A 57,671-nucleotide genomic window follows, 5' to 3' on the forward strand; every position below is an offset into this window, starting at 1 on the left:
TTTGGGTTAAAAACGCAACAGCCGGTGTTGGTAAAACTCCTACAAGATAAGGATTTCCCCCCATGGATGTTATACCTGCCTCCAGTGAGCTTTCTAGCATATATCCCGAGATCCTTGTGTCCTTGCCTATGATTATTCTCGGTTTATGCCCTTCTTTTTTGAAAAGGTGGGTGACTGCCTGACCCACAAGGAATGCTGTCTCCGCATCCATGGGGTATCTGTTCGCTTCTCCCCGGATTCCGTCAGTGCCAAAAAGTTGACCCATCCTTACAACCCTCCATGGAGATTGGGTTTAAGTTCTAAACCTAGTCAGTATTCCGAAAGAGGGAAGGACCTTGTCTACTTGAAGTAGGTAATTTTCTATCACACCGGTGAGCCATCTCACTCCCCAAGAGACCGACTCCTCATTGAGACTCTTTATCGATTGAACGTATTCAAGGCCAGATTCGCAAAAACTTAGTATCCTCTCCTTGAACTTTTCTTTAAGTTCAGAAGAATTCTTTTGTGTATCTTCATCCAAAAAGATCTCATCGATTCTTCTCATTCCTTCTTTTAGCTCCACCTCTTCCGTTTTTCTAAAAGATAGGTTAAAGACAAGTTCATTCAACCTTTTTAGCCTTTCTTTCACTGAAATGTCGACGGTTTCGATAAGCCCTTCGTATATCCATTCACCGAATTCCTCTTTTTTTAGAAATTCGAATCTCACATGCCTATACCATTCTTTCAGGGCTTTAAGATTTGAAAGATAAATTACATTATTCGCCACAATTCTCTTTAAGTCAGGATAAAGGCTGCGTCGGAAATCTAAAATCTGATCCTTCCCTTTTTTGGCCATGATCAACTTATTCTCGTCAAGGTAATCTTTCCTCAATATGGACCCCGCGGCAACGACGTTTCCGTAGCCTAGCCTGATCGGTCCTACAGCACCACCCTGCCCACCAAGAAATATGGGTGGCTCCCGGAGCATAACTCCCCTCGGTACATCTCCAAAAAGGGATGGTGTGGCTTTATCGTAATGGGGCGTAAAATTAAAATGGACATATGAACTTCCAACCTCCGAATGCTCCTTTCTACTCCTTCCGCCTGCAATCAAACAGTCACAGAAATTGATAAGACTCCCAAGGGTAACAAAAGGAAAAAGAATGGTCTGTTTTAGACCGCACGAGTGGGCACATGAAGCTTCCTCCTCAAATATGCATCCCTCCCTTACGTGAGATCCATAACCGGCCACAGATTTTTGCAGAAAAACAGAGTTTTCAAAAAAGCCACTCTTTAATTCAACATGTGGTCCGACTCTTACGTCAAGGATGGTCACCGGTCCTTCTGTTCCTATTCGTGATCCTTTGGATATAACAGTTTTCTTTCCATGTATCCTGCAGTTGGGATAGATAGTAACATCATCTCCAGATATCCTGCCTAGGTCTACCTCCTCTCCCACATACACACTTTGTGGATTTAAAACTTTAACACCCTTCTCCATTAGTATCTTTACCCTTTTTAATGAGCTATCGAGTTCTAAGTTCCAACTCATTGTCCCTTAATCCCTTTCACCACGTTTGTAAAACGTTTCGAATCATCCTTTCTTACGGCTTTTGTAACCAAAATGTCGATGGGGGTAACTTCCCGTCCATAATATGCCCTGTTTAGATCTCCCCTTACCTTTATGACACCGCCATCTAAAGAGAGGCCTCCGAAAAGCCCTTTCGAGGTGTAGTACGCCAAAACATCGGCACTTAAATTTGCAGACCCGGCCTTTGCCCCTCCTCCTTTTGGCCCTATCGCAATTCCAAGATCGAGCCCAATTTTAACATTCGTTGCAAGCATTGCGCTCAAACCTCTCTGCGTCATAAAGAGCAAAAGGACCTCAGAGATAGATCCACCCGCCTGAAGTCCAAAGCTAAGCCCCCCTAGAGTGTAAAATGCGGGACCAATGTAGTTTTTCTCTTTGTCGTCCCACACAAGGAATACCCCATTTCCTCCTGAGACTCCAAAGACGAAAGCGCCCCTCATAAGCTCAGGACAGATAAAAACACCTTTTGAATTTGAAACTAGCTTTCTAAAGGTCTCTTCCTGCCTTTCTTTTAAGAATCTTTCGAAAGAGAGTAAAGAAAGCTCAACAAGCCTTTGAGCATCGTAGGAAGGCTCTGCCTTTGTTCTTCCTGCGATAAAAAGAGATGTAACAAGAATCAAATAAAGGGTGATCCTTTTCATGACGAAATCATATAAAAATCGCCTATTAGTGTCAACCTTAGGCTAAGTAGGCCGTTTGAAAATGAAAAGTGACAAAGTTAAAATAAATTCAGGATTGTAAAAGATGAAGATTGCTGTCGGACTAAGTGGGGGTTTTGATTCTTCCATAGCAGCTTATCTTTTGGCAAAGAAAGGATACGAGCTTATCGGTGTAACCATGAGGATATGGGATGGGAAGATAAGTTGCACTACAAAGAAAAACGCGTGTTACGGGCCGGATGAAGAAAAAGACATAGAATTTGCACAGAAAATAAGCGAAAAACTCTCCATCCCACACTATGTAATCGATTTAAGAGACGAGTACAGAGAGTTCGTCCTTAATTACTTTTTCCTAGAGTACAGAAAAGGAAGAACACCAAATCCCTGTGTTGTGTGTAACTCAAAGATAAAATTCGGGTTTTTGATAGAAAAGGTCCGTTCTTTGGGCCTCGATTTCGATTGCTTTGCTACGGGACACTACGCACGGATTGAGTTCGATCCGGAAAGGAAAAGATACCATTTAAAGAGGGGTGTCGACGAGCAAAAAGACCAATCCTACTTTCTCTACAGACTTACTCAAGACCAGTTAAAAACGATTCTATTTCCCCTTGGGGATTTTAGGAAAAATGAGCTAAAAATGAAGGCTTTAGATTTTGGACTGGAAGAACTTGCAAAAAGAAGGGAAAGCCAGGATTTTTTTGCCGACGATTATAGACTTCTCTTTGAGGACTGTGGCGAACCGGGAAACATAGTCGATGTTTACGGTAACGTAATAGGCAGACACAAAGGAATATGCCACTACACTGTAGGTCAAAGGAGGTACCTTAATCTCGCTGGTCTAAAAGAGCCCTATTATGTGCTAAAAATCGATCCCGAAAGGAACGAGATCGTAGCGGGGCCTAAAAGGTATCTTTTTAGCTCTTCTCTTTTAGCAAAAGATCTTAACTGGCTATTACCTCCAGAAGAAGTAAAAGGGAAAAAAGTTTTCGCCAAAGTTCGGTCAACAGCAAGGCTTGCCGAATGTACTTTCGATTTTGTAGAAGACATGATTGTTGTTAGATTTACCCAACCCCAAGAGGGTATAACACCGGGTCAATCTGTTGTCCTTTACGATGGGGAGGTTGTAATCGGTGGGGGTATTATAGAATCGTATCTAAGCTATGAATGATGGACATCACAAAAACTGATATAATATCAAAAGCTTTGGTCCGCCTAAAGGGCCTTACAAGTTCTGTTGGAACAAAACTCTTCCTTATCCTCGTTGCTCTTCTTGCGTTTTCTTTCATAGTAGTCCTCTACCATAATGTTCGAACCTACACGAACCATCTACACGAAAACGTTCTCAAAAATGCCATTCAGATAAGCAATATAATAAAGAGCGCCTGTTATCACAGCATGCTGAAAAACGACAGAGAAGGATTGCAGAATATAATCATGAGCGTTGGAAAAGAAGAGGGTATCGATGCAATAAGGATTTACAACCGGGAAGGAATAATATCTTTTTCGAAGGATAAGGGAGAGATCCACCATGTGGCTGACAAAAGGGCAGAACAGTGCTACGTCTGCCACAGGGAGGAACCGGCAAAGGGTTTGATTCCAACAAAGGATCTCACAAGGATCCTTGTATCTCCCGAGGGATACAGGCAGCTTGGACTTGTGAATCCCATCGAAAATAGTCCGGAATGTTACAATGCGGCTTGCCATGCCCACTCAAAGGATCAGCAGAAACTCGGTTTACTTGATGTCAAACTGTCACTAAAAAAGATAGATGAAGAAATAGTTCAGACCAAAAGGAGAATGGTCATATACTCTATCCTCCTTATACTTTTTACTGCCCTTCTTAAAGGGGCTTTCATCATTCTTCTTGTCCACAAGCCCATAAAAAAACTCATAAAAGGCGTAAGAGAGGTGGCAAAACTGAATCTGGATTACAAGGTTGATGTGAAATCGAACGATGAGCTTGGTGAGCTTGCCGCCTCTTTCAACGAGATGACAAAGGAGTTGAAGAATGCCCAAAACCATCTCATCTTTTCTGAGAGGATGGCCTCTTTAGGTAAAATATCGGCCTCTGTTGCGCACGAGATAAATAATCCACTTTCAGGAATACTATCCTACGCAAAACTCACTGCAAGGTTTCTCGAAGAGAACGGCAATGATCCTGAAAAGATAAAAATGGCGATAGAGAATCTCAAATTTATAAGCGAGGAGAGTAAAAGATGCGGGGAGATAGTGAAGAATCTGCTCCTTTTCTGTAAGAAAACCTTTGGTACCATAAGAGGAGAACATCTAAGTACTATAATAGAGAACAGCATAAAGCTCGTGGAGCACAGCGCAAAACTCCAAAAGGTTAAATTTGTAAAGGAGATAGATACGGAAAACGATATAGTGGTTGTCGATACTGGAGCTATAGAACAGGTTTTTGTCGATCTATTCATAAACGCCATAGAGGCTATGCCAAATGGTGGAGTGATTAAGGTAAGTACAAAAAACGGAAAGGACGAAATATTGATCACTGTGACAGATACCGGATGTGGTATCCCGGAAAATGTTTTACCCCGTATATTTGAACCTTTTTTCACCACTAAAGACCCAAAAAAGAGCACGGGACTTGGCCTTTGTGTAGTGTATAGTATCATTGAAGATCACGGCGGCAAAATAGAGGTATCGTCAAAAGTAAACGAAGGAACGACATTCACTATAGTCTTGCCCAGACTTTCGAAGAGATTGCCCAATGAGAAAGGGGGGTTAAGATAGATGAAGCCAAAAGATGTAAGCATCCTTATTGTTGATGACGAACCTTCCATCAGGAACTCTCTTGCGGGCTGGTTCAAAATGGATGGATACAAGACAGAAGTCGCTGAGGACGCGTATGAAGCTTTAAAAAAACTTCAAGAGAACAATTTCGATATTGCCCTCCTCGACATAAAGATGCCGGAGATGGACGGGATTGAGCTTCAAAGAAGGATAAAGGAGATAGACAAAAACATAATCACGATAATAATTACTGCATACGCGACAGTAGAGACAGCAATTCAGGCCATGAAAGATGGTGCATTCGACTATATCACAAAGCCCATCGATCCTGATGAACTCTCGAGACTCATAAAAAAGGCCATAGAACAGAGGAGACTCATTGCCGAAAATATCATGCTCAGAGGAAAGATCGAGGAATTACAAAGCCTAGACGAAATAATAGGAGAAAGCCCAGCGATTAAAAAAGTGATGGAGCTTATAAATACAGTTGCGGAGACGGATTCAACGGTAATGATAAGAGGAGAAAGTGGCACTGGCAAAGAACTCGTAGCAAGAGCAATACATGCTAAAAGCAAAAGGAGATACTTCCCGATTGTCACGATAAACTGCGGGGCTTACCCGGAGGGACTCTTGGAGAGTGAACTTTTTGGCCATGAAAAAGGTGCTTTTACCGGTGCTCTTTATCAGAGGAAAGGAAAACTCGAGATGGCAAATAAAGGTACACTTTTTCTGGATGAAGTCGGAAACATAAGCTTAAAGATGCAGATGGACCTTTTGCGCGTCCTCGAGACGAAGAAGTTCACAAGGCTTGGCGGCGACAAGGTTATAGAAGCAGATTTTAGGGTTATTTCGGCGACAAACCGTGATCTCGAACAGGCAGTTAGAGAGGGTAGCTTCAGGGAGGACCTCTATTACAGACTTAACGTTTTTACAATATTCCTTCCTCCTCTGAGGGAGAGAAAGAGCGATATTCCTCTCCTTACATACCATTTCATAAAGAAGTTTTCGCTCTCAATGAACAAAGACGTAAAAGAGATATCTAAGGAGGCCATGAATCTCCTTATGGACTACGATTGGCCCGGAAATGTAAGGGAGCTAAGAAATGTGATCGAGAGGGCAATGGTCAACGTAAAAGGCAGTAGAATTGAAGTCGATGATCTTTACTTTAGCATATCTTCTCCCTATCCCAAGCCTGAAGGAGAGACTCTCGAAGACGTGGAAAAAGCCCACATAAAGAAGATTCTCAACAAAACGGGATGGAACATCACAAAGGCCGCCGAGATCTTAAACATAGATCGGGTGACCCTTTATAACAAGATCGAGAAGTACAAACTCAGAAAATAACTACTTTAAATGCCATCCATATACATAGTGCCGGCGTGGCTTGAGGAGAACCATGATCTCGAATTTTTGCGACTCCGCATCTCAGAAGTCTTCAGAAAAAAAACGGTCATATACGAGTCAAAAAAGATAGACTTCCACTCCATCTACAACCCCTCAAGGAAACAGTACAACTCGTCCCAGTTTCTAATCCAGCTTCTCAATAACCACCCTAAGGACGCATTAAGAATACTGGGAGTCACAGATGTGGATCTATTCATACCAATCCTCACGTTTGTCTTCGGAGAAGCCCAGCTTAACGGGATAGCGGGGGTAGTCTCTGTCCACAGACTGAATAACAAGTTCTACGGGTTACCTGAAAATGAGGAGCTTTTAAGAAAGAGACTTATAAAAGAGGCCATTCATGAGCTTGGACACACTTATGGCCTCGTCCACTGTCTCACTCCTGGGTGTGTGATGAATTCTTCCACCTATGTGGAAGACATAGATGAAAAATCTGAGTTTTTCTGTTCTTACTGCTCTTCCGTGATCAGGGGTTAAAGGAAGGTTTCTATCAGTTTCAAGTAATCTTTCTTTGAGAGTTCCCTAAGTAGCTCCACAAACCTCTTTGAGCCACCGTCCTGCATCGTTGGTCCGACTCTTTCCTTCTGGCTTAATTGAAGTAGAAAGTTATAAAGCCTCCTTTCATCCCTCTTAAGCCAAAGTAGAGCTTCTTTTCCGGAGAGGAGCTTCTTTATGTCCTTTTCGAAGTTGTCGGGTCTCATCTTCACTAGAAAACCTTCGTTTAGAGGATCGGAAAGTAGAAGTTCCGGCTTTTTCTTCAAAGAACCATTGACAGATATTACGACACCTGAAACAGGCGAGGGAAGTGGCAGTATACCCCTTCCCTCAACTATGTGGCAAAACCTTTCACCTTGGACAAACCTATCGCCAGGATTGGGAAAAACAATCGATCTTACGCTCGATAAAAAGGACGAAAGGAAGCTATCTATCCCTACTGTGACCTTAGATGGGTTTTCCACTCGGACCCAGAGGTGGTTTGGATGGTAAAAGTTGAAGAATTCTATCTTAAAAAAGGGAGCCTCTTCTTTTTCCAGATCTTCGGCCCCTCCACGCATAGCAATATCGAATGGACAGGACGTACAATCGTATTCCCTGTCGCATAGCTTATAAAGTACGAGGCCCGCTGTCATCCAGACACATCTTTCGTCCACGGCTCTAATCCCCATCTACACGTCCTTTGTCATGAAATATTCCTTTACCATCTCATCCCAGGATTCCGGATTCAAGCTCTTTGCCATTCCAGAGATTGGCAAACCACCATCCTGCAAGAGGTAACCGAGGTTGTAGTTCATTCTGGAAAATAAACTCTCTTTTAAAGCATCTACCCATCTTATTGCGAGCCGTCCGTTAAGGAGATTTTTTAAATTGGACTTCAAGTTCGGAGAGTAAACCTTAAGTAGCCAACCATCGCCGTATGGGTCTTCCGAAAGCTTTTTCGGATTCTTTATCACCTTTTCGTTTATCTCTATTATCTCTCCGTCCAAAGGAGAAAGCATCTTTATCTCCTTTCCGTCAACAAATAGACTCCAGCCAACTTCCCCTTGGATTATCTCTTCTCCCCTTTTAGGTACCTTTATCGCCTCCACGTTTCCTACAAGTTTTTGGGCAAAGTCGTCTATTCCAACCCTTGCGATTCTTTCGCCCTCAGGAAAGACCCAAGTGTGTCCCTGGTGGTAGTAAAGGTAATCTGGGATCCTAAAGAGCCTGCTCATAATCGTCCTTGGCGATTGACTTGGACCTGTGGAGGCTCGGCGGGGTCTTAAGGTCATATAAGAGAAGACCACAAAGGCCGCAAGAAAGAGTATCACTAAGATGTACTCGATCCCTTTTGTGGCGAATATGTCGATATAGGTGAATCCTTCCATTTTTAACCCTCCTTAATAGTCTCTGTATCTTTGGCCACCATTTGCCATTGTAAAACCTAGTTCAGCTTGATACTCCTCCTCTTCGAGCTCTTTTTCCTTCGCCCATTCAGGAACTTCCCCATAGACCGGCATCCTATTGACGACCCATCTGAAGATCCAAAGCTGAGTAAAAACAATCGTTAAAGTTATAACTATCTCTTGCCACGTAGGTATGTACTTCTCGCTAAGCGGGAGGTACCACTTGTAAGCGATCATGGAGTAGTTGATCCTGTTTATTATGACGCCGAGCATCGTTACTAAAGCCGCAACTCTAATGAGATTTATCCTTCTGTCCCTTTGCCCGTAGTAAAACATAAGGCAAGGAATGAGCACGAACCCTAAAACTTCCACAAGATACCAGATCCCCATGGGGCTTGAGATGTATACCCAGCTCTTTCCGTGTATGAAGATCAAAACCTTAAGGAAGAAGTACACAAAAAGTGTTATGGCACATCCTCTCGCAAGCCCAATAACTATATCATCGTAGTTTTTGAGATACTCCTCAGACATCCTATGTCTGAAAACTTTCTTACTTATGGTCCCCTCAACAATCACACAGGAGAGTCCGGCAAATATACTGGAGACGAAAAAGAGAACCGGAATGAATTCCGTGTACCAGAGGGGGTGTAACTTATTCTTCGCCATCATAAATAGAGCTCCGAGCCCGGACTGGTGAAGGGTTGAGAGGGCTATTCCAAAGACGCACGCACCGAGCGTCATAGAGCTTAGAATCTTTCTTAGTCTTTTTAGCTCTAGCCACTCGGCAATGGCAGGAGAAAACTCTATAAACTGTGCGATCATGTAAAGGAGAAAGTGCCATGCAACAAGAAAAAGTACTGAATTTACACCGAACTCATTTCCGATAATAGGGTTTAGAATGTTCCATTTCCTTCCTAAGTCCAAAAATATGGCGGATGCATAAAACACATAGGCCAAAAAACCGTTTAATATGGTCGCTCTCAAAATCGGATGGTATTTTTCGGCGTTAAGGATATAAACGACGAATGCTAGGACATAGGCACCACCGGCGAATGGCACTCCAACCATGACGTTAAAACCTATAAATATGCCCCACGGAAAGTCTTGAGAAACGTTACTTCCGTGGGAGAGTCCGTAAAACATGTGGGTTATGATGAGATAGGTCCCCAAAAGGATAATAGGAAGAGTAATGACGTTAAATGCGGTAAGGACCTTTCCTTTTGGCTTTAATTCTTTAATGAGAAGTACAAGAAAACCGATGAAGTAAAAGGTTAAGAGAACTAGTTTCGATAACGCTAAAGTGAGACCATTTCTCGCAATAGTTATGGATTCAAACTCTTTTCTCATCTTTCAATCTCCTTTTTACGTTCCTTAGTTAGGTAATGGATACCTGTGAGAAAAGCAGGCCAAAGGATTAGAATCACAGGCACAGAGTAGAGAAAGCCTGTCGTGTATTCCGGATAAGGCGTGTAACCCAGATCCATCTGGAAGTTGAGCTTTTCAAATGGATAAGATGAGATGTAGAGAAAGGCTGTGCCTCCGACCTCGTTTTCCCCGTAAATGTAAGGCACGTACAAACCGGGGGTTTGATAGATCCTCTTTTTTGCCTCATTTAAAATATCCCTTCTTGTACCGAACGTTAAAGCCTCCTTTGGGCAGACTTCGACACAGGCTGGGACTTTCCCAGAACTTATCCTTCCGTAGCACATATCACACTTCATGATCCTACCGAAGGCCTCGTCGTATTCGAATTTCGGTATGTCGAAAGGGCATGAAACCATGCAGTACCTGCAACCCATGCAGTTCTCATCCCAGGTTACAGGTCCCTCCTTTCGCTTTTTCATTGCCTTTACAAGACAGGCTGCAACACATCCTGGTTGGTTGCAGTGCATACATTGAATTTTTACGTAGATCTCGCCTTTTTCTGTTAGGAACCTATTGACAACTGTGAGGGTTTTTTCATCCGGCTTTCTTATCTTTGTGAAGACACTTTTGTCCTCTATGTTTGGAATTGGAAGGGAGTGGGATTCCGCACAGCTCGCCTCACACGTCCTACAACCTATGCACCTTGTCGTATCGACAAGGACACCGAAAAACTCCTTAGTTTTCGCTTTTATCTCAGAAGAAAAGACGGTTTTGCTACAAATAGCCGAAGATGCGAAAAGACCAAGTCCCGAGAGGGCCACCTTAAGAAACTCTCGTCTTTTCATCCTCTGCCTCCTCTTTTTCTTGAACTTTCTCTCCCCCGTCTGCTAGTGTGAAACCGAGCTCAGGAGTGTAAAACAGCGACTTTTCTCTAAGTTTTACTTCCATGGCCTTTTTTGTCGGATATAGACCCATAAAGAATAGATGCCATGCGAGATACCCGAAAATGAGCCCAAGGATCAATCCACCCCCCAAAAGAAGGACTGGGTAAATTTCTATGAATCTTCCGGCTTCCATAAACTCACCTCCTTTCTAACTTATAAATTGGCAATATGCGTGCCAAACTTTTTGCTTTTCTCCCCTTCTGCTAACTATTTGGTATTATTTGGGTTTTTTGAAAGAGTGTGGAAAAAATCAAAAGAAGGATTTATTAGATCGTTGAATTTTTCAACGATGGGCTATTGAATTTTTCAACGACTCGTGGATAGGTCCAATTCGTATCCTTCCGACTCAATAGCTCGTTTTAATGCCTCTAAATCTATTTCACCCTCGTACGTTACTTTTAGTGTTTCGGTCTCTACATTTGCCTCACACGCGATCACATTTTTTATCCGTTTTACGGCAGATTCGATCCTTCTTTCGCAATGACTACATCCCATGCCTTTTACTTGCAGGGTAATCGTTTTCATCTTCTTACTCCCAGATTGAGTGCTTTTATTCTCAAAGAATTGAGTACCACAAAAAGCGAGCTCAATGTCATCGCAAAGGAAGCATAAAGAGGTTTAAGTAGGATCTGAAACGTTGGATAGAATAGACCTGATGCGCACGGTATAAGAAGGACATTATAGAAAAAAGCCCAAAAAAGGTTTTCTTTTACTATTTTATTCGTCTTTCTGGAGAGCTTTAAAAATCTCACTATGCCCCTTAAGTCCTCGTTTATGAGGATTACGTCAGACGTTTGAGCAGCGATATCCGTTCCCTTACCCATCGCGAATCCCAAATCAGAAAGGCTAAGGGCAGGAGCATCATTTATACCATCTCCCACCATCGCAACCTTATATCCTCTCTTTTTGAGATCTTCAACTTTTAAAGACTTCTCATGGGGAAGCATATCTCCAAAGACTTCATCTATATTTGCTCTTTTAGCAAAGATTTTAGCCACATTCATGCTATCTCCAGTGAGAAGACCGATTCTTATCCCCATCTTTTTAAGTTCCGAAATAGTCTCAATCGATTCCTCTCTTAGCGTGTCCCCTATGGCTATAAAACCGGCAAGAATCCCATCAATTGCTACACAAAGACAAGTACTTCCGTCACCTGTTAGCCTTTCATAAACCTCTCTGTGAGGTTCTATTTCCACGCCCATTCTTTTTGCAAAAGATAGACTGCCAACTAGTACCTTTTTTGAAGTAACTTCTCCTATCAACCCTTCACCAGGAACGTAACTGAATGACTCCGGTTCAGAAAGAAAAAGATTTCTTGCCATGGCGTATCTCACAATGGCACGTCCTAAAGGATGTTCAGAGTTCTTCTCAAGGGACCCTGCAATGGCAACGATCTCTTCCTCTTCAAACCCATTTACAGGAAAGACCGTCTTTACTTCCACTTTACCGTAAGTTAGAGTTCCCGTCTTGTCGATGAGTACGTAATTTATCTTTTTTGCCGAATCAAAAGCTTCCCCGTTTCTTACTAGGATTCCATACTCTGCCGCCTTTGAACTGGCCACAAAGATCGCAATCGGAGTTGCGAGACCCAAAGCGCAAGGACAAGCAACGATGAGTACCGAAACGAAAATCATAAGCGAAAAAGAAGCCGGATATCCCGAAGTAAGCCAGACTAGAAAAGAAAAAAAGGCAATAAAAAAAACGGTGGGCACAAAAATACTTGCTATCTTATCAGCCAGGGCTTGGACAGGTGCTTTTCGGGCTTGAGCCCTTTTTACCATCTCCACAATTTGGGAAAGAAGCGTATCCTTGCCGATTCTTTGCACCTTTAACTTGAATGCTCCTAAAAGGTTGAGACTCGAAGCGTAAACCCAATCCCCAGTCTTCTTCTCTTTAGGTATGGCTTCTCCTGTAATCGAAGACTCATCTAGTGTACCATACCCGTCTATTATCAGCCCATCTACAGGGATCCTCTCTCCTGGCCTCACAAGTAGTACGTCTTCTTCTTTTATCTCCTTTAAAGGGACCTCTTTTATCTTTCCGTCTCTTATAACGGTTGCTTTTTTGGGTAGTAGTGAGGCCAGTCTTCTTATTGCCTCGTACGCTCTTTTTTTTGCCTTAAGTTCAAGAAGTCTTCCAAAGAGTACAAGCGTTATTATTACGGCACATGTCTCATAGTAAACATCGAGTGGTGGTGAACCTTTTTTTATATATGGAAAAAAAGTATTGAAGGAACTGTATAGGTAAGCTGAACCACTACCCACCGAGATGAGCGCGTTCATATCGAATGAGAGATGCTTTGCGGAGCGCAAAAATGCGAAGAGAAATCCGCTTCCGCCGTAAAAAAAGATGGGCGTTGTGAGAAAAAAAAGGGCAAGGTTTATGCTCTGTCTGTCAAAGCTCATAAAAAAGAAGTGAAGAAACATATCCGAAAGGACAAAGAAAGTAAGAATAGCTGAAAGAACGAGTCTTTTTTTTAGTCGTTTCTTTTCTTTTTCTTTTTTTACTTCCTCGAATGATTCTACATCCTCATCCTCGATATGAAGAATTGAGAGTCCAAGATCGGTCAAAATCTTTTTCACATCTTCGAGAGAGACAATTGTCGGCACAAACTCTACGGTTATTTCCTCTGCTAAGGGATTGACATGGACATACGTAATTCCGATCTTACTTTTAAGCCTTTTATCTATGATATCAAAAGCCGGGATCATCGATAGTCCCTGAACAGGTATCACCGCTTTGTTTGTTTCAACCTCATAACCTAAATCTTTCACGGTTTTTATTATCTTTTCGAGCAACTCTCGAGAAAATTCTTTGGCCTCTACGGTTGCCCTTTCCAAAACGAGATTCAACGAAACTCTTTCTAACTCCTTTATCTTCGAAAGGCTATCCTCTATTCTTTTCACACATGCAGAACAGGTCATACCGGATATTGGGATTATGAGTATTTGTGTCCCTTCTTGAGCCACCCGGTTCATAAAAAAAGGGACGGAGGGTAGCCCTCCGTCTAAAATCAGACACAAGAAAGCATAGCTTTCACATCTTCTTCCGCAGAAGAGATCGGTTTTAGATCGAACCTTTCAACTATCATCTTTCCGACACGGGGAGAGATAAAAGCAGGCAGTGTCGGGCCAAGCCTAATACCTTTAAAACCGAGATACAAAAGGGCAAGAAGGACACTTACCGCTTTCTGTTCATACCAGGCGATATCAAAAGAAATTGGTAGGCTATCTAGGTCCGAAAACCCAAGTAACTCCTTAAGTTTAAGCGCCACATATGCCAAGGAGTAGGAATCGTTACACTGGCCCGCATCGATCACTCTTGGTATACCCTTTATATCACCGAGGGGTAAGGTGTTGTATCTGAATTTGGCGCACCCCGCAGTAAGTATCACTGTGTCTTTAGGCAAAATCTTTGCGACTTCCGTAAAGTACTCCCTCGTCTTATGCCTTCCATCACAACCCGCCATCACTACGAATCTCTTTATATCTCCGGATTTTAAAAGATCCAAAATCCTATCCGCAAAAGATAGGATCTGATTGTGACCGAATCCTCCATAGATTTTTTTATCCTTTAACGGCTTTGGAGGAGAACATCTCTTAGCCACCTCAATTATCTTTGTGAAATCTTTAGGCTTTCCATCTTCTCTGTCCGGGATGTGAATAGCCCCCGGATAGCTTACGGGACCTAGTGTGAATAACCTAGAAAGATAGGTATTTTCCTTTCTTAGTGGGATTAAGCAGTTCGTTGTGGCAAGAATAGGTCCATTGAAGGATTCAAACTCGTCGTTTTGAGCTGGCCACGAACCTCCATAGTTACCTATAAGATTTTTGAATTTTTTGAAGACAGGATAGAAGTGGGCTGGGAGCATCTCTCCGTGTGTGTAAACGTCTATGTTTTCACCCTGTGTCTGCTCAAGAAGCTCGTACAGATCTTTTAGATCGTGCCCTGTAATTAGGATCCCAGGGTTTGAGCCAACTTTTGTTTTTACTTCCGTAAACTCCGGGTGCCCGAAAGTCTTCGTATTTGCTTCATCAAGCAAAGCGATAGTTTTGACTGCAATCTCCCCGGTTTTTACAACAAGGGAGAAAAGTTCCTCTTCTTTTAGTTCCTTCGTTAGAGATGCCAAACCCTCAACTATGAAATTGTAAATTTCGTCACTCTCATAACCAAGATTCGCAGCATGTTCTGCATAAGCCGAAATACCCTTTATTCCGAATGTGATTAGGGACTTTAAGGATCTTACGTCTTCATCGGGAATCGAGTTTATCCGAACTTCAAAAGAGGATGCTTTTTCTTTGATATCCTCCTTTTTATCAGCCGACCATGTCGCACAGTCAGGAAGATCAGTAAGTGGGGACTTTAGTTTTCCTTTTAAAGAATCGCGCAATCTCAGCCCCTCTTTTATCCTCTCGATTATAATTTCATCATCCCATCCCACATTGGTAAGTGTTGTAAAAAGGGCCCGACATAGAAACCTACCTATCTCTCGATCCAACTTTTCGAGTCTTGAAGCGTAAATGCTTATCCCCTTGCAAACGTAAATTAGAAGATCCTGTAAGTTCGCTGTAGTTTCGGTCTTGCCGCAAACTCCTCTCGTCGTGCAAGCTACGTTCTTTGCCGTCTCCTGACACTGAAAACAAAACATGCTTACCTCCTCATTTTTCGTTAAGCTTTCTTAATATTACCCCTTCTTTCATAAACTTTCTTTGCTCTAGATCAAAATCACCCGGTAGATCCCTTCGTGACATCATCTATGGCATCGGGATCGATAATTACTATTTTTTTCCTCCTAGAGGCTATCCATCCCTTTGATTCCCAGTCTTTCAAGATTCTGCTCACGGAGTAAAGTGTTGTACAAGCGTATTGAGCAAGCTCTTCCCTCGATATCGGAAGATCGATAGAGATTCCCGCACTAACTCTTTTTCTCTCATATGCCGTGAGCCTTAGAAGAGCTCGACCTATTCTTTTTTTTAGGTCTTCCGAATAAAGCTCCAATAGCCGGTTTTGCACCTCTTCAAATCGGTCTATTACGACCTTTAAGATATTCAGAGTCAATTGGGGGTATACCCTCAATGCTTCTAGTATCACACCTTTCGGCCATGAAAGTACACTCGAATCGTGAACCGCTTCTGCACTCACCCCATAACATTTTTCACCAAAAAGCGAAGTGGCACCAAGTATTTCCCCAGGCCCAGCATACCTAATTAGGACCGATTTACCATCGTCATTTGTCTTAGTAAGCTTAAATTTTCCATTGAGCACAAGATAGAATCTCTGTGCAGTCTGCCCTTCGAGGAATAGTTTTCCTTTTTTTTTGACACTTCCATGGTCTGCACTTTTGATTATGCCTTCTTTTGCTTTCTCGCTCAGCCCTGATAATATTGCAAAATCGAATACATTCTCCTCAATCATCCCTCGATTCCGTAGCCTCTTGGCGTTATCATGTACTTCCCCTTTATAAATGTGGAAGAGTTTCCGACGATAAGTGTAGAGACCATATCAATCGTTTCTAGACCTGATATTCTATTAAGATTCGTGATTATCACTTCTTGGGATTTTCTTTTTGCATTCTTTACAATTCCGACAGGTGTCGATGGAGGCCTAAATTTTAAGAGTATCTCTAAGGCTACTTGGAACGGTTTTTCCCTATTTTTAGCTTTAGGGTTGTAAAATACAATTACGAAATCTCCCTCACATGCAGCTTTTACCCTCTTTTTTATGATCTCTAAACTAACTAAATGGTCGCTTAAAGATATTACCGCAAAGTCGTTCATAAGAGGTGCTCCGAGAAGGCTTGCGCAGACAGAGGCAGCTGTTACACCGGGAATTATCTCTATCGCTATCTTTTCCATCGCTTCGTTATTCAAAAGCTCTAAAATCGGTCCCGCCATACCGTAAATTCCAGGATCCCCACTAGAGACTACACAAACATCAAATCCTTCCAAAACCTTTTCTATCGCCTTTTTTGCGCGAGTTAGCTCACGGCCCATACCCGTAGAAATGACCTCTTTTTCTGAGAGTATCTCTTGAGAAAAAATCTCTTTTACGATATCGATGTAACCTTCGTAGCCAACTACGATGTCGCATTCTTCTATTGCCCTTTTTGCCCCAAAGGTCACATCGTCTTTACTTCCGGGCCCAATGCCAACTATCCTAAGTCTTCCTTTGCTATTGCAACGCATACCTTTCCGTGCCTCTTTTTTGGAACGACTAAGCTTGTGTTCTTCCCCGCAAGAAGGGCACAAGGTTCGCTTACTCCCTCCACCCCTATCTTTTCCTTCACGAAAGGCGATCTTCCGTAGGATCCCCCAAAATTCTTGACAAGTTCGAAGGGTATGATTCTCAATGGTAAACCGAGACTAACACAGGCCTCCTTCAGAGCCCGATCTTGCCCTTTAAAATCGATGGTGGAAATAAAAAGGACATCATTTAGAGAGTATCCTTCTTCCATCAAAGTCTCTCTCACCGCATCCTCTATCTCTTTGCCTTTTGTTCCCTTTCTAAAGCCGACTCCCACAATAAGTGACCTTTTAGAATCCGAACGAGTTGTTACTATCGGCTCGGCTCCCAAGATTGCCGCAACCTGATTTGCTAATCTATTCGCACCACCTTCGTGACCGGAAAGGGCGCTTATGGCGAACCTCTTTTTCTCATCCACAACCACAACTGCAGGATCCTCGTACTTGTTTCTTATATACGGCGCAATCACCCTCACAACTATACCAAGTGCCATGACAAAGATTAGCTCACTGTAGTGGTAGAAAACCTCACCCACTACCTCCCGTAAACTCTTAGTGTATATGATCTTACAGTCCCCAAAGAAATCCGAAAGTTCATTGGCAATCTTTAGGCCCTCCTCACTTATAACTATGATTGCGAGGCTCACTCTTTTTTCTCCTTCCATGTTCGAATTGAGGATCGTAGAGTTTCGACCTGCCATAGGTTGGTCTTAGGACATCTCCGACTATTATGAGAGCGTGTTTTGTGATTCCATGAAGTTTCACTTTTTCGGAGATGTCCTTTAAAGTTCCGGTCAATATTTTTTGATCTGGCCACGTTACCCTTTGAATAACTGCACATGGGGTGCCATCGCTCAATCCGGCTCTTTTAAGTTTAGATACGACCTTTTCTATTTCGTGGACGCTTAAAAAAAGAACGATTGTGGCCTTGCTTTTAGCTAAAACCTCTAAATCTTGGGACTCTAAAACGGAAGTCCTTCCGCCTATCCTTGTAATTATGACTGTCTGGCTTACGTCGGGTAGGGTCAGTTCTCTCTTTAATGCACTGGAGGCGGCTTGAAATGAGCTTACTCCCGGAATAAGCTCATAGTCTATCCCTTCTTTTTCACATGCGTTTATCTGTTCCTGCAGCGCACTGTAAATCGAGAGATCGCCGCTATGAAGCCTTACGACCTTCTTCCCTTCCCTTATAGATCTTTTTATAACTTCGATTATCTCTTCCAAAGTCATCTTAGACGAGTCAAATATCTCTGCGCCCTCTTTTGCAAACGAAAGAATATCAGGATTAACGAGAGATCCGGCATAGATTATGGTATCAGCCTCCTCTAAAACCTTCCTACCTTTTATCGTCAAAAGCTCTGGGTCTCCTGGTCCTGCACCAACGAAGTAAACTTTCATTTTGCCTTTTTTAGTCTTTTCTTACGACTATTATTGACATGTATCCTTCCTTTCCTACTTTTTTAAGACCAGAAAGACCATGAATCACTCTTTCCCCATCTTGACCGACTCTAGTTATGAGGTAAGCCTTATCTAAAAGACCCATCTTTTTTAGCCTTTGAAGCACATTTTCTAATTTTGAGCCAATCTTCATTATCACCACAGTTTCAAAATTTTTAAGCGCGTACTCGAAAACTTTAGGTTTTGCATTGGAAGGGACTATTGCCATCGATTCGTCTCCTTGAAGTAGAGGGATTTCTGCCTTTGCCGATGCCGCATTAATTGCGCTTACCCCTGGGACCGTTTCGATTTCCATTGTCGGATAAAGATTTCTCAGTGTTTTTAGGAGATAGATGTATGTGCTGTAGATAAGAGGATCACCAAGTGTGATAAAAGCGCAGTTTTTTCCTTTTTCGATTTCTGAAAAGATCCTTTTTGCCGCTCCTTCCCAGTAGTTTCTGAGAACCTCTTTGTCTTTCGTCATGGGGAATACGAGATCGACGAATTCCTTTGAAGAATCTACAAGTCTTTCGACAATCGAACGGGCAATAGAGCTACCTTTTTCATCTCCTTTAGGACAGAAGATAACATCAACCTCTTTAAGTATCCTTAGTGCCTTTAGCGTGAGTAACTCCCAATCTCCAGGACCTATACCGACACCGAAGAGCTTTCCGAACGATTTTTTCTTCATGAAGCTTCCCCTTTGATTATCATCACACATAAGCCGAAGCCTCTCTGTTTGGCAATATTTTTCAGATCTGAATCTATTATCTTCTCGTTCGAATACGTGAGATTCTCCATTACTATGGCCCTTCTATTTTCGACCCCATTATTTAGCAAAAATTCGGCTATTTTATCCGGTGGAAATTCGGGCCCTGTGTAGAGGAAGATGTTTTCGCTCGATTTGACCTTTTCTACAAGGTCGAAAGGTTCTCTTCCGTGCAGACTTATGATCTTTGCGTCATGCCAACTCTCACCGAGCCTTGCATACGCAACTTGGACAACACTTATGCCAGGAATTACATCTAACGCCCCTTTATCCATCTCCTTAGAAAAAACTTGAAGTAGGCTATATAGTCCTGGGTCTCCGGTGACTAAGACAGCAACCTTTTTTTCCTTGCTTTTATCTTTAGCGATCTTTACAAAATCCTGAAGGCTGCCTTTTAGCGGAATCTTCTCTTTTTCCAATTCGGCAAACAAAGCCAAAGCTCTCTCACTTCCCATAAGCACATCAGATTCTTCAATTTTGCGCCTTGCAATTGGGGTCACATAATCTATAGAACCTGGTCCAATACCTACGATCGTTATATTCTTTAGGGTCATAAACCCCCTTTTGGATATAACCCTAGAAGCCTTCCTTCAAGGGAGAGGACGAAACACCTTATATCGAGAGTAGAATCGGTAATAGAAGACAAAGCCTTAACGACATCTTTAGCTATCATGTCGAACAGGTCCGAAAGACCCGCTTTTTCGATTATTTCGACGGTTGCCTGAGCCGATCGTTCATTTAGGATTCTTTCAACTGTCTCTTTTTTTGCTCCTTGACTTTCCGCGTACGTGGCTATTGTCTCTATGCGAAGGTCTCCAAAACTTTTATGGGTGTTTAGCTGGCCTTTTGCGATTTTAACAAGTTTACCCAAGTATCCGGCAAGAATGACTTCTTTAAACCCTTTTTCTTTGCATGCTCCAACCATAAAACCCACATGATCTCCCACTCTCACTATCATCTCTTCCGAAAGACCTAATACCTCTCTACAGTATCTTTCTCCCAAGTATCCTAAAACGAGGGCCACCTTTTTATGCCCCGAAGCTTTAACCATATCAAGCTGAAGCACAAGTGACGTTTTATAAGCATCAACCGATCTAGGCTCCACAAAACCGGTCGTTCCTAGTATGGAGATTCCTCCCACAATCCCAAGTTTTGGGTTGAATGTCCGTTTTGCAATCTCCTCCCCTAAAGGGACAGAGATTATGACTTCTAAACCTTTCACCATTATAAGAAACTGTGAAAGCTCTTTAATTATCATCATTCTGGGTACTGGATTTATGGCGTACTCACCCTTTGGGATAGGAAGACCCGCCTTTGTTACAATCCCAATACCTTCTCCGCCTTTAATCGTTATGCCCGGTTTTTCTGACACACGAACGGTTGAGTAGACTTTTATCTTATCTGTCACATCTGGCTCATCTCCTGCGTCTTTTATAACGGCACACCTTGCAAAATCCTCGTCCACCTTTTGATCGACTATGGGTAGACGGAGTGGAACACCTATGGGTGTTACGATAGAAACCTCATCTATAACTTTTTTTTCAAAAAGCATTATAGCGGAAGCCTTCGATGCGGCTTGCGCGCATGTACCTGTCGTATAGCCTTTTCTCAGTTCATGAGTCATCGTTTAGATCGTCACATAAAAAGTTTTCGTTTTTTACGACTCCTTTTTGGTTTTCCTAATCATAGAGTAGTAAGCCTTAACCTCTTCCGGTGACATAGGTACGAACTCCTCTTGGCCTGCGGGAATCGGGAAGGATTCTCTTTTCGGAACAACTGTTCCCCTTATGTCTTTTAGGTTTAAGGACTCTTTTATCCTCTTTTGCACAAGATCGACTAAAACCTCGTCGAATCCCAATCCCTTACCAAGGATGAGTTTTACGTCCGGGTATTTCTCAGCCTCTTTTAACATCATCTCCGGCACATCCACCACAAGGTGGAGTCCCTCGTGGAGAAAATAAGGAATGACTACAATCGTCTTTAAGCCTTCCTTTACCAATTTTTCAAATACTTCTGGAAAGTGTGGTCCGAGCCTAGACACGTAGCAGACACTAACATTTTCGTAGCCGTATTTTCGCTTTAGCTCATCTGCTACCCTTTCCATATACCTTCCAGCGTTCGGTACCCTGCTTCCATGGCCCATAAGAATGATTCCAACCGAAGAAATACCTTCTATTTTTTCCAAAGGCTGTCTTTCCTCGGACTTAGACGTATTAGCATCAGAATCTCTCGTACAGAGTCCATGAAGGGCACTTATTGCAAGGGTACTTCCGCCCCTTTTTCCCGCAACCATTATGTGTGGGATACCCAGAGATAAAAACTCTTCCTTGCTTTCATTTACATGAACGAAACCAACAGGCATGGCAATCACAAAAGATGGTCTTTTTTTCTCCTCCATGATTAGACGGTTGAGTTCTAAAAGGGCAAGAGGTGAATTTCCAATAATCACTATTCCTCCGTCGATGATTGGCCTTGCCTTCCTTATGGCAATGACGGATCGGGGAATAGAGCTTCTCAAAGACTCAAAATGTACGTCCTCATCGTCTATGTGACAGAAGATAAGCTCTTCTGTATATGCCAAATTCATAGCCTTGAGCCTTCCTATAGAGATACCGTGGCGTATCATTTTCGAATCAACGTATATTGGAACACCTTTTCTTAGCGCCTCTTTTGCTATTTTTATTGCATCGTTCGAAAATCTCACATAATCCATTATGCTCATGTCTCCCGTTGCGTGTATCATTCTACGTACGATTTGCCATTCATCGGAACTAAAGGTGTGAGGCGGAGCCTCTTTTTCGATTCTCATAAAAGAAAGGTTCTCTATCTCTTCTCCGGTTAGGGGTCCATGAAGTATATCAAGAATCATTGGTCTTTTTTTTGATGTATCACAAACGCTCATCTATTCTCTCCTTCGAATCTTTCGACTCAAAAATGTCAGAGGGTACTTCCACACCTAGGATTACTCCGCTGCCACTCTAAAATTCGAGGATCGACTTTTTTTAGATAGACGACAGCAAAACCCGAGATAATTCCTTCAATGGCCGAAATTGGAAGATGCATCATAAAAATAACAGAAATTAAAGGATAGAAGTTTCTGTCACTTAGGATTAGGGCAAAACTTACAATCGCGGCACAAAGTAGCGGACCCAGAAAACCAAAAAGGAACCCTCCAAGAAAAGGAGTTGTCCTACTGGAATTTATAAACCTTCTTAAAGTATAGTGGAGTAATACCGCGGGAAGCGCGCTTGCACAAGTATTTACACCTATTGCAGTCACCCCTCCAAACTGTAAAACTACGCTTTGGACTACTAAAGCTACAAATATTGAGGGAAACGAAGTCCAGCCGAGAATAAGACCTATAAGTCCGTTCATTCCCGGATGAACGCATGAAGGCCCAACCGGAACATGGATGAGCGAAACTGTAAAGAAAACTGAAGACAGAACTGCTACCTTTGGAATGTCTTCTGTTTTTACCCTTTTAAGACCGAAAAAGATGCCTGCAAGACTCCCAATGGCTCCTCCTGCAAGAATAGGTACTGAAAGGACCCCATCTTGAATATGCATTTAGATTATTCTCTTCTGTGAATTTCTTCTAAAAATTCGTTCAGGTCTTTTCTCTTTATGGGATGCTTCTCAATGGGCATTTAACGATGAATGATATGAAATTTCCAGAGTTTAAGTCAAGTCTAGAAAAAATCTGAAAAAATGGTGGAGAAACTCTTTTGACTCTAATAGAGACGATAAAGTACACGGAGATCCTTGATAAAAGCCGATGGTGGGATTTGAACCCACGACCTGCTCATTACGAGTGAGCTGCTCTTCCACTGAGCCACATCGGCCTTTAAGGAATCTTTGTATCACAAAAGTCTCATTCGGTCAATGGGTTTGACAAACTCGTGCACATTATGTAAAGTAACGATCCTATGTTGGGGGTTAGAGTTACTGTCTCCTTTCTACTCTTTTTTAGTTTTCTTTTTGGATCTTCGGTAATCCTTAAGAAAAACAATGCCTTAAGGGAGGTCAAAGAGGAAAAAAACAGAGAGGAGTACGTGGTTTCTACGACAGTGGATTTTCTAACAAAAGATGGGGTCGACGTGGATAGGAAAACATTAGAAGGAGTTGTGAGGTCGATTTATAGAGTTGCGAAAACAAAAGGTGTAGACTACAGGATAGTTCTTGCTCTAGCCAAAGTAGAAAGTAACTTTAGAAACGATGCTGTCTCTCCGAAAGGAGCAAGAGGGATCTTACAGATAAAACCGTCTGTTGCGCAGGCTGTCGCAAAGGATTTGGGCATAAAGTTAGAAGGAAAAAAAAGCTTACATGAATCCGAAAAGAACATAGTTATTGGTACGCATCTTTTGTCTAGCCTAATAGACAAATATTTCGACATCCACGGAGCTCTAAGCGCGTATAATATGGGACAGACGAGGCTTGCCGAAAAAGGCAAAAATTACGAAACCAAGTTTTCAAAACTGGTTCTGAAGGAGTATAAAAGGTACATCGAGATTCTTCCTGACCCATAAGACAAAATGTTCGACTTTGGCCCGGGCCGAAAATTCACTTTACGTGGGGTTTGCGGCTCTTTTCCTTCCTTTTTAGTTTCGCGTTCAGGAAAGAAGACTCTCTTTTTGTATGAAAACGAAGAGGAGGCTCTTTTAGTAAAAGAAGAAATCGAGTTTTTCTCTGGAAGAGAGGTCCATTTTTTTCCCATAAAAAAAAACAGGATCTTCGAAAAGGATGACGAACTCAAAAGAATTGGCTTTTTCTTCAAATTCTACAGGGATTTCACATCGATTGGTCTTTTCCCTGAGGAGGAAGTAACACAAGCCGTAATCCTTCCAGAAGAGATAGGATCGCTTCTTTTTGAAGTAAAAGTGGGAGATTCTGTTTATCAGGAAGATCTCCTAAATTTTCTCATTGAAGGGGGCTACAGTCAAACTTCCCTTGTTAGGGAAAGGGGTGAATTTTCAAAAAGGGGTGGGATACTTGACATTTTCTCCCCCAATTACGATGAACCCGTAAGGATCGAATTTATGGGGGATGACGTAATCTCCATAAGGTTTTTTGACCCCCATTCACAGAGGTCAAAAAAACACATAGATAAAGCTGAGCTCTTGGATCTTCGGTATGAAGTAAAAAAAGTCGGCTCCATACTCTCCTATCTCGATGCAGGATCCTTAATAGTTCATAACGGGCTCCACGAAAAGCTAAAGATACGGGGAGATTTGTCCCTTTTCAAAAAGTGGAATGAAACTGTTAACCATTGTTTAAGTCTTGATCTTTCCGGCCTCACAGAGGAATATTCCGAAGTAATTCGTGCCACTTCCAATGAGGATATAAAAGCCGTCTTTAACGCAAAGAAGAATGAAGTTTTCAAAATCCTTGTGGAAATGATGAAAAATGAATGGCGAAATGTTCCCTGTGTATACATAGTTGCGAATTCTGAACATCAAGCTCATAGATTGAGAGAGATTCTCATAAACTACGGGATCTTCCTTCCTTGTGTGGAAAAACCCTCCTTCGATCCCCAACTAAGGGAGTGGGCGATCACCTACGGTACCTTAAGGAGGGGTTTTAGAACTGATAGTATAGTCGTAATTGCAGAAGACGAGCTACTCGGTCCGAAAAGAAGGACTGTAAAAGTAAAATCTCAGGCTCTCGACGAATTTGTAGAATCATTCAAAGAGTTGTCCTACGGTGACTACGTGGTTCACATTGACTACGGAATAGGGATATTTAGGGGAACAAAAGAGCTTAAAATAGACGGATGCGTTAAGGATTTTTTAGTCATTGAGTATGAGGGTGGAGACAAGCTTTATGTTCCAACCCATGATTTACATCTCGTGCAGAAGTACATAGCTACTGAGAAGGCAAAACCAAAGATAGATAGACTCGGGTCGACAAGATGGGCATATACTAAGGCAAAAGTTAGAAAGAAAATAGAAGACATGGCGCAAGAACTGATTGAAATCTACGCCGAAAGACGGTGTAGAGAAGGTTTTGCATTTTCCGAAGAAGACGAGATTTATAAAGAGATGGAGTCTAAATTTCAGTATGAGGAGACGGAGGGGCAAAAAAGGGCAATAGAAGAAGTTCTTTCGGATATGAAGTCACCAAGGCCAATGGATAGACTTCTTTGTGGCGATGCTGGTTTTGGGAAAACGGAAGTTGCTTTAAGAGCCGCTTTTAAAGCTGTAATGGACAATAAACAGGTTGCCGTGCTTGTTCCAACAACGGTTCTTGCCGAGCAGCATTACAAGACCTTCACCGAAAGGTTAAAAGAGTATCCGGTAAACATAGAGGTACTTAGCCGTTTCAAATCGCAAGAAGAACAGAAAGAGATTATCGAGCGACTCAAAAAAGGGACAATCGACATAGTCATAGGGACCCATAGGATCCTCCAAAAAGATGTGGAATTTAGAGATCTCGGGCTACTGATTATAGATGAAGAGCACAAATTCGGTGTGAAGCACAAAGAAAAGTTAAGGTCCATAAAAAAGACCGTAGATGTTTTGACTCTCAGTGCAACACCCATCCCTCGAACACTTTACATGGCCCTCATGGGCATTAAAGACTTAAGTATCATCGATACTCCGCCTCTCGACAGACTCGCCATAAAAACATACGTCACAAAGTTTGACGACGAGATCATAAAAAGAGGTGTACTAAGAGAACTCGAGAGAAATGGTCAGGTCTTCTTTGTCCATAACTACATCTACAACATTGACAAGGTAAAAGATCATTTGCAAAAGCTCCTTCCAGAGGTGAGGATCGCTATTGCTCACGGAAAAATGAAAGAGTCCCATCTTGAAAAGGTGATGCTCGACTTTATCGATAGAAAGTACGATCTTCTTCTGTCAACGAACATAGTTGAATCCGGCCTCGACATTACCAATGCAAATACAATTTTCATAAATAACGCCCATAGGATGGGGCTCTCAGAACTTTATCAGCTTAGGGGAAGGGTTGGAAGGGGGCCGAGACAAGCCTATGCCTACCTTCTAATTCCCTCAGGGGAGATACTCACAAAAGACGCGATGCTTAGGTTGAAAATAATAGAGGAGATGTCCCATGTGGGATCAGGCTTCCAAATAGCTAATTACGATCTCGAAATAAGGGGATGTGGGAACCTTTTGGGTAAGGAGCAGTCAGGTAATGTGAATTCTATTGGATTTGAGCTATTCGTTTCAATGCTCGAAGAGGCGATAAAGCGGCTAAGCAAAAAAGAGGTCGCGGAAGAAGATATAATACCAGAGATCTCCCTACCTATTGAGGCTTATATCCCTGACTCGTACGTTGAGGATCCCTCTCAGAAGTTGCTCCTCTACAAAAGACTCGCAAGGATAAAAACCGAAACCGAATTACAAGATATAGAAAGCGAAATAGTGGACAGGTACGGAAAGATGCCTGAGCCCGTAAAAAACCTACTAAAAATCATCGAATTTAGGCTTTTTCTTTCAAAGGCGAGAATCAAAAAGGTCGAAAAGACTGATAAAGGACTTTTTATTTACCTTACGGAAAAAACCCCGATAAACACTGAAAAATTAATAGAGTGCGCAATGAGGGATGGATTGAAACTTATGTCAGATCGTAGAATCTTTGTCCCATTAGCGGGCAAATTTTCGGAAATTACCGAATTTGCAAGGAATGTGTTGTTGAAGGTTTTGTCTCTGTGATATAAATTTCGGTAAAAGGAGGCTTCCGGATGAAAAAGCTAATATTAACAATTGTCGTAGTATTTTTGATTCTTGGATGTGGAAAGAAGGATGATTCGAAAGTTGTTGCTGAGATAGATGGAGAGAAGATAACTTTGAACGAATTCAACAAAGAGCTCGACAAGATTCCTACGGAACTTAAGATGCTTGTCGCAACTGAGATGGGCAAGAGGGCTTACCTTGAGAGGCTGATCATGAAGCGGCTTCTTTTGAAGGAGGCTAAAAAGGAAAAGATAGAGAAGGATAAAGAGTTCCAGGAAAAACTGGCAGAGATAAGGGAACAGCTCCTTATAGACATGCTCGTTAAAAAAAGATTGGAGAAAGCGGAGATAAAGGAGGAGGAGATAAGGAAATATTACGAGGAGAATAAAGAGCAGTTTAAAAAACCCCCGGAAATAAATACGAGACACATCCTTTTGAGAACAGCGGAAGAAGCAAAGCAGATCCAGGAAAGATTGTCGAAGGGTGAAGATTTTGTTGAGCTTGCAAAGAAGTACTCGATAGACCCAGCTGCTAAGACTACGGGAGGGGAAATAGGCTATCATCCGAAAGGAACACTTGTCCCTGAGTACGAGGAGGAAGCATTCAAGCTTAAAAAAGTCGGTCAGATAAGCGGGATCGTTAAAACGCGGTTCGGATACCATATAATAAGACTCGAAGGAATAAAACCGCCTTCGTATGCTTCTTACGAAGAGGTAAGGGAGATAATAAGGCAAAAGCTTCTACAAGAAAAGAGAGGAAAGATGCTGGAAGATTACTTTGCGGAGCTAAAAAATAATGCCAAAATAAAGATAAATGAGGAGGTCTTGAAAGAGGAAAGGATAGAAAAGAGAGAGGCTCCAAAGCCCGAGGAAAAGCCTAAAAAATGAAACGGGTCCTTTTTTTCGTCCTTTCTGTGTTTTTTACCCTTTTTCCTTTCGCTTTTACGGCCGGTGAGATCATAGACAGGATCGTTGCCGTAGTGAACGATGACATAATCACATTAAAAGAGGTGGAGCAGTTCGTACACGTCGAAAAAAAAGAGAGATTTAAGTCAGTTGATGATTACGTTTTAGGTCTTAGACTTCGAGATAAGCTTGAAATCCTCATAGAAGGTACCCTCATCAAACAACAGGCAAAAAAGATGAAGATTGACGTTTCAGAAAAAGAAGTACAAGCGGTAATCGAAAACATAAAGAGGCAGAATTTGATAACAGAAGACGAATTAAAAGAACAGCTAAGGCGTGAAAACATAACCTATGAGGACTTTATAAAAGGTATAAAATTGAGCCTCCTTAGAAATAAGGTTCTCGCTAGGGTCATAACTCCTGAAATTAACCTTTCGGAAAAGGATTTGATGGACTATTACAAAAATCATCCGGAGGAGTTTACAGACGAGGAGATCCACATCCACCAAATCTTTATCTCTGGCCTACGGGAGGATTCGAAGGAGAGAGCAAAAAGAGTTTATGAGTCGATAAAGGAGGGAGTTCCGTTCGAGGAACTTGCGAAAACGTACTCGGACGATCCCTCAGGTAAGTACGGCGGCGACGTTGGGTTTGTAAAAAAGGGAGATCTGATGCCAGAACTCGGTGAAGCTTTGAAAGGATTGAAGGAGGGAGAGTATACGGGGATCGTCCAGTCCCGCTACGGCTTCCACATACTGAAAGTAGTGGAAAGGAAAAAAGGTGAGATAGAACCCTTCGAGAATGTAAAGGATGAAATTAGAAAAAGACTCATAATGAGGGAGTCGGAAAAAAGATACAAGGATTACATAGAGAAACTTAAAAAGAATTCCTACATAGAGGTTAAGCTTTGATTAGGATACTCGTTTCGATGGGTGACCCTTCTGGGGTAGGAAGCGAAATAATACTTAAATCGATTCCCAAGATAAAAAAGAGGAGCATCCCTGTTATTGTTGGCGACTTGGAGGTTTTAAAAGAGACAGGGAGAATACTCGGGATGGATATTTCCAATTTGTTCTTGCCTTACATGGAGGGCAAAAAGGGAGATGTGGAACTTATAGACCTAGGTCTTCTAAAAGATGTAAGGTACGGTCTTGTTAATAAGGATTACGGGTACGCGGCTTACCAGTACGTTTTTGAGGGGTTAAAGCGGGTTCTAAACGGGGAAGTTTATGGCATAGTTACCTGCCCCATAAACAAGAAGTCCTTCGAGCTTGCAAACATCCAATTTACCGGGCATACCGAGATGCTTGGCCGGCTGGCTGGTGTTAATGACTACGTCATGATGCTGCAGAATAGAAAAATGAGGGTCTCACTTGTTACAACCCACGTTCCTTTTAAGGAAGTACCGAACCTACTATCGGTCGAAAGGGTCTTCAAGACCATATACATAACCCACAGATCTCTTGTAGAACTATTCAATATCGATTCGCCTAATTTAAAAGTTTGCGGATTAAACCCACACGCGGGAGAAGAAGGCCTTATAGGAGATGAGGAGCACATAATCGTAGAGGCCATAGAAAGAGCAAAAAACCTAAATATTATTGTTTCAGGTCCGTATCCTGCAGATTCTGTCTTTTCAAAAATTGACTGTGATGCTTACGTATCAATGTACCACGATCAGGGACTCATTCCACTAAAGACCATTGACTTCAAAAGAACCGTGAACGTTACACTTGGTCTTCCATTCGTTAGGACATCCCCCGGTCACGGTACGGCTTTCGATATAGCCGGTAGAGGGATTGCCGATCCTACAAGCTTTATTGAAGCCTACCTTTTAGCTGAGAAGCTTACAAAAAACCTTTTGACAAAGTCTCACGATAAGGATTAAAATAAGAAAAACCGCTTGGATCCAGGATACTGGACTGAGACGGAGGGTTTTTTTGGAGGTAAAACCTTCTGGGCAATGTCCAGAAGGTTTTTTTTTGGAGGGGTCGATGGAGAAAGTTACGGTACCACTTATAAAGCAGAGAAAGAATAAAGAGAAGATCACGATGCTTACGGCTTACGATTATTGCTTTGCGCAGATTCTCGATGAGGCAGGAATAGACATTATTCTTATTGGCGATTCTCTTGGGGTTTGCGTTCTTGGTTATCCGACTACAATTCCTGTTACGATCTCAGATATGATCCATCACGCAAAGCCTGTAGTAAGAGCGGTAAAAAGGGCTCTTGTCGTCATAGATATGCCCTTTATGTCATATCAGGAAAGCGTAGAGATGGCAAAGAGAAACGCGGGGAGGATGATAAAAGAGAGTGGAGCAGAGGCGGTAAAGATAGAAGGTGGTGAAAAAATGAAGGACGTCATAAAGGCCCTTGTGGACATAGACATTCCTGTCATGGGACACATAGGTCTCACGCCTCAGTCTTATTACGCCTTAGGTGGTTATAAAGTCCAAAAAGAGGAAGAAAGACTAATTAAGGACGCAAAGGCCGTCGAGGAAGCTGGTGCCTTCTCTCTCGTACTTGAATGCATACCTAGACAGATAGCAAAAAGGATCACACAAGAGCTCACAATCCCAACAATCGGGATAGGGGCAGGACCTGAATGCGACGGCCAAGTACTTGTCACCCACGATCTTCTTGGACTCCTTGGAGAATTCCGGCCAAAATTCGTAAAGCGGTATGTGAATTTAAAAGATATCATAAAGAAATCTGTAGAGGATTTTATAGCTGAGGTAAAAGGTGGTGTCTTTCCTGACGATTCGCATTCCTTCCATTGAGAAGATAACATGCTTTTTGTGACAAAAGTTAAAGAAATGCAGTCCCTTTCCGAAAGCCTAAGAAAAACGAAAACGATAGGCTTTGTTCCCACAATGGGATTCTTACACGAGGGCCACCTCTCCCTTATCAGAACTTCAAAGAGAATGGCAGAAGTTACTGTTGTGAGTATTTTTGTAAATCCAATCCAATTTGGACCGCAGGAAGACTTTGAAAGATATCCAAGAGATCTAGAAAGGGACAAGGGTATACTCGAAAAAGAACAAGTCGACATTCTCTTTTATCCTTCGGTTGACGAGATGTATCCCGAAGGCTACAAAACCTATGTTAGGGTTTTGGAGATGGAGGATTATCTGTGCGGCAGAACCAGAAAGGGTCATTTTCAGGGAGTAGCCACTGTCGTGACAAAGTTATTCAACATTGTCAAACCACATTTCGCTTTTTTCGGGGAAAAAGATTATCAGCAGTTAAAGATAATCGAAAGGATGGTAAAAGACCTGAATATGGATGTGAATATAATCGGCTGCCCGGTTGTGAGAGAGAGTGATGGTCTTGCTATGAGCTCAAGGAATACTTATCTGAGCCCAGAAGAGAGACAAAAAGCCGCAAATATCTACGTTGCTTTAAGGGAAGTTCAGAGGCTTTTTTTGGACGGGGAAAAAAAAGCAGAAAAGCTTATAGAAGCAGCACATAAAATACTTTCTTCTACTTCGGGTTTGGAGATTGAGTATGTGGAAGTGGTGGATACGGAGACCTTAAGGAAGCTAAGTACTGTCGAAGACAAAGCTTTGGTCGCTTTGGCTGTTTGGATAGGGAAAACGAGACTTATAGACAACGTAATTCTTCGGAGGGATAGAGTATGATGAGAGCTATGATGAAATCTAAGATTCACAGAGCTACCGTAACAGAAAGTAACATAGACTACGAGGGAAGTATAACTATCGACGAGGCTCTCATGGAGGAGGCCAATCTGCTCCCGTATGAACAGGTCGATGTCTATAACATCACAAATGGTGAACGCTTTACAACTTACGTGATAAAGGGTGAAAAAAACTCAGGAACCATTTGTATAAATGGAGCAGCTGCTCATAAGGCGAAGAAAGGTGACCTTATAATAATTGTTTCCTACGCTTACTACGACGAAAGAGAACTTAGCTCTTTCGAGCCAAAAAAGGTTTACGTGGATGAGAAAAACAGGGTTTTACGGAAATAACCGTTTCACTTCGTAAGATTTTCTTTGAGTTTAACTCCTATGCAATCGTATGTGACGATACCTCCCTGATAGGTATTAGATGCTTTTCTTAAGATCCGCCATCCACCTGCGTGGAATACCCCCTCGTTTTCAATTTTTTCAACCAAATCTTCTGACCACTGTAGTTGCTCGAGAAGGGCTGGGTTGTGGGTGAGTATCAAAGGTTTCGTCTTTGGTACGGCAACGATGGTCATGGGCTCGATTATGAGGTTAGAAAGATCGTGAAAAATGTAGGCTTCTTTCTGAGGACGGGCCTGAAGTCTTATCATCCTTGCCCTAGAATCAGGACCTATCGTCTCTTTTGTGGAGTCTATAAGGTCTAGAAGGTAGTTTCTCACATCGTTTAAACTACTCACATATCTTATCTTTTCAACGTCCGGATACGTTTCTATAGCCTTTGCGATCATTGAAACTTCGCGGAGATAGTGGTTTCTTTGGTTTTCCGGGACGAGGTACATGACGATCAGGTGGACAGGTTTTCCATCGGGAGCTCCATATTCGATACCCTGGGGGCTCCACCCTACCACGCATTTAAGATCTTCCTCAAATGGAACTCTCGCATGTGGACATGCCCATCCTTTGCCCAGAGCAGTATTTACAGTTTCCTCCCTCTTCATTACCAGTCCCACAACATCAGTATCGGGGGGGATTTCTGGAAAAGCTTCTATTACGTGAGCAAGAAACTGTAATGCATCCTTCTTTTCGTTCTCTGGTAACTCAAAGAGTCTTCCTTCTTGAAGGGCATCGAGTAGCGAATCCATTCTCATTCACCTCCATATCTTTTGAAAAACCAAACTTTTACTCTGTGGGTGAGAAGACAATATGAGGCAAGAAATAGAATTATCCATAGCCAGTATGTCGGAGGAAGAGGAACAAATCCTAAACTTTCCGCAAAAGGGGAATAGGGAAGGTATACTCCTATTGCCATTATCGTTAGAGTTGCAACAAAAAGCGGGATGGATGGAAAACTTTCGATTATTGGCACTTTCTTCGTTCTTATAACGTGTATTATCAGGGTTTGAGTGAGAAGCGACTCCACAAACCATCCCGTCTGGAATAGTCTCTCACTAGCAAGTTTTACTTCTTCAGCTACTCCTGGCAAAGTGTACATTCCACATCCAAAAACGAACCATAATAGTGCAAAGGTCAAGTAATCGAAAATTGAACTTATAGGCCCGATAAACATCATAAATTTTCTTATCCCTTCGATATTCCACTTGAGAGGCTTTTCAACCACTTCCTTATCCACATTGTCAGTAGGGATTGCAGTTTGCGAAAGGTCATAGAGGAGGTTGTTTGTGAGAACCTGAATTGGTTGCATCGGTAAAAACGGAAGAAGGTAACTCGATCCAACAACACTGAACATGTTTCCAAAATTTGAACTCGATCCCATCCTTATGTACTTCACTATGTTTGCAAAAACCTTTCTCCCCTCGACTATTCCTTCTTCTAGTACTCCCAGACTCTTCTCCAAAAGGACTATATCCGCGCTTTCCTTAGCTACATCCACCGCCGTATCTACAGAGATACCGACATCTGCTGCCTTCATGGCCGGTGCGTCATTTATGCCGTCCCCCAAGAATCCCACAACGTGGCCGTTGGCTCTAAGTTGACGAACAATCTGTTCCTTCTGCACAGGTGAAAGTTTAACGAATATGTCATATTCCTCAACTGCTTTTGCGAAAGCCTCCGCATCCAAAGATGAAAGCTCACCCCCTGTGATGAGTTTTTCAGCTTTGAGGCCCACGTCTTCGCACACCTTTTTTGTGACAAGCCCGTTGTCACCTGTAAGAACCTTTATCCTCACACCCCTTTCCTTTAGGAGTCTTATGGCCTGAATCGCCGAGTCTTTTGGGGGATCGTAAAAAGCTATGTATCCGAGGAGAATTAAGTTACTCTCATCCTCAACTGTGAAGGTCTTTTTCTCTCTGGGAAATTCCCTATATGCTATTCCCAGGACCCTAAATCCGTCCCTATTTAGCGCTTCCACATCTTCAAAAAGATCGGCTCTTATAAGATCTATGAGTGGATAGATATGGTCGTCTATCTGGTAGTGAGTACAACAGGCATAGATCTCTTCAACGGCCCCCTTGCATATGAGAACGTGTGAACCCTCGTAATCGACAACGACCGACATCCTCCTTCTTTGGAAGTCGAATGGAAGCTCATCCACAAGTTTGCATGAACTCACATCCAGATTTACGTGTTCAAGAATGGTACTATCTATTAAGCTCTTTAATCCTGTTTGAAAGTAACTGTTGAGATAGGCATACTGCAAAACCTCCTCACTTGTCTTTCCGATTATGTCGACGTGCTTTTTCAACACGACCCGATTCTGGGTGAGGGTGCCTGTCTTATCCGTACACAAAATGTCCATTGCACCAAAGTTCTGAATGGAGGGTAACCTTTTCACGATCACCTTCTTTTTCGCCATGCTCAGTGCGCCTTTCGCGAGATTTACGGTGATTATCATGGGTAACATCTGGGGCGTAAGACCAACAGCCACTGCAAGTCCAAAAAGGAGGGCCTGTATCCAATTCCCCTTCGTTATGCCAACAAGGAGAAATACACAAAATACCAAAACTGCCATGACCTTTGTCATCATGTAAGTAAAGGATTTAATCCCTTTGTCAAAACTCGTCTCCTCTCTCCCCTTCAATAGTTTTTCAGATATAGATCCAAAAAGTGTGTCTTTTCCTGTATGGATCACCACCCCCTTTGCCGTTCCGCTTACAACGTGCGTTCCAAAAAAGCATGCATTCGGCAATTCGAGGGCGGAATTGTAGTTTAAGTCGTTCGCTTCTACCACCTTCTCAACCGGCATGGATTCTCCGGTGAGGGCTGCCTCATTAACGAAAAAGTCCCGTGCGGCAATTAGTCTGAGATCAGCCGGAATTATTGAACCCGCTTTGAGGATCACGATATCGCCAGGTACAACCTCCGATAACTTGATCTCAGTTTCAACTCCATCCCTTAATACTGAAGCTCTCGTGGCTACCTGTTTTCCCAAAGCTTCCACAGCTTTTGCAGATCTATCATCGAAGATAAAGGAGAGCCCAACACTCAAAAAGAGCATGAGAGTCACAACAACTGTTGATTTGATCTCACCGATTATTGCGGAAACGAAAGCTATTATTAAAAGCTGGATGACAAGCGGATTTTTGAACCTGCCTAGAATATTTTCGTAAAAGGTGAGCCTCCTTAGGTGGGAAAGCTCATTCGGTCCATATTTTTCAAGTCTGTATAAGGCTTCATCGGATGAAAGACCTTCAGGCCTTGTACCCAGTCTTTTTAGAATAGCCTCCTGGGGGAGCCTACAAAGTTCAATGAGTATTCCTTCATTGCGATTTTTTACTCTGAGATCTTGGGTATTCTTCATGACTCACTTTTTTAAGGCCATGCAGGGCTTGCGGCCTTATAGTGAGCCACGAAGTTCGCGAATGGGAGGGCTCAAACTATGGCCGCCTTGCCCAAGCGGCCAACTCTTTCACTGGCGTCTTGTTCTCCCATAGCAGATAGATTTTATACATCTTGAAGCTAACCTAGTCAAGAAAAGATTTAAAATTCCAAAAAGATTTTGTTCCTCTCAGAGCGTGATTCCTGAATGCTTACAACGTATATAGCTGGAATAGCACCGACAGGACATTGAGCCTCACATATACCGCATCCCACACATAATCTGTGATCAACAACGGGAAGTTTTATGAGCATCTTTTCCTTCTTATCTTTTCTTTGCTTTTCCACAAATCTTATGGCCTTTTTTGGTGTGGGGCATACCTCCTCGCACACTATGCATGATATCCCGAATGCGTACGGCAGACATCTCGATTTGTCTATGAAGGCAAGACCTATCTTTACTTTTGCCTTTTCTTCTGGGGATAGATTTCTTATTGCACCGGTTGGGCAAACTTTCCCGCACATTGTGCACCTAAACTCACAGTAGCCTATCTTAGGTATAAGAATTGGAGTCCAAAGACCCAAAAGACCAGACTCCCAAAAAGATGGTTGAAGTCCACCCGTTGGGCAAACTTTCATGCATTGGCCGCACCTTATGCATCTTTTGAGAAACTCGCTTTCAGGAAGTGAACCTGGAGGTCTTATGAGTTTCGGATTGAAGTATCTTTCAGCAGAAAGTGGGTTGACTTTCAGAATTGGCGACAGGGCACCTCCCAAAAGAAAGGAAAGAACGAGATTTCTCCTTCCAACGTCTATCCTTTCTAAAAAGGCTGAGGGTCCATGTTTTATCGTGCCTTTTGAACAAACATTTTCACATTCAAAACATTGGATACATTCCGATCCACTCCAAGATCCATCCTTCAGTTTTAATCCGCCGCAACAAAGATTTTCACATCGCTCACAGCCTAGGCATCCTTCGCCTATCGACCTTTTAATCAAGGGAAAGAGGGAAAAGAGTCCGAGGAGGGCTCCAAGGGGACAGAGATACTTACACCAGAATCTCTTCTCCAGAAGATTAAGTCCAAGCAGGAAGAAAAAGAATATTCCTATAAAGAGGGACTGTTGAAAGTGCAAAGGCCTCTTTGGAAGGATGGTAGTTTTTAAAAAATGGTAAAGAGTCTCTCTTAAGCCGGTTAAAATATCGACGGAATAAATTAAATCCACGATCCCCTCAAAAACAAAGTTTACCGCAGGATAGACCGTGATAGTAAAGGAACGTATAAGAAGGCTTAATGGATCTAAAAACCCTGAAAGTTGTATGGAAAAAACCGACCCACCAAAGACGAGGAAAAGAAGGTAATACTTTACACTAAACCAGCACTTTTCTTTCTCTTTCCGTTTTTCCTTTATCTTTCCCACCAAATCGTTTAAAAAACCGAAAGGACAGACCCATCCGCAGAAAACCCTTCCGAGGAAAATCGCGCTAAAAAGGGTAAAGACAAAGAAAAAGGAAACATTCAAAAAAGAACGATTCGCAATTATGACATTTACCGCCACAAATGGGTCAAATTCTAAGAATATTTTTACCGGGTAACCTATTTCGTCGGTGCCTAAAGATTCGGTTTTCAAAAAAAGACAAAGGAAAGAAATGAAAAAGAGTGCCTGAGATACCAGGCGAATTCTACTAAAAGGGACTTTCACTGAACGGAAAGTCTCTTTATTCTCATTTTCTCTATGTCCATCCTGCCAATTCCCCTTTCTGCCGCTTTCTTTACAGCACCTATGTCTTCCGGTCGCAGACCGAAAAGAGTGGAACCGTAAGCATCAACGGCAACAGGATCTGTTCCGACTATTACAGTATTAGTCTGCACCACATCCTTTAAATCCCCTCCTTGCGGACCACCCCGAACAAGGATTCGGATTGCGTCTAAAACGGTAAGTGTTGGACGAACAAATGCGACCAAATCGGCTAATGAATCGTCAAGCCTCTGATGAATGAGGCCTCTGAATCCACCCATTATACCCATCATATTTTTGAGGCCCATCGTAAGTCTCGCTAGACTGTGGTGCTTTGCTATTGGAACGTTTATTATCTTGTCGGCCTCCAAAACCTCTGTCCAAAGTTCCCAAGATTTTAAAATTTCTCCTTTGATTTCCACCTTCCTAAACTTTCTATCGTCGGGGTACACTATCTTTGCTCCTTGAGATAATGCGTGTCTTTCTATCCCACTTTGAACATAGCAACGCTTAGGATCGTTAACACTTCTGTCGAGGACTTTGACTTGCTTTGCCCCTGCTTCGTAGCACAGCCTTACAATCTCGGCAACAACTTCTGGATTTGTGTTTGCTGCCATCTCCGGAGTTCTATCCCAGGCTATATTCGGTTTAACCACAACCACATCTCCTCTAGATACGAACCTTCTTATCCCTCCGAGAGCTCCTATTGCCGATTCAACAAGCTTGGCAGGCGGATATCCTTTAGCAACCGCTAAATCAGGATAGATGTTTGATTCGGCAAAAAGGAGGTTTTTTGTGTCAAATGTAAGACAAAGGACGAAAACTGTACCTACTTTTAAAAAATCCCTTCTTTCCACGAGCTTACGACATATTACAACCAGTTACTTTCACAGTCAACTAAATCATTTTATGGTCTCATCCCAACAAAAAGGTAAGTTATCCCGGGCCAGAATCTTTTAATCTTGACGTTTTTTAGTCCGATCCATTCCAATTCATCTTTTAGCTCTTCTGGAGACGAAAAAGACGAGATCGTATCGTAAAGGTAAAAATAGGCATCAGGATCACTAGAAAAGATTCTTGCCAAAAATGGCATTACATGCCTTATGTAGAACTTGAAGATGTGGTTTAAGGTTCCTTTTGCCGTCATCTCGAGGATTAGTATCTTTCCCCCTTTTTTTGTGATCCTTATCATCTCTTTTAGGGCGTTTTTTCTATTTGGAATATTCCTCAAGCCAAAGGCAATCCCTACTGCATCAAAGCTTTCATCCTTAAATGGGAGGTTATTCGCGTCGGCTGCAGCAAAATTGAAAAAACGATTTAGCTTTTTTTTCTCTATCTTTTTTTTCGCAAAGGAGATCATATCGAGGTTAAAGTCTACCGCAAAAACAAGTACGTGCGGATAGGCCTTTGCAACAAATATACCTAAATCCCCCGTACCGCAGGCAAGATCTAGGAACCTTTCATTCTCTTCAAGATTTATCGCCTCTACGGTCTTCCTCCTCCAGTAAATATCGAGCCCCACACTTAAAAGTCTGTTCATTAGGTCGTAGCGGTTAACAACCCGAGAAAACATAACCCGTACCATTTCCGCGTACTCTTTCTCGGGCTTGTTTATGAGATACGTTCCTTTTCGTCCCACAAAGAATCTAGCTTTTTACCCTAATTCTTGTGTTCTTCACTGGACGTATGATAAGTTTTTGTAAAAGAAGATTTGGCGCCCGTAGCTCAAAAGGATAGAGCGTTGGCCTCCGGAGCCAGAGGCTGTGCGTTCGACTCGCACCGGGCGCATATAATCCATCTACTTTACTCCCTTGAGATTGTGATCGTGAACTAATTCTCCCTTTTTTATGTCTTGTGCTGCAATTCCTATAACTTCACCGTACTTAAACACTTCTTTTCCCTTCTCTATATCTTCGATTGCAAACTTGTGTCCCCTTGGGATGTTTTCGAGAAGCACAATTTCTTCCTCTGTATTTCCCCTCTGAATAACTATTTTCTCTTTTGCTTTAAGACTCACCAAAGCTACGGCAATATTATCCCTTACATTCATAACTTGGGCTTTCCTCTTCATGGGTCTTTCCCCTTTCTAGTTCCTCCTGGACTGCCTTTATTATTCGTCTCACTTTATTTTTATGCTTTTCTGGCCCTATGACAAATGACTCCGGGATCCATTCCATTTCGCGGAGACTTTCAACTATCTGCCGGATTTTGTCCCAGGGGATAGAAAAAAGGATTCTCCCTTCGGGAAAGAGCTTTCTTGCCTTCATTCCAAAGCCAAAACCGGTTACAGTGAAATTAATATCGCCAGAGAGATAGGGATATATAAAAAGCCAGGCGCACGTTGCAACAGGAGTACCCTTAGCCACCCACATCTCTCCGGTCTCAAAGGATTTAGCCCGTAACATTATCTCTGCCTGATCCACGGTCAAAAGGAAGACAATTAGATCGGGTTCGAACGGAGAACTAAAAAGGGGCGAAAAAAGAACATATGAAACGGAGTCTTTCGGCATCATAGGTAAGTATTGGTATATCCTTCTGTTGGCTCTTTCTTCTTTGAATATACCCAGTCTTGGCCCCACAAATCCTTTGGTAAAAACGGGATCCTTTTCTTTCATACCTAAGATGAAAGGCCCAATGCAAGAAAAATTCTCCGCATCAGCATAAAAAATGCTTCCACTCTGAGCCTCCCTTAGCATTTCACAAAAGTCCATAACGTTTTGGAGGCGCCTAATTCCTTTGGGCTTTATATTCACGTACTTGATTGCGCAAGGCTCAAGTTCAAACTGAAATTTTTCTAAAATGCCAAAGATTTCCTTCATGCTCGCCTCCGGCAAACGATTTTTTCTCACCTATTATTCAATAACCGTTCTATCGATCGATGACAAGAAAAAATCGCCTCATTGACATCAAAACTCCATCTATGCTACTTAGGAAATATGCGCAAAAAAGGGGGGACCATCCTAGAGATAAAAGACGTTTCTCTGAGCTTTGGCGGGGTCTCTGCTTTAAGTGACGTGGACCTCCATCTAAAAGATGGTGAATTACTCGCAATAATAGGGCCGAATGGTGCTGGGAAGACGGCACTTCTCAATTGCATCAATGGTTTTTATAAACCGTGGAAAGGGGAAATATACTTTGAAGGAAAGCGAATCACAAAAATGAGACCGGATGCGATAGCTAAGCTAGGTATTGCGAGAACCTTCCAGAACATAGGGCTTTACACAGGGCTTACGGTATTCGAAAACATAATGGCAGCAAGGCATATATTTATGTCCCAGAACCTCCTTACTGATGCCATATTCGTCGGCTGGGCAAAGCGTGACGAATTGAAACATATGGCAGCTGTGGAAGAGATCGTAGACTTTCTCGAGCTTTCTCCTTGGCGGAACAAAATAGTCGGTTCTCTCCCATATGGGTTGAGAAAGAGGGTCGAACTCGGCCGAGCTTTGGCGCTTGAACCTAAAATATTGCTCCTGGATGAACCTATGGCAGGGATGAACCTTGAAGAGAAAGAAGACATAGCCCGTTTTATACTGGAAATATTCGAGGGTCAAGGGGATTCTTACCAAACTCAGGTTTTGAAAAACGGATTAAATAGCATCATTCTTGTTGAGCATGATATGGGTGTCGTTATGGATCTAGCAGAGAGAATAGTTGTGCTCGATTTCGGAAGGAAGATAGCAGAGGGAAGGCCTGACGATATAAAAAATGACGAGCGGGTGATCAGGGCCTATCTCGGAGAGGAATGATGCTCAAAGTACAGAATATCGATGTGGTTTACATGAAGGTTATCCAGGTACTCAAAGGGATCTCCTTCGAATTGAAAGAGGGTCAAATGGTGGCCCTTTTAGGGGCAAACGGCGCTGGAAAAACAACGACCCTCAAGGCCATATCTGGCATGTTGAAAACCGAAGACGGGGAAGTAACAAACGGTTCCATCTATTTCGATGGAAAAAGGATAGATAACCTTTCACCTGAAGATGTGGCGCAGCTAGGTATAAGTCAGGTAATGGAAGGAAGAAGAGTATTGGAACATTTAACTGTGGAAGAAAACCTCTTTATAGGTGCATACCGCAGAAAGGACAAAAAAGGGGTAAAAGAAGATATCGAAAGGGTCTACAATTGGTTTCCCAGACTTAAGGATCTCCGCACTCAAATAAGCGGTTACTTATCAGGTGGCGAACAGCAGATGCTCGTTATAGGTAGGGCATTCATGGCCCGGCCAAAACTTATGCTTCTCGATGAACCCTCTTTAGGGCTTGCACCCCTTGTCGTCAAAGAGATATTCCAGATCATAAAAAGGATAAATGAAGAGACTAATATGTCTATATTACTCGTAGAGCAGAACGCTAAAGCAGCTTTGGAGGTGGCCCAATACGGGTACGTTTTGGAGAATGGGCGGATCGTCTTTGGTGGTCCATCTTCTATCTTGAAAGACAACGATATGGTAAGGGAGTTCTACATGGGGATCTCTTCTTCCGGTAAAAAAAAGGGCTTCAGAGAACTCAAGGCCTATAGGAGGAAGAAGAGGTGGGTGTTCTAGCCCATCTTTTCAAAAAGGGTGACACTATCCCAAAGATCTTGCAGCATAATGCTGAAACTGAAGGTGGAAAGCCTGCTCTTATGGAAAAAAAACAGGGAGTTTGGCATGTACTGAGCTTTGCTGATTACTACGCAAATGTAAGAAAGATAGCGCTTGGTCTTAGGTCGGTTGGGTTTGAGGAGGGTGAAATTGCGATAATAATTGGGGATACTAGTTCTGAGTGGTATTTTGTAGAACTTGCCATATACTCTTTGGGGGGAATCGCCCTGGGTATGTCTCCTGACTCAGCGCCAGACTATCTCCTACATATGGCAAAAAGATGGAATGTCCGTTACATTTTCGCTCAGGATCAGGAGCAAGTCGACAAAGTACTCCAAATAAAGGAGGGTCTTCGCTCTCTTAAAAAGGTTGTGTACTGGAGATACAGGGGTTTGGGAAACTATAAAGATGACATCCTTTTAGGGATTAGAGAACTAGTAAGGATGGGTGAGGAAGAAAAAAAGTCCGAGACTCTATTCGAAGAGATAGTTAAAAAAACAAAGTCCGAAAACCCTTGCACAATAGTTTATACAAGTGGATACAGTGGAAAACCGAAAGGCGTTTTGCACTCTTCTTACTCTATCCTGGAAAACTTAAAGAAGTATCTCGAAAGGGAGTTTCCAAATGGACATGATCGGTTGATCCCGCTTTTTCCTCCAGTTGGACTTGTGGAAAAATTATTCTCGATTGGGTTTCATCTTTTGAGCTCTTCTATCCTTTCCATCCCCGAAAGTCCGCAGACCTTCCTAAGGGATATGAGAGAGGTAAAACCAACTTTAGTTTTTCTTCCTGCACATGCGTGGGAAAAGTTGGTAAGCAAGGTCGAAGAAAGGATTAGAGAGTCGGATAGGCTAAAAAGGGGAGTCTATAGCTTCTTTATGAAAGGAGAAGCTCCCCAAAAACCGCCATACATCCCAAGGATTTTAAGGTCCTTTGGCCACCTTTTTCTTTTTAGCCACCTAAAAAGGCATCTTGGTCTTTCCTGCACAAGGCTTGCATACAATGTGGGACCTCTTCTAAGCGGTCAAGTCTTTGAGTTTTATCGTAGGATAGGGGTTCCTCTTAGGAACCTTTATTGGACTACTGAAACAGGATTTATATCAGCTTCCAAGGATGATTCAAAAAGACCGGAATCTCAAGGGATACCATTTGGCGATATCGGTGTGGGTTTATCGGAAGATGGCGAAATCATTTTAAAAAGTGGACACAACTTCAAAGGATACGCCGATTCAAGCACTGAAGGCTTTACTTTGAAAAACGGCGTATTTTATACAGGTGATTTTGGTACTGTCGAGAACGAAAACGAGATAGTTTTAAAGGGGCGAGCAATCGAGGTTACCCTCAACCCTCTTTACAACCTACCGGTTCAGATTGTAGAAAGTTCTATAAGGCTCAACCCTTATGTAAAGGATGTGTGGATATTTAAGGGAGTAAAAAGAGAAGCCTTATACGCTATAGTGTTACTCGATGACGAACACACAAGAAGAGTTGCAGTAGATATGGGACTCCAGTATCTCGACCCATTGGATTTGTGCCAAAAGAAAGAGATTGCTGATCTCGTAAGGCAGGTGCTAAGAAAGAACAAAGACGTTAAAATAGAGAGGTACGTTGTTCTTCCTGAGGCATTTTGCGTTGAAGGTGAAACTATCTCTTTAAGAAGAGAACTAAGAAAAGGGTATTTGCGAATCGTTTATAAGGAGCTCCTAGAAGGAATCGATTCGGGTCAAGAAAAAGTGCCTATTTTATTACCAAAGACGAAACAAGAAAAAGAAGTAACCGTAAATATTGTCCACGGGGTTGATCAATGACTTTTTTTCTTCAACTGGTTGTAACAGGATTTGCTTTGGGTATGATATACGCCCTTGTGGCCATAGGTTTCGTTATCATCTTTAAAAATTCGAACGCGTTTAACATCGCGCAAGGTCACTTTGTAATGTTAGGTGGTTATCTTGGATACACATTCCTTGTGATCTTAGGTATGCCCCTTTGGGCCAGTATCTTTTTCACGATGGCCATAGCAGCACTTGGAGGGATAATAATCGAAAGGATTGCCCTAAGACCGCTTATAGGTCAGCCCATAATCTCTGTGATTATGATGACGATCGCCCTTTCAAGTATAATTGAGGGAATCGTTACCCTCGTTTGGGGAGGAGAATACAAAACGTACCACGGAGTATTACCTACACTCACCATAAAAGTGGGCGAGATATCGATACCTTCTGAGCCATCCATTGGGCTTTTTGTTTCTGCCGTTTCTGTTACCATCCTTCTTCTCTTTTATCACTACACGAAGATGGGACTTGCCATGAGAGCGACTGCAGATGATCTACACGTTGTCCAGAGCATGGGAATAAGGGCCACAACTGTCTATGCACTCTCTTGGGTTATAGCATTTGTCGTTGGTGTAATAGGCGGTATATTGCTCGGAGCAATATCTGGTGTTATGACTCCCCTTGCCGAGATAGGTCTTAAAGCTTTAACTGTTGCGCTTCTTGGCGGACTTAACTCTATTGGGGGTGCAATCCCCGCAGGGATCATAATAGGGGTTCTCGAAAACGTATCGGCCGGATATTTTGATCCACTTTTACCAAGAGGGGGTCTTGCCAGTGTCTTTCCTTTCATAGTAATGCTCATCGTTTTGATTTTCAAACCCCACGGGTTATTCGGACTTAAAAAGATCGAGAGGATATGAAGATGGAAAGTTTTTACAAAGAGAGACTGAACTTATTTAAGACGAAAAAAGATTGGGCCCTCTTTATCACACTTATCGCGTCCATCGCAGTTTGTCCTCTTTTTCTCTCCGACAGGGTACTTACGATACTTACGATGATTGGAATCTCAGTCATCAGCGTCCATGGGCTTAACCTCCTTACGGGGTACTGTGGACAGGTATCGTTGGGACACGTGGGGTTTATGGCGGTCGGTGGGTATATTTCTGCGGTCCTTACATCAAAGCTCGGTTTTCCTTTTATTGTTGCTCTTCCACTTGCAACATTGGGGGCTGGTCTAGTCGGTCTGATATTCGGTCTTCCTTCACTTAGAATTAAAGGGTTTTACCTCATCATGTCGACAGTGGCAGCCCATTTCATAGTCATATGGTTTGTCATTCAGCTCCATGATATAACAGGAGGATCGGACGGTCTTGCAGTCCCAAAGCCTAGGATAGGTCCGCTCGTCTTTGACACTAAGGGTAAGTATCTTTATCTTGTTGCGTTCTTTGCAATTCTGTCAACTATTGTGGCTCACAATATCGCAAGAAGTAGGGTTGGACGCGCGTTTATAGCGATAAGGGATCATGAAATTGCAGCCGAGGTGATGGGAATAAACCTGTGGAGTTATAAGCTTCAGGCTTTTTTTATTGGATGTGTATACGCCGGATTGGCCGGTGCTTTGCTTGTCCACTATTATGGCTTTGCAAGCGTCGATCAGTTTCCCTTTATCGATTCGGTCTGGTATTTGGCCATGCTAATCGTTGGGGGTATGGGAAGCACATTCGGAGCGGTTCTTGGAGCAATCTCTTTAAAGCTTCTCGATGAACTTGTAACGATAGTTGGACCCTTTCTTGCAAAAATGTTTCCTGCGGTTGCTGCCCAATTTGCAGCATCTTTAAGCCTGATAGTAAGAGGTTTGATCATCGCTGTCTTTCTAATCTTCGAACCTAGGGGACTCTTACATACCTGGGGACTTGTAAAATCCTATTTCCGACTTTGGCCATTTTCAAAGGAGGCAGCCGAATGAAGGGGGTGAAATGAAAGTAGAACTAAAAATTTTACTAAGAAAGGGGGTCAAAAAATGACAAAAAGGTTTCTCTTTATTTTTGCAGCCGCAATTGCCATTCTTGTCACTTTCGTTTTTCCTTCTCAGGCCGCAAAGAAGCTCTACATTGGCGGGTCTTTCGCTCTGACGGGTGCTTATGCGGAAGACGTGGCAGCCGTTCTTGCCGGATTTGAGGACTATGCAAAATACGTAAACGAAACAAAGAGACTTGCTCCTTGGAGAAAGGAAACGTGGCCCAAAGATATTACAATTGAGGTTCTCTGGAGAGACGATGAGCTTAAACCTGCAAAGGCTCTTTCAATTTACGATGAGCTAAAAGCAAAAGGAATGTTGGTATTTAGGGTATCTGGCTCGCCCCAAGCTCTCGCACTCAAAGACAAGCTGTACGAGGACAGAATGATGGCAACAAGCATGGCAACCGGTCCTTATCTTATGAAGCCAAAACCTGGAACAATACTGAGCTACTATCCTATATACACGGACAGTCTCGCTGCTGCCGCGGATTGGTTTAAGGATAACTGGAAGGAGACAAGAAAACCGAGAGTCGCCTATCTTACCGCGGATAACCCAATGGGTAAGTCCATAGAAATTCCCGAAATGGAAGCCTACCTTAAAAAGATTGGTTACGAATTCGTGGGTAGGCAGTATGTGCCACTCGTTCCTACCGCTCCTCCAACAACTCAGCTTATGTGGCTAAAAGAGAACAGAGTCGATTTAGCACTTGGCGTCATGATAAACCCCGGCTCTCAGCCGACGATAAAAGAAGCGGTGAGGCTTGGCATGGGACCACACCTAGATTACAAAATCACATTCGCCATGGCGACCCCTAGCCATCTTCAGGTATTTCTTCCCGCAATGGGGGAACTGGGTGAGGGGTTTGTCGTCGCAGGAGGCTTCCCACCATGGGATGATCCATCTCCAGGCGTAAAGTTTCTGCATGAGCTTCAAAGCAAGTATCGTCCGACAAAAAGGGTAACCCATGTCATGTACATGGCAGGGGTCTTGGAAGCTATGATTCAGGTTGAGGCTGTAAGACTGGCAATGGAACTTGTGCCATTTGAAAAGTTAAGACCTGTCGATGTTCTAGAAAAGGGTGCCTGGAGAATAAAAAATTTGGACACAGGTGGGCTTACACCTACCCCTCTCACCTACGGACCGGAAAAGGTTGAAGGAATCGATGCAGCAAGGGTGGATCAGATTAGAAAGGGAAGAATCGTAAATGTGGGAGTTTATCCTTTAAGACACCTATTCTGAAATGTTAAAGGGCCTGGCCAAACCAGGCCCTTTCTTGTGACTTTTTGCTCATAAAAATTTGCCGTTTAGAATTGTACTCTTGACAAATCTCACGAAGTGTTTTATAAAACTATAAAAATGAAATTTCCTCCCAAGCCCTTAAACGGGCTTTTTTAATCTCACGAGGAGAATCCATGGGGCTTAAAAATTACGACGAGTTGAAGAAGCTTATCGATATCGGTTTAGAAAAGGGTTATCTTACGCCAGATGAAATAAACGACTATTTACCTCACAATATATACTCCCCTGAAGAGATCGAGGACATATTCGATTATATCACAGCCGCAAACATAGATATAGCCGAGACAATCAAGGAAAAGGTAGAGCCTGCAGAAGAAACGAAAGAGTGGGAAGATATAGACAGGCTTTCCGGTGAAAAGACGGACAACATAATATGGGCCTACCTTAAGGACATAGGAAAAGTTTCACTACTCACTCCCGAGGAAGAATACGAGATCGCAAAAAAGATAGAGGAGGGTGAACGAAAGATAAGGAACCTCCTATTCCGAATTCCGCAGGCTATTGTACATCTTGACGATCTGCAAGTTCAGCTGAAGAAGGGAACTATAAGCGTAATAGACGTCTTAAAGAACATTGATGAGCTAAACTACACGAAAAGGGATGAGGAAAAGCACAAAAAGAGGGCAATAAGCCTCATAACCACTATAAAGAGTATCTACGAGAAAAAGAGTCTTATCGAAAAGGAGCTCTTAAGTCCCAATTGTATCAACAGAAAACAGTTAGAAAAGAAGCTCACTAAACTTATGGGCAAGTTTGAGGAGAGTCTAACGAGTCTCAACCTTACTCGAAAGGTCATAGAAGATATAACAAGAAAAATTGAAAAGGAAGTAGACTTCTTGGACGAAGATGAAAAAAGGAATGCCCGCGAAATTCTCAACGAAATTAACAAGACCGAAAAGGAGTTGAAAGAAGTCAAAAATAGGCTTATCCAGGCAAATTTAAGGCTCGTTATAAACATAGCTAAGAAGTATTTGAACAGAGGTCTTTCTTTCTTAGATCTCGTCCAGGAAGGAAACATGGGTCTTATGAAGGCCGCGGAAAAATACGATTATCAGAAGGGGTACAAGTTCTCAACTTACTCTACATGGTGGATAAGACAGGCCATAACCAGATCCATTGCTGATTACGCAAGAACAATAAGGGTTCCGGTCCATGTCTTGGAGACTATGAACAAGATAAGCAAGGTTACCATATCACTATTTCAGGAACTCGGTCGTGAACCAACAATCGAAGAGATATCCAAAAAAGCAGGTCTTCCGGTTGAGAAAGTTCGTAAAATTATGCGTGTATCCAACGAACCGATCTCTATAGAAACTCCGATAGGAGACGATGATTCCAAGCTCGGTGATTTCATAGCGGACCCGAAATCTCCTTCCCCCTTAAATGAACTCATAAAGATATCTCTAAAGGAAGAGATTGACAAGGTCCTTGCGACGCTAACTCCAAGAGAGGAGAAGGTGATCCGTATGAGGCTGGGTATAGGAGAGAAAACCGATTATACTTTAGAAGAAGTCGGTGAGGTTTTCGGATTAACAAGGGAGCGCATCCGCCAAATAGAGGCAAAAGCTCTAAGAAAACTAAAACATCCATCCAGAAGGAAAAGACTCGAGAGTTTTCTTGAGTGATCTTTAACCTTCCAAAATCTCTCTGACCTTTTTCCTAATATTTTCGAGTTTCTCTCTGCTTGCGGGGACAATCTGCATAAATGATGGATCTATTGTGTCTTTGGGTCTAAATCCCTGAACCTTAAGAACCTTTGCTCCCTTTAAGAACCTGGCAACCTCATATATGTCTTCTTCTTCGTGGAATGAAGGAACAAAGGTTATACGAAATTCATAGTCTATCGGTGAGCTTTTTAGGAACTCGACTGTCCTTTCAATTCGTTTCTTTTCAATAGATAACCCGCACCATTTCTCGTATCTGTCTATCGGTCCCTTGATATCCATCGAAATAGAGTCTATAAGACCCCGCTCAACAACGTTTTTTATAACCTCTGTCAAATATCCGTTCGTATCAAGCTTCACCTTAAACCCGTCCTCTTTGAAGATCTGCAAAAGGTACAGTAGTCCATCATGGATTGTCGGTTCTCCACCAGTTATAACCACTCTGTCTATCCACTTTCGATATCTTTTCAGCCTGCCTCTCACGTAGCTCAGGGGCATGTCACTTAACTTGCCGGGAAAAAGGACAAGATCCCTATTGTGACAAAAAGGACATCTGAAATTGCATCCCCCTAAAAATATGACGGCGCACATGTAGCCATCCCAATCGATAAAACTGGTATCTAAAAATCCTTTCACAGGTAAATTACAGATTTTTGACAGCACGTATGACCTCCGAAAAAGAAGGCACAGAACCGAGCCACTTTTTTATTCCATTTTCTTCTTTACTTTCGATCACTATTGATGGTACAGAAAAAACTCCATAAAATGCAGCCTCTGCTAGCCCTTCTGCGGTTTCTATATCGTACTCCTCGAATGGTATTCTCTCTTGAGTAAGGTACCTTTTGAGTCTTACTGTCTCACTGCATTGGGGACAGCCATTCTTATAAAAGATCTTTATCTTTCCCATACCTTCCCTCCTTTATCCAAAAGAAACGTTTTTTGACTCGCCGAAGAATTCTTCATTCCTATATCTGTCCGCTAATTCTCCAAGCTTACCTTTGTTCCAGCTACTTATCTTTGTGAAATACCCCGTTATCCTCGTTATCCCTTCCACATCTTCTGATCCACAATAAGAACATCTCGTCCTTAATCCTCTTAACGTTCTTAAGCAGGAATTACACGTTGTAAATTCAGGAGAAAAGGCTATCTGATCATTTTTTGTGTACCTAAAGGTCTTTATAACAAAATCTGCTATAGCCTCTTTTGAGGGCTGTGATTCTCCCAACCACACATGGGAGATGGAGCCAGCTTCTATGAGCGGATGAAATATACCTTCTGACGTTACCCTTTCTATTGGACTTATCCTCGCACTCACATTAAGATGAGTCGAGTTTGTATAATACACCATGCCACAAGCTACGTTCCCTTTTACGACCCTGCCTGAAATCGGTGAAAAATCCTTAAGATCGAGTCTTGCAAATCTGTAACTTGTGCTTTCAGCCGGTGTCTGCTCAAGAAGTATTCTCATGCCCTCCTTTTTACTAAATTTTTCGGCGAGTAGCTTCATGTGGGCTATCACTTTTAAACCGAACTTAAGAGCCCTTTTTGACTCATGCAGCTGCTCTCCAAGATGGACCTGCACCATCTCATTGAGCCCCACCATCCCGACGAGATGGGATGCTATGTTGAATCTGAGATATGGCATTCCGTCCCTTTTCATAGTGAGAAGGGAGAGAGGGCCGTCTTCTCCGAGGGATAGAAGCTTTTCTAAAAAGTTCCTCTTTTCTTTATGTGCTCGAACGGCAAGCATAAACCTCTGGGTTAGAAGATCGAAGAGCTTCTCATCATTCCCCTTTGCCAAATAAGCTATTCTAGGAAGGTTTATGGAAACGTTCTGTAAAGCACAGTACCTCATTCTCCACGGCATTTTTGCGTCTTCGAGATCTCTCTCATCAAGCTTAAAACTCAATCTGCAGCATTCAGAGATCTTTGCAGTCTCACCTCTGTCAAAGACAAAATAGGTGTTTCCCTTGTCTGCAGCCACATCGCATATGAGGTATAGAAAATCCATGTGTCCGTCCGTTTTGAAAAACTTCTCGGTTATGTGAACTATCGGTTTCGGAAAGAAGAAGGGTCTGCCTGAACCGTCTCCTTCTTTGTAAACCTCAAATAGTTTCAAGACAAACCTCTGTGCTTCCTTTTCGTACTCTTTATATGTCTTCCCAGTAAACTCTCCGCCCGGTCCGATTGCTGGTGTATCTTCAAAGTGCTTGGGAATCTCCCAATATAGGTTTATATCTGAGAATATGGCTTGACCCCCTCTTGCCACAGCCTGCTGTGAAAACTCAAAAACTAGCATCTGCGCAAGCTGTTTAAGTTCGCGATCAGACATTCCAACAAGATAAGGCGCAAAAAAAACATTTACTGCATCCCAACCTATAGCTCCTGCAAAATTGCTCTGCAATGCTGCGGAAAATTTGATAAGGTGGGCAAGAAGGACTTCAGGATGCTTTGCGGGTTTAGCCATGGACAAAGTGTGCGGGAAGTTGAGTCCGAACTTCTTTATATACTCCACTGATTGACCACTGCAGTATGGTCTATCGATGAAGCCAAGATCGTGAATATGGATATCCCCATTCATGTGGGCGTCGGCTACTTCCTGTGAAAAAACAGCAAGGAGCGCATATTCCTTCTTTATCCTTTCCGCAAGTGTAAGGTTCGTTGCTTCAGGTCCGTGTGGAACGTTCGCATTCTCCTTATTTGGATGTAAAATTAGATTTCCCACGTCGTATATCGGCATACCGAGTCTCGTGTGCATCTTTCTCACATTCTCTAATCCCTTCTCTATTAGCTTTGCGTTTACTATTTCCCGGATGAGTGGAGCTGTGATAAACTTTATACCGGATCTTCTCACAATGCTCTCAACCTCTTTGCTTATCTCTTCTGCTTTCGTTTCGTCTATTGACGTCTCTCTTAAAAGTGCTTCGACAATCTTTGACCTATTCCAGTTAGAGATAGTCTCCTCTGAAGTTCTTACAAACAGGGTGATATCTGTAGTCTCCATTTTACCTCCACTAAATATGGCAATTTATCGAAATATCAAACAAAATATAGAATATGTGTCAGAAATTGTCAAGGGAGATTAATAGGTTTCTGCATGAGTAGTTGGGGATTATTATGGGACATTTAAGGAGGATACTAGATCCCAAAACTATTCTCGTGGTCGGTGCAACAGACAGGGAAAACGCTCCGGGAAGTATCGCATTACAGAACCTGCTAAACTCGAAAGGGCGCGTCGTAATTCCTGTAAATCCAAGAAAAAAGGAGCTATTGGGAATCCCTTGCGCAAAAAGATTACAAGATGTCACAGAAAATGTCGATTTAGCAATAATTGCGACACCCTTCGACACCTTACCTAGGGTAGTTGAGGAGTGTGGCAGGCTTGGAGTCGCCGGAGCCATTATCATCTCATCCTCAGATCACGCAGAAAAGCCAAAAGAAACTGTTATTGAAAACCAGTTGGTAGAGATTAGCAAGAGGTACGGAATAAGGATAATCGGACCGAACTGTTTGGGTATCATAAGACCATCTATCGGTCTTAATACTTCCATATTTAACATGATGCCAGAAAAAGGTGGAGTTGCTTTCATCACTCAAAGTACAGGGATGTCTTACGCATTTCTCAAGTGGGGTATCCAGTCAAACATTGGGTTTTCTGTTTTTGCCTCCCTAGGGTCGATGATAGATGTGGATTTCGGTGAAATGATAGATTTCCTTGGAGAGGACCAGTATACCCGAAGTATAGTCATCTACATGGAAGAGAAAATTGGCAATGTGAAGAGATTTGTAAGTGCCGCACGAGGATTCGCAAAAAATAAGCCTATCATCGTCCTGAAACCAAGAAAGACTCAAGAGGAGTGTAAAAATCCTCGCACATACACTTCGTCCGTTCTTGAGAGGGAAAAGATATACGATGCCGTCTTCAAAAGACTCGGGATATTACGAGTTAAGGAGGCAAGAGATCTATTTAACCTTGCCGCTGTTTTACACTCAAAGAGGCTTCCCTCCGGTCCCCGGTTGCTTGTCCTTACAAATACATCTGGATCCGGGTTGATGGCCCTTGATGCTTTAAAGGACCTCGGTGGCGAACCAGCAATTATATCAGAGGAAATTCATATGAGACTCAGAGACGAAGTGGGACCGTGGGTGCAAAGGGGTCTTTTTGTGGATCTTTTAAGGGATGCGGACGAATTTAGGTATAGACGGGCCTTGGAGCTCTGTCTTAAAGAGAAGAATGCGGACGGGATTCTGCTTATATATGCACCGCAGTATCATATAGATTCCACGTCTTTTGCCAAAGCCATTTCAGAGAGTTTAAAAAACACCTCGAAGCCTGTGATCGTCTGTTTTTTTTGTGGAGAAAACAAGGAAATAAAGGATATCCTTCTGAAAAGTAATATCCCGACCTATGACACACCGGAAGAGGCTGTAAGAACTTACCTCTACATGCACAGATACGAAAAAAACTTAAGATCCCTTTATGAAACGCCGAAGGACCTATCCGTTGATGAGATACCCCCGTCATTCAACCTAAAAATAACGATAAGACAGTTCTTGAAAGAGGGCGTAACCGTCCTAACAGATGAAGAGTCTCAAAAGTTTTTGGAGTGTTTTGGAATTCCAACGCTAAGGACGTATTTGGCAAACTCTATAGAGGAAGCTTTGATGTATGCGAAAGACATAGGGTTTCCCGTCGTTATAAAAGTTTCGTCCCCGGATACAATTCACAGGGCCGACTTTGGAGGTGTTATAGTAGATATAAACTCTGAATCAGAACTTCGCATTTCGTACGAAAAGATCCTGCAAAGGATGAAACAGGTCCATCCAGACGCTAGAATAAGAGGGGTGGCTATCCAGAAGATGGTTGAAAAAATAGACTACGAACTCATGCTTGGAGTAAAGAAGGATCCGGAGTTTGGCTCTATAATCATCTTTGGGATGAGCGGTGTTGGGATTAAAGTATTTAGGGATTTCTCAATCGGCCTTCCCCCGCTAAACCAGACGTTAGCAAAAAGACTGATTGAAGATACCCAAGTATACAAGATGCTACATGGTTATGGGGATAAGCCCCCGGCAGATATCGAACAACTCGAAACGATAATAGTGAGCTTTTCTAATCTTGTAACGCAGTTTCCAGAGATTCTTGAGATGGACATAAATCCCCTTGCCATCTCCGATGGTAAAGCGTACGCCCTAGATGCACGAATCGTTCTCGACGAGACTGCTATCAATGGCCATCAGGCAAATACTCATCTTATCATCGCTCCCTATCCCACAAGATATGTGGTCCAGACGACGCTCAAAGACGGAACAAGAGTAACTTTGAGGCCTATAAAACCGGAAGACGAGCCACTAGAAAGAGAGATGCTCCTTAGTGTGTCCGAAGAAACCCTAAGGGGAAGATTCTTTACTGTGCTAAAGGATATAAGCAGGGAGATGTTAATCAAATTCTGCCACATCGATTATGATAGGGAAATGGCAATAGTGGCAGAAATTTCGCAGAATAACAAAAGGAGGATCATTGGTATAGGGAGGCTCATTGTGGATCCAGACTATGAAAGAGGGGAATGTGCTGTTATCGTCCATGACGAATTCCAAAGAAAAGGTCTCGGACTTCGATTGATGGATATGCTTCTTAGAGTCGCAGAGGAAAAAAAATTAACCGAGGTCTACGCTTACGTCATGTCGACGAATAAGAAGATGTTAAACCTCGCAAAAAAGATGGGCTTTAAGATTGAGCCTTTGCCGGATAATTTATGCCTCATCACAGTTAAGCTCACGTAAGGTTCTCTATTTTTCTTTCTCATCCTTCTTTTTTTCTCCCCCATCAGCCATAGTAAAACCGAGCCGCCTGTCAAAAACGATGACCTCTTCTTTTCCAACTCTTCTTGCTAAATGTCTCTCCCTCAGAATCTTTATTCCACCTTTGATTATTCCAAAAAGGGGAATACCCACAATAAAAACGTACGCTACCGCTAAAACCAAAACCGCAAAACCCAGTATTACCATTGTGCTTAACATATCTATCACCTCCTAAAGAAAAAAAGCAATAACCATGCCAATTTTATTTGCTCGATTTTCAATCCTTTCTGGAAATTCAGAAGGCAAATTTACTAATGGTTTGTTGAATTATTCTGCACAAAAAGGCAAAAATCAAAACTACTCGGCGTTTAAACGTGTAGAATATTTCAACATCGTCTAATTTTTCAGTTCTCTGGAGGGAAAGGAGTTAATACTCCTCTCCCATCTTGTAAGTTCCTACTTTTTTGCCTTTTTTTCGTGGCAGGCAGTACACTTTAGGGGACCCTTGCCAGCCTTCTTATGGCAGGACAAACACAAGCCGTGGTAAGCACCTTTTAGTCCCACAGATACTTTAGCACCTTCGTACTTGTATATGTCCTTCGCCGGATGGCAAGGAGTACAGTTATAGGTTATACCCTCGTCTTTGTGATGGCACTCTTTACACCCTTGGACGATATTTATGTGCTTTCCGTGGGGAAAAGAGACTGGATTGTAAAGCTTAGAAAGTTGAGAAAGTGTAAGAACATCGTATTTCTTTACAGGAGAACCATGGCATTCTTTACACGTTGTAGGTCCAGCCATCTCTTTATGGCACTTTATACAGAGCCCGTGATAAGCCTCTCTTAAGGCAATCTTTATATTTCCCTTACCATCCTTCGTATGGCATGCGGTACACGGAGGCGTTTTGTCCCCACTGAAATGGTGGCACTTTTTACAGTCTCCTTCAGCTATCTCCATGTGTTTGTCGTGTGTGAATTTTACCGGTGGGTAGACTTTTGCGATTTTGTCGATCCGAATTATGTCTTGAGCATAACCAATTAATACACCCACAACGAGGAGAACCAATACGATTCCAAAGAAAGACCTTCTCATCGCCACCTCCAACTTTAGGATTGTTTCAGATTATACTTCTTTATCTTGTTATAAAGAGTCGCCCTGTCTATCCCCAAAATCTCTGCCGATCTCTGGATATTCCAGTCGTTTTCCTTAAGAACCCTCAAAATATGCTCCCTTTCAACGGACCTCAACGTTTTGTCAGGAAGGTTGAAATACTCTTCATCCTTATCCAAAACCCCTATATCTTCCTTTCTTATTATGTTGTCCTTACAAACGACCATCGCCCTTTCGATCACGTTCTCTAATTCTCTTACATTTCCTGGCCAGTTGTACTTAACTAGCATCTTCATTGCGTCCTCAGAAACTTTCTGCACGTTCTTTTTGAGCTCCACGTTAAACTTTTCAATAAAATGGTTGACAAGTACGGGAATGTCCTCCTTTCTTTCCCTAAGTGGAGGAATCTCAATCGTTATCACGTTAAGTCTATAGTATAGGTCTTCTCTAAACTTTCCCTCGTGAACGAGCTTTTTTAGGTCCCTATTTGTTGCAGCAATTATTCTCACGTCGAGTTTTATAGGTTTTTCACCTCCGACCCTTACTATCTCTTTTTCCTGGATTACCCTAAGTAAGCTCAATTGGAGTTTAGGGCTTATGTCCCCTATTTCGTCCAAAAATATGGTACCCTTGTCAGCAATTTCGAACTTTCCCTTCTTTTGCGCAATGGCGTCGGTAAACGCCCCTTTCTCATGGCCGAAAAGTTCACTTTCTAGGAGTGTCTCGGGCAACGCAACACATGAGACAGCCACAAAAGGGTATTTCGCCCTTGGTCCTTCGTTGTGTATAGCTCTGGCTAAAAGTTCCTTCCCTGTCCCGCTCTCGCCAAGGATTAACACGTTGGAACTGCTATTGGCTATGGTCTTTGCAAATTCAAAGATCTTTTGCATCTTATGGCTTTTACTTACAAGATCATGGAACCTGTACTGCTCTTCCAACCTCTTCCGGAGGTAGGTCACCTCTTTTACCAGACTTTGGCTCTCTATAAGTCTCTGAATCAAAAGAGAGATCTCCTCCGGGTTACAAGGTTTTACAAGGTAGTCATAGGCTCCCATTTTTATGGCCTGTACAGCCGTATGAACAGTGGCATAGGCTGTGATCATTATTACTTTGGTTTCCGGAGTGACCTCTTTCATTCTTTCCATAAGCTCTAGCCCATCCATCTTGGGCATCTTGAGGTCTATTATGGCTATATCGTAGGGCTTTTCCCTCATCTTGGCCAACGCCTGAAATCCATCCTCCGCAGTATCCACCTTATAACCATCATCAAGAAGCCACTCCTTTAGAGATTCCCTAACTATTTCTTCGTCGTCCACAACCAAAATGCTGATATCCTTGTCCATCCTTTACCTCGTATTAAGCTTCCGCTCTTTGTTCTTTCTGTTCCTTCTCAAGTCTTACGGGTAGTTTTACCGTGACTTTAGTTCCTTCTCCCTTTTTACTTTCAACGTTCAGATTGCCTTTATGGGCATTTACGATCCCATAAACTACAGAAAGGCCAAGTCCAGTCCCTTTCTCTTTTGTGGTAAAGAATGGGTCAAAAATCTTGTCCAGAAGCTCCTTTTCAATACCAACTCCCGTATCTTCGACCTCGATGAAGACCTTCTCCTCCTCCGCTAAAAAACCGGTTCTGACTTTCAGCCTACCACCTTGTGGCATAGCCTCGCATGCGTTCATCAAAATATTCATAAGGACCTGCCGCATCTGTTGTGGGTCAGCTGTGATAAGTGGAATGTCGGAGTACTCTTTAACAACTTCTATGTTCTGCAATGAGATTTGGTTAGAAAGGAAATTGAGGGAATCATCGACAATATTGTTAAGATTTACGTCAAACTTTAAGGAAGGTTCCCTCTGTCTTGCAAAATCAAGCAAATTTCTAACAATGGAGCTACACCTCTCTGTCTCTCTAATCATCGTCGTGAGGTATCCTTTTATTTTCTGTATCTCCTCTTGAGAGAGTCCATCCCTTGCGAGTCTTTTCTCGATAAGCTTAGTGTACGTTAGAATCCCGTTTAAAGGATTGTTTATCTCGTGGGCTATAGTAGCTGAGAGTTTTCCTATTGAGGCGAGCTTTTCCGATTGAATGATCTGTAACTGTGCAGCCTTTAACTCTTTCGTCCTCTCTTCAACCTTCTCTTCCAAAGTACGGATAAGTTCCTTAATTTCCTCATCTGCTTTTTTTAGCCTTTCTGTCATCTTCCTGAATGAGAGTGCGAGTTCTCCAATCTCATCGTAACTCCTTACCGGAATTTCACAGTTGAAGTCCCCTTCCGCTATCTTTCTTGTTGCTTTTACGAGCTCTTTTACCGGCCGATTAACGCTTCTAAAGATGGCGCCAATGATAATCGTAGAAATGGCAAATATCGTGACAACACCAAAAAAGAGAAACTTTCTTTTGGCTTCCTCGATCTTTCTATGGGTGTTTTCGATGGAAAGGACTATATCTAGAACCCCCAAAACCTTCTGTCCGGGGGGATGGTAGTGGCAAGAGGCATTGTAACATTCAGGCTCGTTATAAATAGGGTTTATGATGCCTAAACTCCTCTCACCGTCTACCTGGAATATCCTCGTCCTTTTAGGTGTATCTAGCCTTTCTAGGGGCTGACCTGCCTGATGGCACACATAGC

The 57,671-nt window shown here is 42.6% G+C and carries 54 protein-coding genes and 2 tRNA genes (2 of these 56 running past the window's edge); 21 read left to right on the top strand and 35 right to left on the bottom strand.

Going from position 1 to position 57,671, the window contains the following annotated elements; all coding sequences use genetic code 11:
• The 3 genes in view from glmM to NZ583_00855 are tightly spaced (at most 27 nt apart) and all read right to left on the bottom strand, a layout consistent with a single transcriptional unit that may run on beyond the window.
• Positions 1-265, bottom strand: the start of a protein-coding gene (gene glmM, locus NZ583_00845) for a phosphoglucosamine mutase (protein MCS7280166.1). Its footprint begins 1,085 nt before the window's first position; the window shows 265 of its 1,350 coding nt (coding positions 1-265); it begins with the start codon at positions 263-265; its stop codon lies off the left edge, out of view.
• Positions 266-292: 27 nt separating this feature from the next.
• A complete protein-coding gene (locus NZ583_00850; protein MCS7280167.1) occupies positions 293-1,531 on the bottom strand; it encodes a UDP-N-acetylglucosamine pyrophosphorylase in 1,239 nt (412 codons plus the stop codon).
• Positions 1,528-2,211, bottom strand: a complete 684-nt coding sequence (locus NZ583_00855) for a lipid-binding SYLF domain-containing protein (protein MCS7280168.1) — start codon at positions 2,209-2,211, stop codon at positions 1,528-1,530. The genes NZ583_00850 and NZ583_00855 overlap by 4 nt, the downstream gene beginning before the upstream one ends.
• A 103-nt stretch (positions 2,212-2,314) precedes the next feature.
• Between NZ583_00855 and mnmA the strand changes: the two genes are divergently transcribed.
• From mnmA to NZ583_00875, 4 genes are read left to right on the top strand one after another with little or no spacing between them, the layout of a single operon-like run.
• On the top strand, positions 2,315-3,397 hold the full coding sequence (gene mnmA / locus NZ583_00860; GenBank protein ID MCS7280169.1) for a tRNA 2-thiouridine(34) synthase MnmA: 1,083 nt from the start codon (positions 2,315-2,317) through the stop codon (positions 3,395-3,397).
• Positions 3,394-4,983 (top strand): ATP-binding protein, encoded by a 1,590-nt coding sequence (locus NZ583_00865; protein ID MCS7280170.1) that lies wholly within the window; start codon positions 3,394-3,396, stop codon positions 4,981-4,983. Before mnmA ends, NZ583_00865 begins: the two co-directional genes overlap by 4 nt.
• Complete coding sequence (locus NZ583_00870) at positions 4,984-6,327, top strand: sigma-54 dependent transcriptional regulator (protein MCS7280171.1); 1,344 nt, start codon at positions 4,984-4,986, stop codon at positions 6,325-6,327.
• A gap of 9 nt (positions 6,328-6,336) precedes the next feature.
• Positions 6,337-6,864: an archaemetzincin gene (locus NZ583_00875; GenBank protein MCS7280172.1), complete on the top strand. Its 528-nt coding sequence runs from the start codon at positions 6,337-6,339 to the stop codon at positions 6,862-6,864.
• Here the strand turns inward: NZ583_00875 and NZ583_00880 are convergent.
• From NZ583_00880 to NZ583_00965, 18 genes are all read right to left on the bottom strand, one after another.
• Positions 6,861-7,553, bottom strand: a complete 693-nt coding sequence (locus NZ583_00880) for a hypothetical protein (protein MCS7280173.1) — start codon at positions 7,551-7,553, stop codon at positions 6,861-6,863. The two genes, NZ583_00875 and NZ583_00880, sit on opposite strands and share 4 nt — an antisense overlap.
• Entirely contained in the window at positions 7,554-8,252 is a 699-nt protein-coding gene (locus NZ583_00885) for a glycine cleavage system protein H (GenBank protein MCS7280174.1), read from the bottom strand.
• 12 nt (positions 8,253-8,264) lie between these two features.
• Complete coding sequence (nrfD, locus tag NZ583_00890; GenBank protein MCS7280175.1) at positions 8,265-9,617, bottom strand: polysulfide reductase NrfD; 1,353 nt, start codon at positions 9,615-9,617, stop codon at positions 8,265-8,267.
• Positions 9,614-10,480, bottom strand: a complete 867-nt coding sequence (locus tag NZ583_00895) for a 4Fe-4S dicluster domain-containing protein (GenBank protein ID MCS7280176.1) — start codon at positions 10,478-10,480, stop codon at positions 9,614-9,616. The genes nrfD and NZ583_00895 overlap by 4 nt, the downstream gene beginning before the upstream one ends.
• Complete coding sequence (locus tag NZ583_00900; protein ID MCS7280177.1) at positions 10,458-10,712, bottom strand: hypothetical protein; 255 nt, start codon at positions 10,710-10,712, stop codon at positions 10,458-10,460. Before NZ583_00900 ends, NZ583_00895 begins: the two co-directional genes overlap by 23 nt.
• A gap of 173 nt (positions 10,713-10,885) precedes the next feature.
• Complete coding sequence (locus tag NZ583_00905) at positions 10,886-11,104, bottom strand: heavy-metal-associated domain-containing protein (GenBank protein MCS7280178.1); 219 nt, start codon at positions 11,102-11,104, stop codon at positions 10,886-10,888.
• On the bottom strand, positions 11,101-13,557 hold the full coding sequence (locus NZ583_00910) for a heavy metal translocating P-type ATPase (GenBank protein MCS7280179.1): 2,457 nt from the start codon (positions 13,555-13,557) through the stop codon (positions 11,101-11,103). Before NZ583_00910 ends, NZ583_00905 begins: the two co-directional genes overlap by 4 nt.
• A 35-nt stretch (positions 13,558-13,592) precedes the next feature.
• The gene (hcp, locus tag NZ583_00915; protein MCS7280180.1) at positions 13,593-15,227 is read right to left on the bottom strand and encodes a hydroxylamine reductase; all 1,635 of its coding nucleotides are present in this window, start codon (positions 15,225-15,227) and stop codon (positions 13,593-13,595) included.
• A 77-nt stretch (positions 15,228-15,304) separates the two neighbouring features.
• Positions 15,305-15,994 carry a Crp/Fnr family transcriptional regulator gene (locus NZ583_00920; protein MCS7280181.1) on the bottom strand — a complete coding sequence of 230 codons (690 nt, stop codon included), beginning with the start codon at positions 15,992-15,994 and terminating at the stop codon, positions 15,305-15,307.
• Positions 15,991-16,764: a precorrin-3B C(17)-methyltransferase gene (gene cobJ, locus NZ583_00925; GenBank protein ID MCS7280182.1), complete on the bottom strand. Its 774-nt coding sequence runs from the start codon at positions 16,762-16,764 to the stop codon at positions 15,991-15,993. Before cobJ ends, NZ583_00920 begins: the two co-directional genes overlap by 4 nt.
• On the bottom strand, positions 16,731-17,468 hold the full coding sequence (locus NZ583_00930; GenBank protein MCS7280183.1) for a cobalamin biosynthesis protein: 738 nt from the start codon (positions 17,466-17,468) through the stop codon (positions 16,731-16,733). The genes cobJ and NZ583_00930 overlap by 34 nt, the downstream gene beginning before the upstream one ends.
• A complete protein-coding gene (cobM, locus tag NZ583_00935) occupies positions 17,440-18,219 on the bottom strand; it encodes a precorrin-4 C(11)-methyltransferase (protein MCS7280184.1) in 780 nt (259 codons plus the stop codon). Before cobM ends, NZ583_00930 begins: the two co-directional genes overlap by 29 nt.
• A 10-nt stretch (positions 18,220-18,229) precedes the next feature.
• Complete coding sequence (gene cobI, locus NZ583_00940) at positions 18,230-18,949, bottom strand: precorrin-2 C(20)-methyltransferase (protein MCS7280185.1); 720 nt, start codon at positions 18,947-18,949, stop codon at positions 18,230-18,232.
• Positions 18,946-19,581, bottom strand: coding sequence for a precorrin-6y C5,15-methyltransferase (decarboxylating) subunit CbiE (gene cbiE, locus NZ583_00945; GenBank protein ID MCS7280186.1), 636 nt, complete (start codon positions 19,579-19,581; stop codon positions 18,946-18,948). The genes cobI and cbiE overlap by 4 nt, the downstream gene beginning before the upstream one ends.
• A complete protein-coding gene (cbiD, locus tag NZ583_00950) occupies positions 19,578-20,651 on the bottom strand; it encodes a cobalt-precorrin-5B (C(1))-methyltransferase CbiD (GenBank protein MCS7280187.1) in 1,074 nt (357 codons plus the stop codon). The genes cbiE and cbiD overlap by 4 nt, the downstream gene beginning before the upstream one ends.
• Positions 20,652-20,684: 33 nt before the next feature.
• Positions 20,685-21,929: a precorrin-8X methylmutase gene (locus NZ583_00955; protein MCS7280188.1), complete on the bottom strand. Its 1,245-nt coding sequence runs from the start codon at positions 21,927-21,929 to the stop codon at positions 20,685-20,687.
• Positions 21,930-21,964: 35 nt separating this feature from the next.
• Positions 21,965-22,594: a cobalt transporter CbiM gene (gene cbiM, locus NZ583_00960; GenBank protein MCS7280189.1), complete on the bottom strand. Its 630-nt coding sequence runs from the start codon at positions 22,592-22,594 to the stop codon at positions 21,965-21,967.
• A gap of 203 nt (positions 22,595-22,797) precedes the next feature.
• Positions 22,798-22,869 (bottom strand) — tRNA-Thr (locus NZ583_00965).
• A gap of 84 nt (positions 22,870-22,953) precedes the next feature.
• On the opposite strand from NZ583_00965, the gene NZ583_00970 reads away from it, so the two are divergent.
• From NZ583_00970 to NZ583_01005, 8 genes are all read left to right on the top strand, one after another.
• The gene (locus NZ583_00970) at positions 22,954-23,553 is read left to right on the top strand and encodes a transglycosylase SLT domain-containing protein (protein MCS7280190.1); all 600 of its coding nucleotides are present in this window, start codon (positions 22,954-22,956) and stop codon (positions 23,551-23,553) included.
• Between the two features lie 105 nt (positions 23,554-23,658).
• On the top strand, positions 23,659-26,706 hold the full coding sequence (mfd, locus tag NZ583_00975; GenBank protein ID MCS7280191.1) for a transcription-repair coupling factor: 3,048 nt from the start codon (positions 23,659-23,661) through the stop codon (positions 26,704-26,706).
• A gap of 29 nt (positions 26,707-26,735) precedes the next feature.
• Positions 26,736-27,614, top strand: a complete 879-nt coding sequence (locus NZ583_00980) for a peptidylprolyl isomerase (protein ID MCS7280192.1) — start codon at positions 26,736-26,738, stop codon at positions 27,612-27,614.
• A complete protein-coding gene (locus NZ583_00985; GenBank protein MCS7280193.1) occupies positions 27,611-28,543 on the top strand; it encodes a peptidylprolyl isomerase in 933 nt (310 codons plus the stop codon). Before NZ583_00980 ends, NZ583_00985 begins: the two co-directional genes overlap by 4 nt.
• Positions 28,540-29,520, top strand: a complete 981-nt coding sequence (gene pdxA, locus NZ583_00990) for a 4-hydroxythreonine-4-phosphate dehydrogenase PdxA (protein ID MCS7280194.1) — start codon at positions 28,540-28,542, stop codon at positions 29,518-29,520. The genes NZ583_00985 and pdxA overlap by 4 nt, the downstream gene beginning before the upstream one ends.
• 106 nt (positions 29,521-29,626) lie before the next feature.
• Positions 29,627-30,412: a 3-methyl-2-oxobutanoate hydroxymethyltransferase gene (gene panB, locus NZ583_00995; protein ID MCS7280195.1), complete on the top strand. Its 786-nt coding sequence runs from the start codon at positions 29,627-29,629 to the stop codon at positions 30,410-30,412.
• Positions 30,413-30,421: 9 nt separating this feature from the next.
• Positions 30,422-31,273, top strand: a complete 852-nt coding sequence (gene panC / locus NZ583_01000) for a pantoate--beta-alanine ligase (GenBank protein ID MCS7280196.1) — start codon at positions 30,422-30,424, stop codon at positions 31,271-31,273.
• Entirely contained in the window at positions 31,270-31,623 is a 354-nt protein-coding gene (locus tag NZ583_01005) for an aspartate 1-decarboxylase (protein ID MCS7280197.1), read from the top strand. Before panC ends, NZ583_01005 begins: the two co-directional genes overlap by 4 nt.
• A gap of 5 nt (positions 31,624-31,628) precedes the next feature.
• On the opposite strand, the gene NZ583_01010 is transcribed toward NZ583_01005, so the two are convergent.
• The 5 genes from NZ583_01010 to NZ583_01030 form a co-directional block, all read right to left on the bottom strand.
• On the bottom strand, positions 31,629-32,423 hold the full coding sequence (locus NZ583_01010; GenBank protein ID MCS7280198.1) for a PTS sugar transporter subunit IIA: 795 nt from the start codon (positions 32,421-32,423) through the stop codon (positions 31,629-31,631).
• Positions 32,424-32,425: 2 nt separating this feature from the next.
• Positions 32,426-35,041 (bottom strand): magnesium-translocating P-type ATPase, encoded by a 2,616-nt coding sequence (mgtA, locus tag NZ583_01015; GenBank protein ID MCS7280199.1) that lies wholly within the window; start codon positions 35,039-35,041, stop codon positions 32,426-32,428.
• A 179-nt stretch (positions 35,042-35,220) separates the two neighbouring features.
• Positions 35,221-36,687: a 4Fe-4S binding protein gene (locus tag NZ583_01020; GenBank protein ID MCS7280200.1), complete on the bottom strand. Its 1,467-nt coding sequence runs from the start codon at positions 36,685-36,687 to the stop codon at positions 35,221-35,223.
• A 68-nt stretch (positions 36,688-36,755) separates the two neighbouring features.
• A complete protein-coding gene (locus NZ583_01025) occupies positions 36,756-37,652 on the bottom strand; it encodes a DUF362 domain-containing protein (protein MCS7280201.1) in 897 nt (298 codons plus the stop codon).
• A 50-nt stretch (positions 37,653-37,702) separates the two neighbouring features.
• Complete coding sequence (locus NZ583_01030) at positions 37,703-38,434, bottom strand: ubiquinone/menaquinone biosynthesis methyltransferase (protein MCS7280202.1); 732 nt, start codon at positions 38,432-38,434, stop codon at positions 37,703-37,705.
• Positions 38,435-38,509: 75 nt separating this feature from the next.
• On the opposite strand from NZ583_01030, the gene NZ583_01035 reads away from it, so the two are divergent.
• Positions 38,510-38,583: transfer RNA gene (locus NZ583_01035), tRNA-Arg, on the top strand.
• A gap of 10 nt (positions 38,584-38,593) precedes the next feature.
• Here NZ583_01035 and NZ583_01040 read toward each other — a convergent pair.
• Both NZ583_01040 and NZ583_01045 read right to left on the bottom strand, forming a co-directional pair.
• Positions 38,594-38,845: a UxaA family hydrolase gene (locus tag NZ583_01040; protein ID MCS7280203.1), complete on the bottom strand. Its 252-nt coding sequence runs from the start codon at positions 38,843-38,845 to the stop codon at positions 38,594-38,596.
• Positions 38,829-39,614: a DUF169 domain-containing protein gene (locus NZ583_01045; GenBank protein ID MCS7280204.1), complete on the bottom strand. Its 786-nt coding sequence runs from the start codon at positions 39,612-39,614 to the stop codon at positions 38,829-38,831. Before NZ583_01045 ends, NZ583_01040 begins: the two co-directional genes overlap by 17 nt.
• Positions 39,615-39,731: 117 nt before the next feature.
• On the opposite strand from NZ583_01045, the gene NZ583_01050 reads away from it, so the two are divergent.
• From NZ583_01050 to rpoD, 7 genes are all read left to right on the top strand, one after another.
• Positions 39,732-40,544 (top strand): ABC transporter ATP-binding protein, encoded by an 813-nt coding sequence (locus tag NZ583_01050; GenBank protein ID MCS7280205.1) that lies wholly within the window; start codon positions 39,732-39,734, stop codon positions 40,542-40,544.
• Positions 40,544-41,338: an ABC transporter ATP-binding protein gene (locus NZ583_01055; protein ID MCS7280206.1), complete on the top strand. Its 795-nt coding sequence runs from the start codon at positions 40,544-40,546 to the stop codon at positions 41,336-41,338. The genes NZ583_01050 and NZ583_01055 overlap by 1 nt, the downstream gene beginning before the upstream one ends.
• A complete protein-coding gene (locus NZ583_01060) occupies positions 41,326-43,185 on the top strand; it encodes an AMP-binding protein (GenBank protein MCS7280207.1) in 1,860 nt (619 codons plus the stop codon). Before NZ583_01055 ends, NZ583_01060 begins: the two co-directional genes overlap by 13 nt.
• The gene (locus NZ583_01065; GenBank protein ID MCS7280208.1) at positions 43,182-44,069 is read left to right on the top strand and encodes a branched-chain amino acid ABC transporter permease; all 888 of its coding nucleotides are present in this window, start codon (positions 43,182-43,184) and stop codon (positions 44,067-44,069) included. The genes NZ583_01060 and NZ583_01065 overlap by 4 nt, the downstream gene beginning before the upstream one ends.
• Before the next feature lie 2 nt (positions 44,070-44,071).
• Positions 44,072-45,115 carry a branched-chain amino acid ABC transporter permease gene (locus NZ583_01070; protein MCS7280209.1) on the top strand — a complete coding sequence of 348 codons (1,044 nt, stop codon included), beginning with the start codon at positions 44,072-44,074 and terminating at the stop codon, positions 45,113-45,115.
• Positions 45,116-45,169: 54 nt separating this feature from the next.
• Complete coding sequence (locus tag NZ583_01075; GenBank protein ID MCS7280210.1) at positions 45,170-46,408, top strand: ABC transporter substrate-binding protein; 1,239 nt, start codon at positions 45,170-45,172, stop codon at positions 46,406-46,408.
• 173 nt (positions 46,409-46,581) lie between these two features.
• Positions 46,582-48,093, top strand: coding sequence for an RNA polymerase sigma factor RpoD (gene rpoD, locus NZ583_01080; protein MCS7280211.1), 1,512 nt, complete (start codon positions 46,582-46,584; stop codon positions 48,091-48,093).
• A gap of 3 nt (positions 48,094-48,096) precedes the next feature.
• On the opposite strand, the gene NZ583_01085 is transcribed toward rpoD, so the two are convergent.
• From NZ583_01085 to nrdD, 3 genes are read right to left on the bottom strand one after another with little or no spacing between them, the layout of a single operon-like run.
• A complete protein-coding gene (locus tag NZ583_01085) occupies positions 48,097-48,768 on the bottom strand; it encodes an anaerobic ribonucleoside-triphosphate reductase activating protein (protein MCS7280212.1) in 672 nt (223 codons plus the stop codon).
• Between the two features lie 7 nt (positions 48,769-48,775).
• Positions 48,776-49,039 (bottom strand): glutaredoxin family protein, encoded by a 264-nt coding sequence (locus NZ583_01090; protein ID MCS7280213.1) that lies wholly within the window; start codon positions 49,037-49,039, stop codon positions 48,776-48,778.
• A gap of 12 nt (positions 49,040-49,051) precedes the next feature.
• Positions 49,052-51,136 (bottom strand): anaerobic ribonucleoside-triphosphate reductase, encoded by a 2,085-nt coding sequence (gene nrdD, locus NZ583_01095; GenBank protein MCS7280214.1) that lies wholly within the window; start codon positions 51,134-51,136, stop codon positions 49,052-49,054.
• Between the two features lie 113 nt (positions 51,137-51,249).
• On the opposite strand from nrdD, the gene NZ583_01100 reads away from it, so the two are divergent.
• On the top strand, positions 51,250-53,916 hold the full coding sequence (locus NZ583_01100; protein ID MCS7280215.1) for a bifunctional acetate--CoA ligase family protein/GNAT family N-acetyltransferase: 2,667 nt from the start codon (positions 51,250-51,252) through the stop codon (positions 53,914-53,916).
• Positions 53,917-53,922: 6 nt separating this feature from the next.
• Here NZ583_01100 and NZ583_01105 read toward each other — a convergent pair whose 3' ends face one another.
• The 4 genes from NZ583_01105 to NZ583_01120 form a co-directional block, all read right to left on the bottom strand.
• Positions 53,923-54,153 (bottom strand): hypothetical protein, encoded by a 231-nt coding sequence (locus NZ583_01105; GenBank protein MCS7280216.1) that lies wholly within the window; start codon positions 54,151-54,153, stop codon positions 53,923-53,925.
• Positions 54,154-54,390: 237 nt separating this feature from the next.
• Positions 54,391-55,026: a cytochrome c family protein gene (locus NZ583_01110; protein ID MCS7280217.1), complete on the bottom strand. Its 636-nt coding sequence runs from the start codon at positions 55,024-55,026 to the stop codon at positions 54,391-54,393.
• Positions 55,027-55,040: 14 nt separating this feature from the next.
• On the bottom strand, positions 55,041-56,387 hold the full coding sequence (locus NZ583_01115) for a sigma-54 dependent transcriptional regulator (GenBank protein ID MCS7280218.1): 1,347 nt from the start codon (positions 56,385-56,387) through the stop codon (positions 55,041-55,043).
• 13 nt (positions 56,388-56,400) lie between these two features.
• Positions 56,401-57,671, bottom strand: partial view of an ATP-binding protein gene (locus NZ583_01120; GenBank protein ID MCS7280219.1) — the 3' portion only. It continues 370 nt past the right edge of the window; only the last 1,271 of its 1,641 coding nucleotides appear in the window; the start codon falls outside the window, past its right edge; the stop codon is at positions 56,401-56,403.

It is taken from the genome of Thermodesulfobacteriota bacterium (genome assembly GCA_025062045.1).
In the GTDB taxonomy this organism is placed as follows: Bacteria; Desulfobacterota; Syntrophorhabdia; order Syntrophorhabdales; family JANXAF01; genus JANXAF01.

Excerpts from the sequence above, each read along its gene's own strand:
- cbiE (MCS7280186.1), bottom strand. The coding sequence starts at position 19,581 with ATGACCCTAAAGAATATAACGATCGTAGGTATTGGACCAGGTTCTATA.
- NZ583_00875 (MCS7280172.1), top strand. The coding sequence starts at position 6,337 with ATGCCATCCATATACATAGTGCCGGCGTGGCTTGAGGAGAACCATGAT.
- NZ583_01100 (MCS7280215.1), top strand. The coding sequence starts at position 51,250 with ATGGGACATTTAAGGAGGATACTAGATCCCAAAACTATTCTCGTGGTC.
- NZ583_00870 (MCS7280171.1), top strand. The coding sequence starts at position 4,984 with ATGAAGCCAAAAGATGTAAGCATCCTTATTGTTGATGACGAACCTTCC.
- cobM (MCS7280184.1), bottom strand. The coding sequence starts at position 18,219 with ATGAAAGTTTACTTCGTTGGTGCAGGACCAGGAGACCCAGAGCTTTTG.
- NZ583_00900 (MCS7280177.1), bottom strand. The coding sequence starts at position 10,712 with ATGGAAGCCGGAAGATTCATAGAAATTTACCCAGTCCTTCTTTTGGGG.
- NZ583_01070 (MCS7280209.1), top strand. The coding sequence starts at position 44,072 with ATGGAAAGTTTTTACAAAGAGAGACTGAACTTATTTAAGACGAAAAAA.
- NZ583_01065 (MCS7280208.1), top strand. The coding sequence starts at position 43,182 with ATGACTTTTTTTCTTCAACTGGTTGTAACAGGATTTGCTTTGGGTATG.
- cbiD (MCS7280187.1), bottom strand. The coding sequence starts at position 20,651 with ATGACTCATGAACTGAGAAAAGGCTATACGACAGGTACATGCGCGCAA.
- NZ583_01090 (MCS7280213.1), bottom strand. The coding sequence starts at position 49,039 with ATGGGAAAGATAAAGATCTTTTATAAGAATGGCTGTCCCCAATGCAGT.
- NZ583_01005 (MCS7280197.1), top strand. The coding sequence starts at position 31,270 with ATGATGAGAGCTATGATGAAATCTAAGATTCACAGAGCTACCGTAACA.
- NZ583_00985 (MCS7280193.1), top strand. The coding sequence starts at position 27,611 with ATGAAACGGGTCCTTTTTTTCGTCCTTTCTGTGTTTTTTACCCTTTTT.
- NZ583_00850 (MCS7280167.1), bottom strand. The coding sequence starts at position 1,531 with ATGAGTTGGAACTTAGAACTCGATAGCTCATTAAAAAGGGTAAAGATA.
- NZ583_00955 (MCS7280188.1), bottom strand. The coding sequence starts at position 21,929 with ATGAGCGTTTGTGATACATCAAAAAAAAGACCAATGATTCTTGATATA.
- NZ583_01075 (MCS7280210.1), top strand. The coding sequence starts at position 45,170 with ATGACAAAAAGGTTTCTCTTTATTTTTGCAGCCGCAATTGCCATTCTT.
- NZ583_00880 (MCS7280173.1), bottom strand. The coding sequence starts at position 7,553 with ATGGGGATTAGAGCCGTGGACGAAAGATGTGTCTGGATGACAGCGGGC.
- NZ583_00905 (MCS7280178.1), bottom strand. The coding sequence starts at position 11,104 with ATGAAAACGATTACCCTGCAAGTAAAAGGCATGGGATGTAGTCATTGC.
- hcp (MCS7280180.1), bottom strand. The coding sequence starts at position 15,227 with ATGTTTTGTTTTCAGTGTCAGGAGACGGCAAAGAACGTAGCTTGCACG.
- cobJ (MCS7280182.1), bottom strand. The coding sequence starts at position 16,764 with ATGCGTTGCAATAGCAAAGGAAGACTTAGGATAGTTGGCATTGGGCCC.
- NZ583_01040 (MCS7280203.1), bottom strand. The coding sequence starts at position 38,845 with ATGAATGTAAGGGATAATATTGCCGTAGCTTTGGTGAGTCTTAAAGCA.
- NZ583_01105 (MCS7280216.1), bottom strand. The coding sequence starts at position 54,153 with ATGTTAAGCACAATGGTAATACTGGGTTTTGCGGTTTTGGTTTTAGCG.
- mnmA (MCS7280169.1), top strand. The coding sequence starts at position 2,315 with ATGAAGATTGCTGTCGGACTAAGTGGGGGTTTTGATTCTTCCATAGCA.
- nrfD (MCS7280175.1), bottom strand. The coding sequence starts at position 9,617 with ATGAGAAAAGAGTTTGAATCCATAACTATTGCGAGAAATGGTCTCACT.
- cobI (MCS7280185.1), bottom strand. The coding sequence starts at position 18,949 with ATGAAGAAAAAATCGTTCGGAAAGCTCTTCGGTGTCGGTATAGGTCCT.
- NZ583_01050 (MCS7280205.1), top strand. The coding sequence starts at position 39,732 with ATGCGCAAAAAAGGGGGGACCATCCTAGAGATAAAAGACGTTTCTCTG.
- NZ583_00855 (MCS7280168.1), bottom strand. The coding sequence starts at position 2,211 with ATGAAAAGGATCACCCTTTATTTGATTCTTGTTACATCTCTTTTTATC.
- mgtA (MCS7280199.1), bottom strand. The coding sequence starts at position 35,041 with ATGAAGAATACCCAAGATCTCAGAGTAAAAAATCGCAATGAAGGAATA.
- NZ583_01045 (MCS7280204.1), bottom strand. The coding sequence starts at position 39,614 with ATGAAGGAAATCTTTGGCATTTTAGAAAAATTTCAGTTTGAACTTGAG.
- NZ583_00865 (MCS7280170.1), top strand. The coding sequence starts at position 3,394 with ATGATGGACATCACAAAAACTGATATAATATCAAAAGCTTTGGTCCGC.
- NZ583_00980 (MCS7280192.1), top strand. The coding sequence starts at position 26,736 with ATGAAAAAGCTAATATTAACAATTGTCGTAGTATTTTTGATTCTTGGA.
- NZ583_01115 (MCS7280218.1), bottom strand. The coding sequence starts at position 56,387 with ATGGACAAGGATATCAGCATTTTGGTTGTGGACGACGAAGAAATAGTT.
- cbiM (MCS7280189.1), bottom strand. The coding sequence starts at position 22,594 with ATGCATATTCAAGATGGGGTCCTTTCAGTACCTATTCTTGCAGGAGGA.
- NZ583_01055 (MCS7280206.1), top strand. The coding sequence starts at position 40,544 with ATGCTCAAAGTACAGAATATCGATGTGGTTTACATGAAGGTTATCCAG.
- NZ583_00885 (MCS7280174.1), bottom strand. The coding sequence starts at position 8,252 with ATGGAAGGATTCACCTATATCGACATATTCGCCACAAAAGGGATCGAG.
- rpoD (MCS7280211.1), top strand. The coding sequence starts at position 46,582 with ATGGGGCTTAAAAATTACGACGAGTTGAAGAAGCTTATCGATATCGGT.
- nrdD (MCS7280214.1), bottom strand. The coding sequence starts at position 51,136 with ATGGAGACTACAGATATCACCCTGTTTGTAAGAACTTCAGAGGAGACT.
- NZ583_01010 (MCS7280198.1), bottom strand. The coding sequence starts at position 32,423 with ATGGATTCGCTACTCGATGCCCTTCAAGAAGGAAGACTCTTTGAGTTA.
- NZ583_01110 (MCS7280217.1), bottom strand. The coding sequence starts at position 55,026 with ATGAGAAGGTCTTTCTTTGGAATCGTATTGGTTCTCCTCGTTGTGGGT.
- NZ583_00920 (MCS7280181.1), bottom strand. The coding sequence starts at position 15,994 with ATGATTGAGGAGAATGTATTCGATTTTGCAATATTATCAGGGCTGAGC.
- NZ583_00970 (MCS7280190.1), top strand. The coding sequence starts at position 22,954 with ATGTTGGGGGTTAGAGTTACTGTCTCCTTTCTACTCTTTTTTAGTTTT.
- panC (MCS7280196.1), top strand. The coding sequence starts at position 30,422 with ATGCTTTTTGTGACAAAAGTTAAAGAAATGCAGTCCCTTTCCGAAAGC.
- NZ583_00895 (MCS7280176.1), bottom strand. The coding sequence starts at position 10,480 with ATGAAAAGACGAGAGTTTCTTAAGGTGGCCCTCTCGGGACTTGGTCTT.
- panB (MCS7280195.1), top strand. The coding sequence starts at position 29,627 with ATGGAGAAAGTTACGGTACCACTTATAAAGCAGAGAAAGAATAAAGAG.
- NZ583_00910 (MCS7280179.1), bottom strand. The coding sequence starts at position 13,557 with ATGAACCGGGTGGCTCAAGAAGGGACACAAATACTCATAATCCCAATA.